Origin of the sequence: Psychromonas arctica, from assembly GCF_038155225.1 — a bacterium.
GTDB lineage: Bacteria > Pseudomonadota > Gammaproteobacteria > Enterobacterales > Psychromonadaceae > Psychromonas > Psychromonas arctica_B.
In genome coordinates this window covers 1-57,671 of record NZ_JBAKBA010000024.1, presented here as the reverse complement: position 1 = coordinate 57,671, position 57,671 = coordinate 1, and the positions used below count along the sequence as shown (strand labels likewise).

Annotated in this window: 46 protein-coding genes and 2 pseudogenes (1 of these 48 running past the window's edge); 25 read left to right on the top strand and 23 right to left on the bottom strand. The window is 36.2% G+C overall.

Annotated features, from left to right (window positions below; translation table 11 throughout):
- Together carB and V6255_RS11255 are read left to right on the top strand one after the other, a co-directional pair.
- Nucleotides 1-1,369, top strand: partial view of a carbamoyl-phosphate synthase large subunit gene (gene carB / locus V6255_RS11260; RefSeq protein ID WP_341628253.1) — the final stretch only. Its footprint begins 1,862 nt before the window's first position; 1,369 of the gene's 3,231 nt are visible here — the last part of the coding sequence; its start codon lies beyond the left edge, outside the window; it ends in the stop codon at nucleotides 1,367-1,369.
- Between the two features lie 551 nt (nucleotides 1,370-1,920).
- Nucleotides 1,921-2,169, top strand: a complete 249-nt coding sequence (locus tag V6255_RS11255) for a hypothetical protein (RefSeq protein ID WP_341628252.1) — start codon at nucleotides 1,921-1,923, stop codon at nucleotides 2,167-2,169.
- 61 nt (nucleotides 2,170-2,230) lie between these two features.
- On the opposite strand, the pseudogene V6255_RS11250 reads toward V6255_RS11255, so the two are convergent.
- A pseudogene (locus V6255_RS11250) lies at nucleotides 2,231-3,208 on the bottom strand (integron integrase).
- A 293-nt stretch (nucleotides 3,209-3,501) separates the two neighbouring features.
- Here V6255_RS11250 and V6255_RS11245 point away from each other — a divergent pair.
- Complete coding sequence (locus V6255_RS11245) at nucleotides 3,502-3,711, top strand: hypothetical protein (RefSeq protein WP_341628251.1); 210 nt, start codon at nucleotides 3,502-3,504, stop codon at nucleotides 3,709-3,711.
- 108 nt (nucleotides 3,712-3,819) lie between these two features.
- A complete protein-coding gene (locus V6255_RS11240; protein WP_341628250.1) occupies nucleotides 3,820-4,458 on the top strand; it encodes a hypothetical protein in 639 nt (212 codons plus the stop codon).
- A 285-nt stretch (nucleotides 4,459-4,743) separates the two neighbouring features.
- Here V6255_RS11240 and V6255_RS11235 read toward each other — a convergent pair whose 3' ends face one another.
- Nucleotides 4,744-5,631 (bottom strand): haloalkane dehalogenase, encoded by an 888-nt coding sequence (locus V6255_RS11235; protein WP_341628249.1) that lies wholly within the window; start codon nucleotides 5,629-5,631, stop codon nucleotides 4,744-4,746.
- 260 nt (nucleotides 5,632-5,891) lie between these two features.
- Between V6255_RS11235 and V6255_RS11230 the strand changes: the two genes are divergently transcribed.
- Nucleotides 5,892-6,407: a MarR family winged helix-turn-helix transcriptional regulator gene (locus V6255_RS11230; RefSeq protein WP_341628248.1), complete on the top strand. Its 516-nt coding sequence runs from the start codon at nucleotides 5,892-5,894 to the stop codon at nucleotides 6,405-6,407.
- A 244-nt stretch (nucleotides 6,408-6,651) separates the two neighbouring features.
- Nucleotides 6,652-7,053, top strand: a complete 402-nt coding sequence (locus tag V6255_RS11225) for a GFA family protein (protein WP_341628247.1) — start codon at nucleotides 6,652-6,654, stop codon at nucleotides 7,051-7,053.
- Between the two features lie 455 nt (nucleotides 7,054-7,508).
- On the opposite strand, the gene V6255_RS11220 is transcribed toward V6255_RS11225, so the two are convergent.
- Entirely contained in the window at nucleotides 7,509-9,014 is a 1,506-nt protein-coding gene (locus V6255_RS11220) for an amidase (protein ID WP_341628246.1), read from the bottom strand.
- A gap of 760 nt (nucleotides 9,015-9,774) precedes the next feature.
- Between V6255_RS11220 and V6255_RS11215 the strand changes: the two genes are divergently transcribed.
- The 3 genes from V6255_RS11215 (at nucleotide 9,775) to V6255_RS11205 (ending at nucleotide 12,805) form a co-directional block, all read left to right on the top strand.
- Complete coding sequence (locus V6255_RS11215) at nucleotides 9,775-10,380, top strand: AAA family ATPase (protein ID WP_025562937.1); 606 nt, start codon at nucleotides 9,775-9,777, stop codon at nucleotides 10,378-10,380.
- 244 nt (nucleotides 10,381-10,624) lie between these two features.
- Nucleotides 10,625-11,209 carry a uracil-DNA glycosylase family protein gene (locus V6255_RS11210; RefSeq protein ID WP_341628245.1) on the top strand — a complete coding sequence of 195 codons (585 nt, stop codon included), beginning with the start codon at nucleotides 10,625-10,627 and terminating at the stop codon, nucleotides 11,207-11,209.
- A gap of 432 nt (nucleotides 11,210-11,641) precedes the next feature.
- Nucleotides 11,642-12,805 (top strand): alpha/beta hydrolase, encoded by a 1,164-nt coding sequence (locus V6255_RS11205; RefSeq protein ID WP_341628244.1) that lies wholly within the window; start codon nucleotides 11,642-11,644, stop codon nucleotides 12,803-12,805.
- 802 nt (nucleotides 12,806-13,607) lie between these two features.
- On the opposite strand, the gene V6255_RS11200 is transcribed toward V6255_RS11205, so the two are convergent.
- Nucleotides 13,608-16,451: an FAD-binding and (Fe-S)-binding domain-containing protein gene (locus V6255_RS11200; protein ID WP_341628243.1), complete on the bottom strand. Its 2,844-nt coding sequence runs from the start codon at nucleotides 16,449-16,451 to the stop codon at nucleotides 13,608-13,610.
- A 250-nt stretch (nucleotides 16,452-16,701) separates the two neighbouring features.
- Nucleotides 16,702-18,420, bottom strand: coding sequence for an L-lactate permease (locus V6255_RS11195; protein ID WP_341628242.1), 1,719 nt, complete (start codon nucleotides 18,418-18,420; stop codon nucleotides 16,702-16,704).
- Between the two features lie 183 nt (nucleotides 18,421-18,603).
- Between V6255_RS11195 and V6255_RS11190 the strand changes: the two genes are divergently transcribed.
- From V6255_RS11190 to V6255_RS11165, 6 genes are all read left to right on the top strand, one after another.
- Entirely contained in the window at nucleotides 18,604-19,506 is a 903-nt protein-coding gene (locus V6255_RS11190; RefSeq protein ID WP_341628241.1) for a LysR family transcriptional regulator, read from the top strand.
- Nucleotides 19,507-20,272: 766 nt separating this feature from the next.
- Nucleotides 20,273-21,481, top strand: a complete 1,209-nt coding sequence (locus tag V6255_RS11185; RefSeq protein WP_341628240.1) for an acetate kinase — start codon at nucleotides 20,273-20,275, stop codon at nucleotides 21,479-21,481.
- Between the two features lie 349 nt (nucleotides 21,482-21,830).
- Nucleotides 21,831-24,329, top strand: coding sequence for a metallophosphoesterase family protein (locus tag V6255_RS11180; protein WP_341628239.1), 2,499 nt, complete (start codon nucleotides 21,831-21,833; stop codon nucleotides 24,327-24,329).
- A 166-nt stretch (nucleotides 24,330-24,495) separates the two neighbouring features.
- The gene (locus tag V6255_RS11175) at nucleotides 24,496-25,131 is read left to right on the top strand and encodes an FMN-binding negative transcriptional regulator (RefSeq protein ID WP_341628238.1); all 636 of its coding nucleotides are present in this window, start codon (nucleotides 24,496-24,498) and stop codon (nucleotides 25,129-25,131) included.
- A 331-nt stretch (nucleotides 25,132-25,462) separates the two neighbouring features.
- Entirely contained in the window at nucleotides 25,463-26,089 is a 627-nt protein-coding gene (locus V6255_RS11170) for a hypothetical protein (RefSeq protein ID WP_341628237.1), read from the top strand.
- Between the two features lie 20 nt (nucleotides 26,090-26,109).
- Complete coding sequence (locus V6255_RS11165) at nucleotides 26,110-27,198, top strand: rhomboid family intramembrane serine protease (RefSeq protein WP_341628236.1); 1,089 nt, start codon at nucleotides 26,110-26,112, stop codon at nucleotides 27,196-27,198.
- Between the two features lie 139 nt (nucleotides 27,199-27,337).
- On the opposite strand, the gene V6255_RS11160 is transcribed toward V6255_RS11165, so the two are convergent.
- The gene (locus tag V6255_RS11160) at nucleotides 27,338-28,246 is read right to left on the bottom strand and encodes a LysR family transcriptional regulator (protein WP_341628235.1); all 909 of its coding nucleotides are present in this window, start codon (nucleotides 28,244-28,246) and stop codon (nucleotides 27,338-27,340) included.
- A gap of 218 nt (nucleotides 28,247-28,464) precedes the next feature.
- Between V6255_RS11160 and V6255_RS11155 the strand changes: the two genes are divergently transcribed.
- Together V6255_RS11155 and V6255_RS11150 are read left to right on the top strand one after the other, a co-directional pair.
- Nucleotides 28,465-28,914, top strand: a complete 450-nt coding sequence (locus V6255_RS11155; RefSeq protein ID WP_341628234.1) for a DoxX family protein — start codon at nucleotides 28,465-28,467, stop codon at nucleotides 28,912-28,914.
- A gap of 140 nt (nucleotides 28,915-29,054) precedes the next feature.
- The gene (locus V6255_RS11150; protein ID WP_341628233.1) at nucleotides 29,055-29,864 is read left to right on the top strand and encodes a class III extradiol ring-cleavage dioxygenase; all 810 of its coding nucleotides are present in this window, start codon (nucleotides 29,055-29,057) and stop codon (nucleotides 29,862-29,864) included.
- 140 nt (nucleotides 29,865-30,004) lie between these two features.
- Here V6255_RS11150 and ylqF read toward each other — a convergent pair whose 3' ends face one another.
- From ylqF to V6255_RS11130, 4 genes are all read right to left on the bottom strand, one after another.
- Entirely contained in the window at nucleotides 30,005-30,946 is a 942-nt protein-coding gene (gene ylqF / locus V6255_RS11145) for a ribosome biogenesis GTPase YlqF (protein WP_341628232.1), read from the bottom strand.
- Between the two features lie 1,027 nt (nucleotides 30,947-31,973).
- Nucleotides 31,974-32,597, bottom strand: coding sequence for an isochorismatase family protein (locus tag V6255_RS11140; protein ID WP_341628231.1), 624 nt, complete (start codon nucleotides 32,595-32,597; stop codon nucleotides 31,974-31,976).
- Between the two features lie 96 nt (nucleotides 32,598-32,693).
- Nucleotides 32,694-33,233 (bottom strand): NAD(P)H-dependent oxidoreductase, encoded by a 540-nt coding sequence (locus tag V6255_RS11135; protein WP_341628230.1) that lies wholly within the window; start codon nucleotides 33,231-33,233, stop codon nucleotides 32,694-32,696.
- Nucleotides 33,234-33,335: 102 nt separating this feature from the next.
- Nucleotides 33,336-34,013, bottom strand: a complete 678-nt coding sequence (locus tag V6255_RS11130) for a pirin family protein (protein WP_341628229.1) — start codon at nucleotides 34,011-34,013, stop codon at nucleotides 33,336-33,338.
- Between the two features lie 161 nt (nucleotides 34,014-34,174).
- Here V6255_RS11130 and V6255_RS11125 point away from each other — a divergent pair, with 161 nt between their 5' ends.
- Nucleotides 34,175-35,062 (top strand): LysR family transcriptional regulator, encoded by an 888-nt coding sequence (locus tag V6255_RS11125; RefSeq protein ID WP_341628228.1) that lies wholly within the window; start codon nucleotides 34,175-34,177, stop codon nucleotides 35,060-35,062.
- Between the two features lie 99 nt (nucleotides 35,063-35,161).
- Here V6255_RS11125 and V6255_RS11120 read toward each other — a convergent pair whose 3' ends face one another.
- Genes V6255_RS11120 through V6255_RS11110 form a run of 3 tightly spaced genes read right to left on the bottom strand, consistent with a single transcriptional unit; the run spans nucleotide 35,162 to nucleotide 39,206 of the window.
- Complete coding sequence (locus V6255_RS11120; protein ID WP_341628227.1) at nucleotides 35,162-36,202, bottom strand: HlyD family secretion protein; 1,041 nt, start codon at nucleotides 36,200-36,202, stop codon at nucleotides 35,162-35,164.
- A gap of 5 nt (nucleotides 36,203-36,207) precedes the next feature.
- Nucleotides 36,208-37,752 carry an MFS transporter gene (locus V6255_RS11115; RefSeq protein ID WP_341628226.1) on the bottom strand — a complete coding sequence of 515 codons (1,545 nt, stop codon included), beginning with the start codon at nucleotides 37,750-37,752 and terminating at the stop codon, nucleotides 36,208-36,210.
- Nucleotides 37,749-39,206 (bottom strand): efflux transporter outer membrane subunit, encoded by a 1,458-nt coding sequence (locus V6255_RS11110; RefSeq protein ID WP_341628225.1) that lies wholly within the window; start codon nucleotides 39,204-39,206, stop codon nucleotides 37,749-37,751. The genes V6255_RS11115 and V6255_RS11110 overlap by 4 nt, the downstream gene beginning before the upstream one ends.
- A gap of 195 nt (nucleotides 39,207-39,401) precedes the next feature.
- On the opposite strand from V6255_RS11110, the gene V6255_RS11105 reads away from it, so the two are divergent.
- Nucleotides 39,402-40,046, top strand: coding sequence for a TetR/AcrR family transcriptional regulator (locus V6255_RS11105; protein WP_341628224.1), 645 nt, complete (start codon nucleotides 39,402-39,404; stop codon nucleotides 40,044-40,046).
- A 163-nt stretch (nucleotides 40,047-40,209) separates the two neighbouring features.
- Here V6255_RS11105 and V6255_RS11100 read toward each other — a convergent pair whose 3' ends face one another.
- Both V6255_RS11100 and V6255_RS11095 read right to left on the bottom strand, forming a co-directional pair.
- On the bottom strand, nucleotides 40,210-41,121 hold the full coding sequence (locus V6255_RS11100; protein ID WP_425355924.1) for a tyrosine-type recombinase/integrase: 912 nt from the start codon (nucleotides 41,119-41,121) through the stop codon (nucleotides 40,210-40,212).
- Nucleotides 41,122-41,345: 224 nt separating this feature from the next.
- Nucleotides 41,346-41,429 carry a hypothetical protein gene (locus V6255_RS11095; RefSeq protein WP_341628259.1) on the bottom strand — a complete coding sequence of 28 codons (84 nt, stop codon included), beginning with the start codon at nucleotides 41,427-41,429 and terminating at the stop codon, nucleotides 41,346-41,348.
- Between the two features lie 2,045 nt (nucleotides 41,430-43,474).
- Between V6255_RS11095 and V6255_RS11090 the strand changes: the two genes are divergently transcribed.
- From V6255_RS11090 to V6255_RS11080, 3 genes are all read left to right on the top strand, one after another.
- Entirely contained in the window at nucleotides 43,475-44,458 is a 984-nt protein-coding gene (locus V6255_RS11090) for a TRAP transporter substrate-binding protein (RefSeq protein WP_341628222.1), read from the top strand.
- Nucleotides 44,459-44,799: 341 nt separating this feature from the next.
- Nucleotides 44,800-46,089: a TRAP transporter large permease gene (locus V6255_RS11085; protein ID WP_341628221.1), complete on the top strand. Its 1,290-nt coding sequence runs from the start codon at nucleotides 44,800-44,802 to the stop codon at nucleotides 46,087-46,089.
- The gene (locus V6255_RS11080) at nucleotides 46,089-46,661 is read left to right on the top strand and encodes a TRAP transporter small permease (RefSeq protein WP_341628220.1); all 573 of its coding nucleotides are present in this window, start codon (nucleotides 46,089-46,091) and stop codon (nucleotides 46,659-46,661) included. The genes V6255_RS11085 and V6255_RS11080 overlap by 1 nt, the downstream gene beginning before the upstream one ends.
- 299 nt (nucleotides 46,662-46,960) lie before the next feature.
- Here V6255_RS11080 and V6255_RS11075 read toward each other — a convergent pair whose 3' ends face one another.
- The gene (locus V6255_RS11075; RefSeq protein WP_341628219.1) at nucleotides 46,961-47,839 is read right to left on the bottom strand and encodes an AEC family transporter; all 879 of its coding nucleotides are present in this window, start codon (nucleotides 47,837-47,839) and stop codon (nucleotides 46,961-46,963) included.
- Nucleotides 47,840-48,241: 402 nt separating this feature from the next.
- Between V6255_RS11075 and V6255_RS11070 the strand changes: the two genes are divergently transcribed.
- Nucleotides 48,242-48,871, top strand: a complete 630-nt coding sequence (locus V6255_RS11070) for a LysE family translocator (RefSeq protein WP_341628218.1) — start codon at nucleotides 48,242-48,244, stop codon at nucleotides 48,869-48,871.
- A 62-nt stretch (nucleotides 48,872-48,933) separates the two neighbouring features.
- Here the strand turns inward: V6255_RS11070 and V6255_RS19330 are convergent.
- Both V6255_RS19330 and V6255_RS11065 read right to left on the bottom strand, forming a co-directional pair.
- Nucleotides 48,934-49,065 (bottom strand): annotated as a pseudogene (locus tag V6255_RS19330) (AraC family transcriptional regulator); the annotation flags it as partial.
- 15 nt (nucleotides 49,066-49,080) lie between these two features.
- On the bottom strand, nucleotides 49,081-49,359 hold the full coding sequence (locus V6255_RS11065; RefSeq protein WP_341628217.1) for a hypothetical protein: 279 nt from the start codon (nucleotides 49,357-49,359) through the stop codon (nucleotides 49,081-49,083).
- 297 nt (nucleotides 49,360-49,656) lie between these two features.
- Here V6255_RS11065 and V6255_RS11060 point away from each other — a divergent pair, with 297 nt between their 5' ends.
- Complete coding sequence (locus V6255_RS11060; RefSeq protein ID WP_341628216.1) at nucleotides 49,657-50,928, top strand: alpha/beta hydrolase; 1,272 nt, start codon at nucleotides 49,657-49,659, stop codon at nucleotides 50,926-50,928.
- Between the two features lie 346 nt (nucleotides 50,929-51,274).
- Here the strand turns inward: V6255_RS11060 and V6255_RS11055 are convergent, their stop codons facing one another.
- From V6255_RS11055 to V6255_RS11040, 4 genes are all read right to left on the bottom strand, one after another.
- Complete coding sequence (locus V6255_RS11055; protein ID WP_341628215.1) at nucleotides 51,275-52,606, bottom strand: NCS2 family permease; 1,332 nt, start codon at nucleotides 52,604-52,606, stop codon at nucleotides 51,275-51,277.
- A gap of 27 nt (nucleotides 52,607-52,633) precedes the next feature.
- Nucleotides 52,634-53,734 (bottom strand): adenosine deaminase, encoded by a 1,101-nt coding sequence (locus tag V6255_RS11050; RefSeq protein ID WP_341628214.1) that lies wholly within the window; start codon nucleotides 53,732-53,734, stop codon nucleotides 52,634-52,636.
- A gap of 132 nt (nucleotides 53,735-53,866) precedes the next feature.
- Complete coding sequence (locus V6255_RS11045; RefSeq protein WP_341628213.1) at nucleotides 53,867-54,787, bottom strand: LysR family transcriptional regulator; 921 nt, start codon at nucleotides 54,785-54,787, stop codon at nucleotides 53,867-53,869.
- Between the two features lie 215 nt (nucleotides 54,788-55,002).
- Complete coding sequence (locus tag V6255_RS11040) at nucleotides 55,003-55,914, bottom strand: LysR family transcriptional regulator (protein ID WP_341628212.1); 912 nt, start codon at nucleotides 55,912-55,914, stop codon at nucleotides 55,003-55,005.
- 297 nt (nucleotides 55,915-56,211) lie between these two features.
- On the opposite strand from V6255_RS11040, the gene V6255_RS11035 reads away from it, so the two are divergent.
- Nucleotides 56,212-57,384, top strand: a complete 1,173-nt coding sequence (locus V6255_RS11035) for an MFS transporter (RefSeq protein WP_341628211.1) — start codon at nucleotides 56,212-56,214, stop codon at nucleotides 57,382-57,384.
- A gap of 100 nt (nucleotides 57,385-57,484) precedes the next feature.
- Here V6255_RS11035 and V6255_RS11030 read toward each other — a convergent pair.
- A partial coding sequence (locus V6255_RS11030; RefSeq protein ID WP_341628210.1) for a hypothetical protein occupies nucleotides 57,485-57,671 on the bottom strand: 187 nt, incomplete at its 5' end.

The window sequence follows — 57,671 nt, the reverse complement described above, 5'->3', positions numbered from 1 at the left end:
GCTTGAAGATGTGCTTGAAATCGTACGTGTTGAAAAGCCTAAAGGCGTTATCGTGCAATACGGTGGTCAAACACCGCTTAAATTAGCACGTGCACTTGAAGCCGCTGGCGTACCAATCATCGGTACTTCACCTGAAGCAATTGACCGCGCAGAAGACCGTGAACGTTTCCAACAAGTGGTTGAGCGTCTAGGCCTTAAACAACCAGAAAACGATACCGTAACAACGCTTGAGCAAGCGGTTACGTCAGCAACACGTATCGGTTATCCATTAGTAGTACGTCCTTCGTATGTACTAGGTGGTCGTGCGATGGAAATCGTTTATGACGAAACTGATTTACGTCGTTACTTTAAAGAAGCCGTGAGCGTATCAAACGAATCACCTGTTCTTCTTGACCGTTTCTTAGATGACGCAATCGAAGTGGATATCGATGCAATCTGTGATGGTACTGACGTGGTTATCGGTGGCATCATGGAGCATATCGAGCAAGCCGGTGTTCACTCAGGTGACTCAGCATGTTCATTACCTGCTTATACATTAAGCAAAGAAATCCAAGACGAAATGCGCGGTTACATCAAAGCATTAGCATTAGAGCTAGGCGTTGTTGGTTTAATGAATACGCAGCTTGCTGTTAAAGATAACGAAGTTTACATGATTGAAGTAAACCCACGTGCAGCACGTACCGTACCGTTTGTATCTAAAGCGACGAGTGTGCCAATTGCTAAAATTGGTGCAAGTGTGATGGCGGGTAAAACGCTGAAAGAGCTAGGTATCACTGAAGAAGTTATTCCACCGTATTACTCTGTTAAAGAAGTAGTATTACCGTTCAACAAATTCCCAGGTTCAGATCCAATCTTAGGCCCAGAAATGCGTTCAACAGGTGAAGTAATGGGCGCAGGTGTTACTTTTGCTGAAGCTTACGCTAAAGCAGAATTAGGTTCGACGAAAGAAGTTGCAAGTATTGGCCGTGCACTTATCTCTGTGCGTAACAGTGATAAAAAACGCGTTGCTAAACTGGCACAACAGCTTCTTGACCTAGGTTTCGAGTTAGACGCGACTCACGGTACAATGATTATTTTACAAGATGCAGGCATCACCGCTCGCCTTGTTAATAAAGTACAAGAAGGTCGTCCGCATATTCTTGACCGTATTAAAAACGATGAATACAAATACATCGTTAATACAACGGAAGGGCGTGTAGCGATTGAAGATTCTCGTCAGCTACGTCGTGCAGCGCTACGTTACAAAGTAGACTACACAACAACATTAAACGGTGCATTTGCAACGTGTCAGGCACATACTGCTGACCCAACGGCACCAGAAGCGACAGTAACCTCAGTACAAGAGTTACACAAACGCATTAATGGTTAATTATTTATTTAATAAGTAATAATCTAGTGTAAATCGCGAATAAGAAGCCACTCAATTGAGTGGTTTTTTTTGCTTTAAACATCATCACATTATTTAATAGCAGCTTAATATAAGCCAAACATAGAATTCAAATAGACACCTTATTAACGCATTTAAGCGTCAGCTTTTTTGATTGAAAGTTATTGTGACAATATTTAATCAAAAAGAAGTAAACTTTAGGTTGATTATTATTTTTTAATCTTTACTATAAAAAAACGTTAAGTGACTTAGTGATTTAACGTTTTTTACACATCAAATTTTCGTTTTTACTGCTGATAAACAGAGGGGGCAACATGAATAATTTAAATACTCAAAACATGCAGCCTGTCTATCTTTCTATTCATTTGGATCTGCATTCTTGCACCCGAATGGGAAAACATCAGCAATAAATTCGGCACTTAATTTTACTGTTAGGTTGCGGATAAAAAGTGACTTAACAAGTAACAAATCTATTTAAACTACAGCACTTTTTATCCAAGACCTTCTTTTTATTATCGAAAAGGAGAGACGTTATGCGTCATTCAATTTATATCTTACTTGCTACTACGCTTATCAAAGCGGACATCAAACACGAGTTACGCTTAAAACGTAAACTATTAAGGCCTATTAAAGTGGATCTTAATTTGAGTGCCCACATGTTAATGGATATCGGCATTAATCCGGATGGTTTTGCAGTAGGGGAACGTTTTACATCAGCACAAAAAGCACGCCGTATAGTGCGCTACCTAAGGTATATAAAATCTGCTGAGATCATAACGTAAGCGAAGCGCGGTACTTAACTGAAAAAGTGCCGCGCTTTATCAATAAAAGTCTGACCATTCACTATTTTTGTTCTTTTAATAAATCAGATAAAGGACTTCTAACACCATTCGCACCAGCTTGAAGCACATGGGTATAAATTTGTGTTGTACGTAAATCTGAATGTCCAAGCTGTTCTTGTACCGTACGAATATCAGCGCCTCGTTGTAACAAATAGGTGGCAAACGAATGACGTAAAGTATGGCATGTTACTTTTTTGTCAAAGGCCAATTTACGTGCCGTGTTCTTGACTGCTCATTGCAAGTTAGATTCATGGATGTGATGTCGTCTCAAGCATTGCGTTCCTGGCTCAACACTTAAATCGTATGAAGGGAATAAGTAATGCCAACCTAGTTCAGTTGGCGCACTAGGGTATTTAGCTGCAAGCGCATAGGGTAAATAGACTCCTTTGTATTTGGGATTATTCATATCTTGTTGATAGTAAATTTTGGTTCTTTCAATTTGGTTTTTTAACGAGGGGACTAATTCTTTAGCAAGCGTGACCCTGCGATGCTTTCCACCTTTCGCATTCCATATTTGCAATGATAAATAATTAAAGTCGATGTCATGTATACGGAGTCTTAATACTTCCATCAGTCGAAGGCCACTACCATATAAAATCTGTATCGGGAGTGATAGTGAAACAGGGATATTGTTGAGTAATAATGAAACCTCTGAAATAGTTAATACAACCGGCAATTTAGGTTGCACAGTACTTCGGTTAAATTTTAGATCTAATGTGAGGGGGTTATCTAAAAACTCTTTATACAAAAATACTAATGCATTCAAAGCCAGTGATTGTGTTTTAGGTGCTACATTTCTCTGGTTTGCTAAATAAGATAAGAAAGATTGTACTTCATCATCGTGGCATTCATTGGGGTGTTTCTTTTGGTTGTAATAGATAAAAGAGGTGATCCAATAAAGGTAGGCTTTTATTGTTTTTTCTGCGTAATGCTTCATTCGCATATTTTCAGTTACTGCACTCAAAAATGGAGAAGGCATATGTCACTCCTATCTTTTAAATTGGTGTGTTTATATACAGTATAGCCATGTTGCAGTATTTTCACCGTAATTATTGCAATTTGTCGTCTTTTCCCATGATATTAGTTTTATGTTTTTCCTGTAATTACTTGTTATAGAAATAAATTAACGTAAGATTGAGATTGTTTTTTATCATTAGCTTATGTAGTTTTTTCACCTCAAAAGTGACATTTTGTAAGTTAATAAGCTGTTATGTTTCATATGCTAATTAATTCTGACTATATCAATAACTTTATTGTTTTAAGGAAAATAGAATGTCAAAAGAAATCAATACTAAAAAATCAACCGCATCTGGTGTTCAAGCTGGTGTTGAGAGTTTTAAAGACGCTAAAGATTTAACCGAAAGTTTTAAAGGAGCAATGAGCTTAAATCCCTCAACGCAGCAAACGTCAAAAAACACAATTCCAACTTCAGGAGCTGCTGCAATGATGCCGAGTTCAACAGAAAAAGAATCTAAAAGCTAAATATAAGCAGACACAAACCGATGCGCTGTAGTTTAATGTTCTTTTGGGTCGCTAATATAGCTATGATATAATTCTTGCTTACTTAATCAATTTAAAATAGGTTTTAGAATGACGAATAATAAAGATGCCTTATCGGAAAAGGAAGTTGAACAGCTTTCTGGAATTGAATTTCAAAGCCAATCATATGCATCTTTTTATAATACAACGATGGAAAAAGATAAAAGTATATTGACTCTTTCTGTAGCAGGAATCGGTTTTTTAGTTACGTTGTTAAAACTATCAGGAAGTATCGCATATTATGAATTGGCATTTTTTATTATTGCTGCAATCTGCTTTTTAACTTCCATTTATTGTGTAGTCGATATTTTCGGGAAAAATTCTGAATTTATAATTGATTTGGTTAATAAAAGAGATGTTCAAATTAAGCAATATAAACTGGACATTCTTGATAAAACCGCAATTAAATCTTTTTACCTTGGAATTGTTATGTCACTTTTATTAGGTGCATCAACTTCCATCACTTTAGTTTCTAACGGAGAAGTAGTAATGAGTGGAAATAATGAACAAAATAAAAGTCAGACTGTTTTCGTTACAGATAGTTGTATGAAAGCTACAGATTTACATAAGAGCTTTCAAGGGGCAACAGATCTACAGAGCGTAAGTGCTCCTCAAGCACCTGTAAGTCAAGGTCAAGTTAGTGGGGCTGCCGCAATGATGCCTCAACCAACTGAAAGTGACTCTAAATAAGTATTGGACACCCACTAGTTAATCACAATAAAATCAAAATTTTAGGATGTAAAGTCGATGGGTGTCCAGCACTTTTTACTTATGGTAATAGCGAGGTAGATTATTGCAAAGATCTGGACACAAGATCGTGGACACCCATAAACTTTGATAATTACTCTTCTATCTTTTAGTTATAATGTTTTACATGCTAATAGGTCGTTGTTATGACACAGTTTCGCTAACCTAAAACAGGTTAAAAGCTAACCCTACACAATTGCCGTGCAGGGATAATATCTACTAATTTGTTTATTGAGGCAACCAATCTGAAATAGCTTTTCCTATTTCATGAGGGCTATCTTCTTGAATAAAATGATGCCCTTTAACGGTCACTTCTGTGAGGTTTGGCCAAGTACGAACAAAGTCTCGAGCATAACCAACTAGAAATGCGCCTGGTTCTGCATTAATAAATAGTTTAGGTATGTCTTTTGAGTTCACAAGATAATCTGCATAACTGGCTACTAAGGCAACCGTTTCAGTAGGCTGTCCTTCAATCGGTAACTCTCGAGGCCCTGCTAAAGTAGCACGACGATCTTCTCCTGAATTTAAGAATGGACGACGATATTCAGCATGTTCTTTATTACTTAATGTTCGAATTATTGCGCTTGGTAATAATGTTTCGATAAAAAAGTTATCTTCAAGTACTGTTTTATCACCTTCGTTTGAACGTAACATGCCAATAGGGGCGTGCAAGTCTTTAGGGAAGTCATTCCAAGTCGGAAAAGGGGTGACGATTGCCTCCATAAATGCGATTGCTTTTACAGCAGATTGATTGTGGTTTGCCCAATTAAAGCCAACACCTGAACCCCAATCATGCAAAACAAAAGTGACGTTATTATCCACACCTAACGCTTCTAGCAATGCTGAAGTGTATTTTGTGTTCTCTGAAAGTGAGTAGTTACCGTCCTTGGTTTTATCCAGTTTGTCACTATCTCCCATCCCGATCATATCAATAGCAATTAGACGACCTCTACCTTCTAGATGAGGCATGATATTTCGCCATAAATAAATCGATGTAGGGTTACCATGTAAAAATACAATGGGATCGCCTGTACCTTCATCAACATAGGCCATACGTTTACCTAATACGGTTTTAAATTGCTTCTTATAGCGTAATGTTTCTATATCAATTTTCATGTTTGTTAATCGCTCCATCAATTGGGATTTAAAGGTGAATATTTTTGTTATAAAAGAATGAGCTGTATTAACAATGCCTTGTGATAACGGCTAAGCGTTCTTTCATCGGTTATGTTTAATCTCAGTATTATTCTTTTGTAAATATAGGTGACTCAGTCATATAATATATTTTATGGTTTATGTTTGTCTATAGTTTTTTGTGATTGAGTCATATATAATTTAATTTTAAAAAATGACTCAATACTCAAAGTGGTTTTAGTATGAAAAATGACGATTACACAGCTAATTTACTAGGTGCTTTTGCTAGTACGATTTCAACGAGAATCGAACAGGGGATTACTGATTTAGGTGGACACAGTCTTAGTCATGAAACCGCTTTAGTCACCATTTATAATCATCCTAATGAAAGTATCGGTGTATTAAGTAAAGTCTTGGGGTTGACTCACTCAGGAGCAGTAAGATTAATTAATACGCTTGAAAAAGAGCAACTAGTACAACGATATAAGTGTGAAAATGATGCAAGAGCCATTGTGTTACGAGTTACCAATACAGGCCAGGAAAGAGCAAAAGAAGTATTACGTGTACGTGAACAAGTCACTACGCAAGTTTTAAATTTATTAACCATAGAGCAACAAGAAGTGCTTGTACCTATGCTTGAGAGTGTATTGGGTTCGTTTACTGAGGGGCAACAAGGTGCTCGTCGATTATGCAGAATGTGTAACGAACAGGTTTGCCGTCCGCAAGGTTGTCCTGTTGAAATAGCTGTCGCTAAGTAGTTAATACATTTTCTATTTTCTTACTGGGCAAAAGAACTAAAGAACATCCATAAATTTTAACTCAATTAATTCCTTGTTTTTAGCCCTTTAATCCCACTTATGATTCAATTTAATCAGTTAGCTAATAAGGTTAAAATAATCTATTTAATCTCAAGTAAATGCAATCTTCTGTCATTTTTATTTAAATAAACGAATTGAAAATAAGTTATTCTATCGTCTCGTTATACACTAGTGGTGATTTCATATGAGTGATGTTTATAAAGGTAGTTGTTTGTGTGGCGCTGTTATTTTTGTTGTTAATAGCTTTAATGATCAAGCTGCGAATTGTCATTGTACAATGTGCCGTAAGTTTCATGGTGCTGCATATGGAACATTAGTCGGAGTGTCGGGTTTGAGCTGGATTTCAGGTAGAGATTATTTAAAAGAATTTACTGCGCCAAATGGTTCTGTTCGTACATTTTGCTCTAAGTGCGGTTCTAGTTTAGGGTTCCGTGTAAATGGTGCTTCTTTAAATGAAATAGAATTGGCAGTTGCAACTTTTGATAGTGACATTCCTGTTGTAATTGATGCTCATATTTATACCGACTACAAAGCAAATTGGTGCAAATTAGAAGATGAATTACCTAAACACCAGGAAGGGCGCTAATGCCTTATAATACCAAAAAAATTAATAAGGTGATCATTCTTGCTGGTTAAAACCACCCCTAACTGCGTTGTGAGTTTTGAAGTGAGAACACCTATCTCCTACAATTCACACCTTATTAGTGTTAATTTTCCCTACGCAATCTCTGATCACTTATTTAATTCCATTTTTATAAAGTTGTTTAGCAATACGTCCTGAGATAGACAGTTAGTAAAAAATTAATTATTAATTGAAGGAAATACAGAGTTTGATCTTTCATTTTGCATTAATTAATTCTGAGTTAGTTGATTGGAGGTATATGCTCAATATCAGAATATATAGCTATATTAGCTTTTATGACGCGGTATCAAGAAATTAGACTATCTGTAAATAGCGTAAAATTGTATTACTTATTTGAGAGTTAAGAATTAATACGATTACAATATCGTATTAATTCTTGGTTTTTTAGCAATATATTTTTAACTGTATGATGCTTCAAGTACTTGTGCTGCACTGAATAGTGTCATTTCGTCATGATATTTTGCAATTAGCATTGCGCCGATTGGACGGTCATCTGATGTTTTCCCTACAGGAACTGATATAGAGGGGTGTCCTGTTGCGCAAGTTGGAGCTGTATTCCCTACCATTTCAAATGCGCGTGCAATAATTTCCTCTGCACCTGCATCTTTTTCCGGCAAACGTGTTGCAGCCATTGGCGTTGTTGGCATTAATAATACATCTACTTCTGATAATGCTCGATCATAATCGGCGGTCATTAAACGGTTAAGGTTTTGGGCTTTGCCGTAATAGCGTCCTTTCGTTCTTGATGATGTAAAATGTCCGGTTAGCATGCCTAGTTTCATTGTTTCTGATAATTCATCAGCCTTTTCTTTCCAATTGGATTGCGCATCCATTAGACCTTCTACAAAAAGGCCTTTCATATTGGTTCCGTATGAATTATTTCGCATCATTAAATCATAAGTTCCCTCAAGAAAAATAGGTGTCCATATCGCAGCACCAACAGCATGTAATGGTATAGAAATAGTGTGGATAATAGCGCCTTTTGCTTCTAGTTTTTTAGCGGCTTCCATTACTCGCTCATCAACTTCTATTTCAGCACCGGGTGTGCCGAAGCCTTCAGGTACAATTCCTACACGTAAGCCTTTAACTCCTTTATTAACGGCTTCGCTATAAGGTTGAGATACAGCCCCTTTTTGACGAGGGTCTAGCCCGTCAGCCCCAGCCATTACTTCTAACATTAAAGCATTATCTGCAACGGTACGTGTTATTGGACCTGCATGATCTAATGTTAGCTCCACGGCAAAAACTCCAGTATAAGGCACCAAGCCATGTGTAGGTTTTAAGCCGACAATGCCACAATATGAAGCGGGAATACGAATTGATCCACCCTGATCGCCACCCGTTGCCATATCAACTATACCAGCAGCAACCAAAGCGCTTGAACCAGACGAGGAGCCGCCAGCATTAAACCCTGGTACGGTAGGATTTTCAACATATCCATTATGTGAAGTGTGGCTTCCTCCTGATGCACAATAATATTCACAATTAGATTTACCGAGGATTGTTCCTCCTTCATCTAGAAACCGTTGAACAATGGTAGCGTCGACATCAGGTATATAACCTTCTAAAATTGAAGTTCCATTTGACATGGGGACGCCTGCAACACATACGTTATCTTTTATTGCGATTGTTTTACCAGAAAGTTTACCGTCACTTGCTCCTTGAATTGTTGTTTTAACTGCCCATGCATTATAAGGGTTATTTTCTGAGGAAGGTTTTATGCCTGAATGGCGAGGGTATTTTACTTCAGGTAATTGAATATCCATGCTGTCTACAAGATCAAATGCATCAAGTTGCCCCTGCATTAATTTATGATAAGTAGTCGCTTCTGATTCTGTAAAATGAATGCCTATTTCTAAAGCCGCTGTTTTTACTTCTTCAACCGTAGGTCGTTTAATTGACATAATGCTTTCCTTTGCTAAGAGTTATCAAATATGATTAATGATCAAATTGCATAATTTAAGGCGCTTTCATACTCACTAAAAATAAGAAATAAGTCAATAAACGTGATCGATGCTTTTTTATTGAATTAATGTTGTTGACATATTGTTGATTGTTGTTTTTAGGTTTGTTCTTTTTTTACTAAAAGTATGCAGCTAACAGGCATTTTGACATCTTATATTTTCTAACTTATATTTTTAATTACGTTGCTTTTACCTATTAAAAGCCGTTGTGATGAAAGGCTCTGTATTCGTAAAAACTATTACCTAATACTCTTGAGTCACGGATATTTGCTTGTTCATTTATCTTTAATATCATTAGCTTTCATTATTTTTAGTTACGATTTTCTTCTCATTTATATCGTGTAAACAGTCAAATTTTTGATGTTTTTAAATGCTGTAATGAATTTAATTTAAGGTAAATTTGAGTTTTTTAAGAGTAAAATGTTAGGGATAACATCAGTTTTAAACTCATAGTGCTAAAAGAAATTGTTAATTTGTATCTTAGTATGCGTTAATAATAGCAGTCACGTTAATTAAGTGATTGTTATTAAATACGAAAAAATTGTGGAAGTGACTATGAAAAAATAATAGAGGCCTCCAAATACTTATCATCTCAAATAGCTATCTTTTTTGACACATCAACGCCAATAATCATATTTAATTGTTTCATTTAATGAAATAATTAATTTTGAAAATAGCTCATGTTTATTAAGGATTCATAATGAAAAGACTTATTTTAGTTACCTCTCCGCCAGCAAGTGGCAAAACCTATATTTCTAAAAAGTTAGCAAAAGCACTTAAGCATGTTGTGTATTTAGATAAAGATACATTGATTGTTTTATCACATCAGATTTTCAAAGTGATGAATGAAGAAGTGAATCGAAGCTCTGATTTTTTTGAAGAGTATATTCGTAATTACGAGTATGACGCAGTGTTAGCATTAGCGATGGAAGCGCTAGAATATGACGATATTGTATTGATTAACGCACCATTTACCCGTGAAATTAGAGATACTGCTTTTATTGATAATTTAAAAAATCAACTCATTGAAAAAAATGCACGCTTAACTGTCGTTTGGGTAATGACTGATGTTGATGTAGTTAAAAGTCGTATGATTGAAAGAAACTCTTCAAGAGATACCTGGAAGTTGGAAAACTGGGATGAGTATATTGAAGGCGTTGATTTTTCTATCCCGTTGAGTATCGATAATCCAGATATCGTTGATGATTTATTACTATTTAAAAATTCAAACCAAGATGAATATGAAACCTCATTAAAAGAACTTGTTTCTATTTTAGAAAAAGAACAGTCATTAAATAGAGAATAAATCTAATTCTTGGTTTATCTGAGAAAAATTTAATCAATGTCGTGTTAACAATATAGTTTGTATTCAATCACAGATTAGGTCCAATATTAACGAGCCCTGATCTGTTTTATTGCATTACGCTTATATTATCTAGCACTGTGATTAATATAAGAAACTACATAACTACATAACTACATAACTACATAACTACATAGAAACTAAATGTGGTTATGTAAATCATATAGTTATGTAAGTATGGGAAACCATGAAAACAAACGATTTCAATCAATTATTAACAGAGGTGCGTGCTTGCACCATTTGCGAATCTAACTTGAAAGAGGGTGTTCGTCCTGTTTTGCAAGTTAATCAGCATGCTAAAATTCTTATTGCTGGGCAAGCGCCTGGTTCAAAAGTCCATGCAACAGGTATTCCGTTCGATGATCCGAGTGGTGACCGATTAAGGACATGGATGGGGGTTGATAAAGACACTTTCTATAATTCACAAAAAATAGCTATATTACCCATGGCTTTTTGTTATCCAGGAAAGGGGAAATCAGGTGATTTAGCACCTCCAGCAATATGTGCAGAGACTTGGCGTAACAAATTACTTGAAGCTATGCCGGAGATTCAGCTCACACTTGTCATAGGGCAATATGCTTTGGCATGGCATTTAGAAAACCGAGAGAAAAATCTTACCGAAACAGTCAAGAACTGGGCTGCTTATGGAGAGCAAGTTATGCCTCTTCCACACCCAAGTCCGCGCAATAATATCTGGTTAAAAAAGAATCCGTGGTTTGAAGCGGATGTGTTAAGGGTGTTACAAAATAGAGTTCATAACATTATCAAATAGATTTTTAGCTTTAAAAAGCGAGTTATGCATAGATGTAAACTCAAGCTATGCCATTAAATAAAAGAACGTAAACATTTATATATAAAAGAATGCAATACATATAAATTTAATAATTTATCATTATTGCTTAACCTTTCTCATAAGATAGCTTTCTTTAAGTATTTGATTATTTCACTGACTAGGTCAGCATCTTTTAATGTGTTTTTGATCCCGTAAAGTTTTCACTACGTATTTAAAAATAGAGGGTATGACACTATCAATAAGTGTTTTATCGATATAGTTGGTCGTGCTTAACGTTTGGTTTTTTACTTAATGCTCGGTAGCTTTGAAAAGAATTTTCGAGTATTGCTAAAACGTTGGCACACTAGCATCATTGAATACATCTCTATCTGTTTATTATTTTTTACTCGTTGTTTTTAATAGGATCTTAAGTTGATTTTATCTTGTTTTCGTCATGTGTTTATTAGTTCTATTGTGCTTCTCACTGCTTGTAGCCAATCAAATATAGACCCTAATTATCAAGTGTCAGAGTCATTGCCTAATTATTCTCAACACAATTTTCAACAATACATTACAGAAACAAAAGAGTGGTTATTGGCACATCGAGTCTTTAAAACCGATGATATTGAAAAAGAATTACAAGCGAACCTTCCCTTCGAATTAATACCTGAAAACCCAAATGGAGATGCCGTATTGTTAGTGCATGGTTTGGGTGATTCTCCCTATTCGTTTACGGATGTGGCGAAGCATTTGGTTTCGCAAGGTTATCTTGTTAGAACGGTGTTATTACCCGGACACGGTAGTAAAGCTGGGGATTTAATGTTACCCACAGAGAAAGATTGGCAAGGGGTAGTTCATCATCATATTGGACTACTAAAACCAAACTCAAATAAGCTTTGGTTAGGTGGTTATTCCACAGGCGCAAACTTGGTGACATCTGAGGCATTACATGACGATAGCATAGAAGGGCTATTACTTTTTTCGCCTGCTTTTAAACCAGATTCATCAGCCGTAAAATGGGCTAACCTCGCCAGTTATCTGGTGACATGGGCGGATCAAGATCCTGAAACTAATTATACGCGTTATAATTCTCTACCAATGCATGGCGCTGCTGTTTATTACGATACCGTCAAAACGGTACAAGCTGATTTGGAGCATATCACTTACAATAAGCCAGTTTTTATGATGATGAGTGAAGGTGATAGTGTTATTGATACTGTATTTCCCATCAACGTATTTCAAAAACAATTTATCAATGAAAATAATCAGCTGATATGGCTAGGTGAAGATGATTTGACAATCCCTAACACTACTCGGTTCAGCATGAAGCGTCCTGATTTACACATTATTAATGGCTCTCACATGGGATTATTGTTTTCTCCTGATAATGTTGAATATGGTGCAGAGGGCGCCATCATCATATGCAATAACGGACAGACTAAAGAGCAAGAAGAGGCTTGTGAACAGGGCGAAGATGTCTGGTTTTCTTCTTACGGTTGGATAGAAGAAGGTAAAACGCTTGCTCGCTTAACTTACAATCCTTATTTTCAACAAAGCATGGAAAAACTGGATAGAGTGATGAACAGCGAACGCTAGTGTTTGATAAAACTGACCGGAATCTGATTCCTTTTTTTGGACGGATATTTGCGACAACTATACATTTATTATGCATTTCTTATGCATTTCTTATGCATTTTAGTTACGTCATGTTGTATATGGGAACATTGTTGTTATGGCTCATCAATAGTTTTAATGAGGTTAAAACTATTGATGAGTAAATTGTTTGAATACATTATTTTGAATACATTATTTTGAATACATTATTTCAATGCACTATTTGAAAATATTATATAAATACATTTTATAAACACACTAAGTTCTTTGGATAAATCGGACTTATTCCCTAAGACTATTAAAGTCTGTCTATGTCACCCGTTTGTATAAATAATTACTTATGATAGCTACGTCAGGATAGTTACTTAAGATAGCTACGTCATGATAATTACGACAGAAAAAACACTTCAATTTTATAGTTACCTCATTGGCTTTTATATTAACTCTGTATAGAAATAACAACTCACGGTATGGTGATACCAAAAGAATTAATAAGGTAATCATTCTTGCTGGTTAAAATTACCCCTAACTGCGTTGTGAGTTTTGAAGTGAGAACAACTATCTCCTACAACTCACGCCTTATTAGTGTTAATTTTTCCTACGCAATCTCTGATCACTTATTTAATTCCATTGGTATGAAAATTGAGCTAAATAGTTAACCTTTATGCTCAATTTTCACTTCTTAATCTTTAGCTATCTAGTATCAACCATCAACCATCAACCATCAACCATCAACCATCAACACTCAGTGAGTTGTTTTTATCTATAAAGCAAATCAACTATCTTATATGGCTGACGAATGAGTTGCCTCATCAACTAGGTATAAAATGGATTGATAAGGAATACCACTATGATGTGAAAGGCCTATTTCACAGGTACGGCTATTACTAAACCCTCGTTTACAATGCTCTGGCACTTGTTTTTTGAGTGTGTGTACTGCGGCTGCGTTTAGCTCTGGTGTGGTGAATCCTTTATCTCCCGCCCATCCACAACATTGAATATGCTCAGGGACAATCACATCACTTGCACAGGATTTAGCTAATGTCAGCATGCTATTTTCTAATCCCATTCGTTGTGCACTACAAGTAATATGCAACATCACCGTTTCTTTGATAGGTGAAAATTGTAAGTGTGATAGTAAGTATTTAAGCACAAATCCAGTCGGTTCTAATACTTCCATCGAATGTGTAAACTTATCGATACTTTGTTTTGCACAGGGGCTGGTGTCCATTAAAATTGGCCATTTACCTTGCTCGCTCGCTTCCCATAGTGCGGCTTCTAATTGCTGCGACTTTTGCAATGCAAGTTCACTCATGCCTTTGCTGTCGTATGGCATTCCACAACATTGATCCGTTAAAGACTCTGGAATGATAATATCAAAGCCTGCTTTTTTAATTAATGATTCGGTTACTTCAGTTAATGGACGACTATCGCTATTATTAGCTTGTTGCCCCATGGTACGAGCTGCACATGATGGGAAATAAACGACTTTTTTGCTGTCTTTATCTTCTTTATTTTGGCTGAAAGTACTGCTCACTTTATGTTTGTTAGCGGTCGGCATTTCAGGGATCCACATTGGTGTTTTCCCCGCACTTAAACGACGCACTTTATTCGTGACTTTCGAGACGGTTTTATCGCCTAATTTTTTTTGAGCAACACTGCTTACTTTTAGCCCCATTGATGCCATTTTGGTGGTGGCGGTGAAATGGTCTGCCGTCCAACGGGCAATAGGCGTGAATTTTTTATATTTACTGGTACGTAATTTTTTAACTAAATCACCCGTGTTAATGCCAACCGGACAACGTTCAGAACATAAACCCGTTGCCGCACAAGTGTCTATGCCTTGATATTCAAAAACATCTCGCAACGCTTTAGCATCTTCAGTCTCGTTGTTATTTTCTCTCCGTTGTAGTTCTCGGTATAACACAATGCGTTGACGCGGTGATAAGCTGAGTGTTCTTGAAGGGCAGACTGGTTCACAAAAACCACATTCAATACAACGGTCAATCAAGTCATCTGCTTTAGGCATTGGTTTTAGGTTTTTAAGGTGTCCGATAGGGTCATCATTGATAATTACGCCTGGGTTTAATATGCTTCGAGGATCAAACAATGCTTTAATTCTTTGCATTAAAGCATAGCCGTCTTTACCCCATTCTAGTTCAACATAGGGCGTCATATTCCGGCCTGTACCGTGCTCTGCTTTTAATGAACCTTGGTATTTAACTGCCACTAACTGCGCCACTGCATCCATGAAACCGCCATAACGTTTTATTTCTTCTGTCGTGTCGAAGCTTTGAGTGAACACAAAATGTAAATTACCTTCAAGCGCATGCCCGAAAATAATAGCTTCGTTGTAATTGAATTGCTCAAATAGTGTTTGTAAATCATGTACGCCGGCTGCTAAATGCTCGACAGGAAAAGCGACATCTTCAATGATAACCGTTGTACCGACTTCTCTTACTGCGCCAACGGCAGGGAACATGCCTTTACGAATACCCCATAAGGTAGCCACCATATTGGCATCGGTGGTAAAAGAGACTGACTCTATAACGTTAAATTGAGCGACCGTTTGCATTATAGCCATACATTGTTGATCTAATTGCGTTGTATTACTTGCTCGAGATTCTATTAATAGGGTGCCTGCTTGTAAATCTAACGTATCAAGGAAGCTTGGCATACCTGGTTTATCTGCAACCGAACGCATTGCTCGGCCATCCATCATTTCTACTGCTGAAACAGGCTCTTTGGTTAACGCGGTTACCGCTTTGCTCGCTTCTTCAATATTATTAAATACGATTAATGCTGACGCTTTGTGAGGATGTTCAATCACAGTGTTATAGGTAATTTCAGCCATAAAACCGAGTGTGCCTTCAGAACCGATCATTAAATGCTTGATCACTTCGATAGGATCTGAGTAATCAACTAATGAATTAAGCGAATATCCGGTGGTATTTTTAAGGCGATATTTATGATTAATACGCTGTGTTAATTCAGCATTATTGGCAACATCTGCGCATAACGCTTCAATACCTGAGATTAATGCGGGTTGCTTTAATTTGAAAGCGTCAACACTGTCTGTATCAGCGGTATCGAGTAATGTGCCATCTGAAAAAACTAACTTCATACTATCAATAGTACGGTAAGAGTTTTGCGCTGTACCACAACACATGCCACTTGCATTATTAGCCGCAATACCGCCGATTTTACAGGCATTGATAGAAGCAGGATCTGGCCCTATTTTGCGTCCAAATGAAGCAAGGTATTTGTTTGCATCAGCGCCAATTACGCCGGGTTGCAATGTGATTTTTTGTCCATCATCGTGTATTTCATGTCCACGCCAATCATCAGTTAATGTAATTAATACGGAGTCTGATACTGCTTGTCCTGAGAGGCTGGTGCCCGCCGCACGAAATGTACAGGCGATGTTTAGTTGGCCGCAGGCTTTAATGGTAAAAATGACTTCATCAATGTTTTTTAATCGTAATACCATCTTAGGAATTAAACGGTAAAAGCTGGCATCAGTCCCGTAGGCAAGTCGTAATGCTTGATCGGTAAAAATTCTATCTTGGTCGATATGCTGCAACAACATGTCTTCTAATTGTTGGTAGGGTTGTTGACTGTTTTTCATTATAGATCCTCAATGTGAATTGCAACGAATTGACTAATAAGGTGTGTGCCATAAATAATTGTTTATTGAATGTCGATGGTATTAGACAGACGTAAAATTAAGACAATATTCGTTGTATGTTATTGTATATTTTCTTGTTTACTTAGATTCAATCATTAAAATTGAATGGTCTATTACAAATTAATAAATAATTATCTGTGAATTGTTAAACTGTACGGGTTTAGTTTTGTGTCTAAACCCATTCGACTAACTATTTACCTTGAGCAGACATCAAGCTATCACTAAGATTAAAACCATAAATGATAATTAAACCAATAATGCCGGTAGCTGCAACATAATAAAATGTAGGGATAATAGTTTTACGTAGAATGATGCCTTCTCTACCTAACAAGCCAACTGTTGCAGAGGCTGCAACCACATTATGAATGGCAATCATGTTGCCTGCTGCCGCACCAACCGCTTGCAGAGACACCATCGCTGTACTTGAAACGGCTAACGTTTGCGCAACTTCAAATTGAAATTGGCTAAACATCATATTTGAAATGGTGTTTGACCCAGCAATAAATGCGCCTAATGCTCCGATAGAAGCACTGAGTGCTGGAAATAAATCACCGACAAGATTTGCTGCAAAATTAGCCGTAGTGACAGGCATACTGGCTAAATCTGCGCCATTAATGCCGGAGTTGATAAAGATACGCACCATAGGAATTGCAAATATTAATACAAAACCTGCTCCTAATAATGTTTTGCTCGATTCTTTAAATGCGCTACCTAATGGCTTGAAGCTTCGTGATTGTAATAAAACAGCCAATAGCGCAACAAAGACCAGAATACCACCTGGTAGATACAAGGGTTCAATACCTGCACTTACACCTGATTCACCTAATATATTATTAAATGATAGATTTAAGCTTTTTAATAAACCTTTAAATTCAGTGCTAACTCGGCTAATTACTAAAATAATCGCGAGGAGTAAATAAGGTAGCCAAGCTAATGCAAGACTCATCTCTTTCTTACCGCCAACGTTACTAATACCTTCCTTTAAATCCATTTTTAGAGAACCTAGCCATTCTTTAGGCCATTTTGCTTCATCTTCAAAATCCCAACTTTTTTGAGGAACAAGAAATCCTTTTTTAGCGGCTGCAACGACGATGGTAAGGCTTAATAACCCTCCCATTAATGATGGGAATTCAGGGCCAAGGAAAACACCTGTTAATGCATAAGGCACGGTGAATGCTAAGCCTGCAAAAATGGCAAAAGGTAATATGTTTAAGGCCTCTGTCCAACTTTTATTCTTACCAAAAAAACGTGTTAACATCATTGCCATTAATACAGGGATAAACGTACCTACAACCGCATGAATGATAGCGACATTATTGGTTATTTCTTGTAAGTAAATGTCCCACGTTGACCCTCCAGATACCAATATTTCGGATATGTTGTGAGTATCAAGTCCTTTATTAACACCAACAATAATAGGGGTTCCAACCGCGCCAAATGAAACCGGAGTGGATTGAATCATCATACCTATTACCACTGCTGCTAATGCGGGAAAACCAATGGCAACGAGAAGTGGCGCAGCGATAGCCGCTGGTGTGCCGAACCCTGATGCGCCTTCAATGAATGAACCAAAACACCAAGCGATGATGATGGCTTGAATACGGCGGTCGGGTGAAATATTGATGAAACCGTTACGAATAACATTAATCGCTCCAGTATGTTTCAATGTATTCAATAAAAAAATAGCACCGAATACAATCCATAATACAGCGACGGTTATTGTTAATCCCTGCAAAGACGATGCGATAATACGTGTTGCTGACATATCCCATACAAAAAAAGCGATAACTGCTGTTAATGCAAAGCCTACGGGCATGGCTTTTTTAGCGGGCCAATTTAGCCCAACCAACAAGATAGCTGCCATCACGATGGGTAAAAATGCAATTAATGCAAGTAACGTACTATTCATCTCTTCTTCCTTTTCTATACGACTGTTATGTCCCCATAACTATGATTAAAAACAGAATGACATTAACTGGTCTTTCTTTGTTTTTGTTGTTATTCATTTGTTAATGGATTGTGACGATACTCCTTTGCTTTTTTTCTATATATAGAGATAATGATAAACATTGTTTCCAAAATTGGCGTAATGATGACAAAGATAGATGATTTGATTCTATTTGTTCAAGTGGTAGAACACGGTTCATTTAGTAAAGTAGCAGAGATTAATTCCCTTACAAATTCAGTGGTTAGCAAACATATAGCCAGATTAGAAGAAGACCTTGGAGTACAACTTTTATATCGAACAACGCGAAAATTAACCCTTAGCGAAGCGGGTAAAGTACTTTATCAAGGTGCTAAAAATGTGAAGGAGGCCGCAGTGGAAGCGATTGACGCGGTATATGGATATGCCGAAAGTATGGTTGGAAATATTAAAATGTCAGTGCCTACCATTTCTGGTGACCTTTTATTAGCGAACACCGTTGCTGAGTTTTGCAATATGCATCCTGGACTCACAGTCGATATGTCTATGAGGAATTCCTTTGTTGATTTGGTAGGAGGTGGTTACGATTTAGTGATCAGAACCGGCGACATGGGGGACTCAAATTTAATCGCTCGTCACCTAATTGATTCACAATGGGTTATTTGTGTTGCGCCTGCTTATCTCCAACGCTTTGGAAGACCAACAACACCTGAAGCGTTAGTGAATCATAATTGTCTACAATATGCTTATCAAACAACAGGCGCTTCTGAGTGGGAGTTCAAAGGAAAGGATGGTAATTATATTATTAAAGTGGCGGGCAACTTCACCACTAATAATGCCGGATCATTACGAAAAATAGCATTAGGTGGTAATGGTATTGCTTATGTACCACGTTGTTTAGTGTATCAAGATATTTTGAAAGGCGATTTAATTGATATTTTTCCAGAGCAAGTGGGTAAGAAACTAGGCATTTATGCCGTGTATCCATTTACACGTCAAGCTCCCCTTAAGATTCGTTTGTTAATCGATCATATTCGAGAAAGTTATTTAGCAATAGGTGAGTCTTTTTAGTGATTGAAGTGAGTTGGACAAGTGACCATCAATCTAACGGCTAGCTTATTAAATTGCTAAGCCGTTAAGTCCTTAAACCATTGAGTAATTAAAGATCTAATTGTAGTGGTACAAAATCACTGTACCACTACAAGTTAATTAAACCTCTACGTAGCTAAAATCTTAAGCAACTAAACCTCCGAGTATTTAAACCTTTAAGTCACTAAATTTCTAGATAATTAGAACGCTATTTTTTCAAACTGCTAAATCTTCAAATCATTGAGACATTAAGTTAACGCATCGATTAATACATAAACGGCTATGTCATGGTAATAGATTTTGTTAGTGCTCCTATTTTAATAACATTAAGTTAACCACTTCTATTAATGCTGTTTATTAATCAGCTTACGGATCTTATGTCGTCTAAGAAGCCATTCTTTTGAGTTTTATGAGGTAATGATAAATCCTAAATGTAAATTAAATGTTGCTATTTTGTTGGTGAAATAATAATCAACAACTAGTTAAAATGTTATAAATATGCATTTCGTCACTTTTTTTTAACATACCCTCTATAATCTTTGATCAACAAAGGTAGATGAGCTTTTTAAAACTGTTTTGTGATCTCTGTCGTTCACGTGTATGCTTGCGCACTTCTAATTTGGCTATAGTATTCATAGGGGCTATATCGATTATTGTTTCTTTACAATGCCAAAGAATATAACTTTTATAGAGTTGGGCTTGTTTATTGATCTAACTCTTTGTTTTTGTGATAAATAGGATTTAAAAAATGGATAGCAAACTGATTCTTGTACTTAACTGTGGTAGTTCTTCTTTGAAGTTTGCCATCATTGATGCCGTTAATGGCGATGAAAAACTTTCAGGTCTTTCTGAATGTTTACAATTAGATAATGCAAGTATTAAATGGAACTTAGAAGGCGTTAAAGGAAAAGCTGATTTAGGCGCAGGCGCTGCACATGAAGAAGCATTAACGTACATCGTAGATGAAATTCTTTCTTTAAGTCCAGTATTAAAAGCAAACCTATTTGCTATCGGACATCGTGTTGTTCACGGTGGTGAGCAGTTCACTAAATCAGCGGTTATCTCTGACGAAGTAATGAAAGGTATTGAAAATTGCATTTCATTAGCGCCATTACATAACCCAGCACATCTTATTGGTATTCGTGCGGCTCAAAAAGCTTTACCTGCATTATCAAATGTAGCAGTATTCGACACGGCGTTTCACCAAACAATGCCAGAAGAAGCGTACTTATACGCGCTACCATACAAACTTTACCGTGATAATGGTATTCGTCGTTACGGTATGCACGGTACAAGCCATTACTACATCAGCCTACAAGTAGCTGACGTGTTACAAAAACCTGTAACTGAGTTAAACATCATCAACTGTCACTTAGGTAACGGTGGTTCTGTTTGTGCAATTAAAAATGGCGTATCTGTAGATACGTCAATGGGAATGACGCCATTAGAAGGGCTAGTAATGGGAACACGTTGTGGTGATGTTGACCCTGCAATCATCTTCCATTTACACGATGAGCTAGGTTATAGCATGACAGAAATCAATGACATGCTAACAAAAGAGTCTGGTTTATTAGGATTAACAGAAAAAACATCAGATTGTCGTTTTGTTGAAGATAACTACGATACAGATGAAACTGCAAAACGCGCAATGGACTTATACTGTTACCGTCTAGCTAAGTACATCGCAAGCTACACAGCAGCCTTAGATGGACGTTTAGACGCGGTTATCTTCACTGGTGGTATCGGTGAAAACTCAGCACCAATTCGTCAACTAACATTAGAGCGCTTAGGTTTATTAGGCTTTAAAGTTAACGAACAAGAAAACCTAGCAAACCGCTTCGGTAAGTCTTCTAACCAAGGCATTATCACTGAACAAGACAGCACTATCGCAATGGTTGTTCAAACCAACGAAGAGTGGGTTATCGCACAAGATACATTAGCGCTAACGAACGTTTAATTCTCAAACCGCTTTAAAAATGAAAAGGTTAATCAGAAATGATTGGCCTTTTTTTGTGGGTGTTGTTTTAGATTTTTTTAAACTTAATCAATATCTACCAAATCTGATAAATGAATTTCATCATTGTGAATATAAAATATTGTTCATGCATTTTCGTTAAGAGCAGTTGAAAATATATGCTTTTTATATATTTAATTTTCACTTCAAATAATACTTTCAAGAAATATGTCATATTTCTATCATATATGTGTAATACTTTTTCTTTACCTTACTCCCTTTATTACTACATGGCGCTATGGCGAGCATACGTCGTAATCAATATAACGTTTAATAATGGGTAAGGATGCCAATGAAGGTTTTAAACAAAACAGCTTTAATTATTGCTATTACAAGTGCTATTTCGGCATGTAACTCTGAAACTGAAAAAACAACTAGTGATAAATCAACAGACTCTGTCAGTGACAGTATGACAATGACACAAGGTGCAAATAAACTTTCAGAAAATAATGCTAATAATGTTTGGCGTTTTGCTGTTATCCCTGACACGCAAGGTCGTGATGATGATTACAAACAAACGATTACGCATAGCTATGATGACATTACTTTATCTGTTGATATCGGTTATGACGTGAATAACGATGACATTTTTGATGGTGAAGGATGGAAAATAGATGTATCTGATCCTTATAACGCTGTATTTGTTAATGAAAATGGTGAACCGCTTGTTGATGACGAACCGCCAGTTGAAATAGCAAGTAACGAACGTTTTGATACACCTTATGATTTTAAACATCTTCCTGCTCTATTAGTTGATCCCATTGTTTCTAAAATAAAAGCTGAAGGCGTCTCTGTAGTTCTTGCTGTGGGGGATATGACTGATGTCCGTACTGAAAATGAATATGTAGAATGGATGAATAAAGTTGCAAACCCTTTAACTGAAGCAGGTATGACTGTATTACCTGTTCGTGGTAATCATGAGATCGTAGATGGTTATGATTGGTTAAGTTGGTTTACAACAGAAGTTGATACAACGGATAATCGTTCTGTAAATAATATGGATAACGGTATCGATGCCTATACTGATGCAGACACTGAAGAATACGACCAAGGGTATAACTTGTACCAAAAATATCCAGGTACATTGTTAACAAGTGGTTTAGAAAGCGGTGAAATTGTAGGTTATGAAGAGATTGAAGATCTTATGTATTATACAGTTCAAAACAATACTTTATTCATTGCTGTTGATTTTTATGCCAGTGATTTAGTGTCTGTTAGCTATGAAGGTACATGGCTGCTTATATATGATTGGTTGAAAAATGTATTAGAAACTAAAGGTGCAACAGTAGACCATATTGTGATGTTTGGTCATGAAGCATTATCAACCAAAAAGCGTCCTTCAGTTTATAATTATGATGAATATTTTGATTACATTAGTTCGTTGAGTACAGGTGAAGAAAACGAAGATCAAACGGAACCAGGTATTTTAGGGCTGGATACTGGCCAATTAGGTTACTTACAGCTACAAGATGAATCGTCACCGGGTTTAATGGATAACGTGCTTAATCTATTGAGTGAATATAAAGTTAATTATATTGCAGGTCACGACCATCAATACTCACGTAGTTTAATTCATCCTGATAATTCAAATCCATCTGTTGGTTTTACGCAAATAGTTGCTGGTAATGCTTCTTGGAAGGCTTATAACAATCGCTATGGCATCAATGATAAATACGAAACGGGTTTAGCGCAGGATAATTTCGCCCAAGTCGGTGACTATGAAGGTACTAATAGCCAATATACAAAAGATTTAACTAAGTATGAAAAATCTAATAAAATTTCATTTGTTATTGTCGAAGTTAATGGTCGTCAAATTACTTTTAAAAACTATTATGCTCCAGTTAACTTCTCAGAAGCTGATATGAATATGGGAACGTACTGGGATGAAAATCAAAATGCATGGGTACAATATGATATTGATTCAACAGGTACAACCGTTGAAAGCATAATCCCTATCGAATGGTTCCTAGGCGATAGTGCAAGTTACACAAACGATGCTTTACAACGTGTAGTTTCACCTTACGAGTCTTATTGGACAACTACAAAAACACCTGATGAAGAAGGATATATAGGCACTGAAGCGGCTATTCTGGATGGTTTTAATTTAACTTATAACAGTGTTGAAGTGTTAACAACTGATACGCAAGATAAGAAACAAGTTGGGGTTGATGTTAACTATCAAGATGATTTAGGGACAGGTAAAGGTGAATATACAAGCTTTGCAGATGCTTATAATATTCCTCGTCAAGAGCAAGCAATGAATGAGTTACTTTCATTAAGTTGGTTTACTGATGACGATATAAGATCAGTTTCTGATATTTTGTACATTAACGGTAATTTAAACCAAGATGGCTCGTATAAAAACACCAATGGATTTGTACAAACTACGTCACCTTCTGAGATTTATTTTGATAAAGATGCTGTAGAAACTGATAACCCAACGAATGTTATTAGAGATGGTATTGTAACTGATGAAGATGAAGCTGATGCGATGACAATAGCAATAACTGCGCCTAAAAATGTTGAGTTATCTACACTAACGATTGGTCGATATAACGAAGAACTAGGTATTTGGGAGGCGTTTTTAGACGAAGACTGTTTCACAGCTACATCATACTCTGATGACTTCAGTGTTATGTTTCAATCTGGTTCTGGAAGCACACCTAGTGATGTGAGTGGCAGTTGTGGTACTTATTTGTGGGGTTATAACTATAATAATAATTCTGTCTGGGGATTTACGCATAAAGATGGTCTATTCGCATTAATTACAAAAATTGATAATGATGAATAGGGGAAGCTAGTTATATACATGATTAAATTTTAAGGTTTAGTTAATATTCTTTAAAAGAATGTTGACTGAGCCTTAATTTTTAGATTTTGAATCTAAGTATTCCAAGTTTCCTTTATTAATGCGAAAAGATTCTATTCTTACATACTCATTAACCTAAGGAAGCATAGTGTTTATACCAAGAAAATTTAAACAAGAAAACATTGAGGATCTTGTTGAATTAATGCGACAGTATTCTTTTGCTACATTAATTACTCAATCGGAAGTGGGAATTGAAGCGACTCATCTACCGATGATAGTTGAGAAAAAGTCAGATAAAACTTATTTAAAGGCTCATATTGCTAAGGCAAACCCTTTGTGGAAATCAGTTAAAAATGGTTCAGAGATATTAGTAATATTTAATGGTCCTAATTGTTATATTTCTCCTAATAATTATCCTACCAAAAAAGAGACGGGCAAAGCCGTCCCTACATGGAATTATGTGGTCGTCCATGTCAAAGGAAAAATTTCGTTTATTAATGACCCAGGTTGGATTTTAAATGCCATTGAGACATTAACGATTATACATGAATCTACGCAGCCCGAACCTTGGTCTCTTTCAGATGCGCCTGATGAATATATCCAAAAAATGATTCCTGCGATCGTAGGTATAGAAATTGAAGTGTCTTCAATAACAGGTCAGTGGAAGCTTAGCCAAAATCAACCAGAGGTGAACCAGATAGGGGTTGTTTCGGTACTTTCAGAAAATAAGGATTCAAACATTAATGAAATAGCCTCAATGATAAAAGCAAATTTCGATAAATAATCTTAACTATTGGTAAAGATTCACAATCAATACCTCTTTACTTATAAACCAGCATTAAATAATGAGAACGTTTAAAGTTCGTTGGAATAAAATACAAGCCACTTCCTAATGAATAGTTATCAAATTAACATTTAAAAAAATTTATGTTTTTTTGTTGTAAAAGCTAATTTACTTTTTAAAGTGGTTGGTATAATCCTTTAACTTAATGAATAGAGTCTCTTACCATGGATATTTATAGAGAATAAAAGTATTTTTCTTCTCTATTGAATTGTAAAAAAAACATAAAGTTATGATATTATCTTTCAAAAATTAACCATGGAAGATAGAGACTATGCAATCTGAGCTCCCAGACCAAGATGAAACGTTAAACCAAAGTGAGACTCTTCAAAAAAACAACAAGAAACAGCGTCAAGCCATACGATTTGATAATTCTGATTTAATTAAAAGTGGTTTTTGGGTCGGGCAAATATTTTTAGTTATTGCGACGGTAGCGGGTGTCTATTTAGCTGCACAAGAAGGATTATCTCAAGCGCTGTTATTTGAAAATTTAAACAGCAAAGAGAAGAACTTCTATCTGCAACATGCGTTAGCCGATGAACTTGGTGATAATGTTATAACACTTGATGGTTATGCTAAATTACTTAAAGATAAATCGCCCTACGACATAAAAGCACACCATCCTATGATTGATTCTTTTGTATGGGACAACATGAAATACTCTTCCAATGCATTGGAAACCCCAAGTCAAATTCTCTCTGCAATACGTCGTTATAACTCTGAAACTGCATTAATCATTAAAAAAATAGAGAATCGTCAATTTGGTGCTAAGTATGGTGCTGGTTTACTTGCCGTACTTAATCAAAAAACTAAAGATGGCGCGCTAAAAGAACTTATTAACAATTATACAAAACTTCATCATGAACTCACTGAAGCCGGTATTGACGTTAGTCCGTTATAGAATAATTAAGGAAAATGACAATGAAAAATTGCCCAAACTGCGCTAGCGTTTCAATGGGAAAGTATGAGTTTCATCAACAGGAAGTTGACAAATGCCAAGAGTGCCATGGAATATGGCTGGAACTGGGGGAATTAGATGGCGCATTATCGATTGCTGATAACGATAATGATCAAGTGTACCTTGAGGAAAAATTGGGAGATAAACTTGGCGCATCAAAACGTCACTGTCATGTATGTGACCAAGTATTAACACGTTATCATTTAATGTCAGGTTTCGAGGTTGAGGTTGATACTTGTTCTAGCTGCTCTGGTGTGTGGTTAGATAATGAAGAGATCGAAAAAGTGACTCAATCCCCAGCTATTGCTCAAGCATTATTAGAATTAGATAAACCTATTCAAAAACGTACCTGGTTGTTTCAATTCTTATCTCAAATGCCAATAGAATATAATTTAAAGCCTAAAACGACTCCGTGGGCTACGTATTCTCTATTGTTATTAAACTTATTGGTTTTCATTAGCTATTCGATAGGGTTGGTCGGTGAGTCCTTTGCTTATAACAATTTTGCATTACATTCTGATCAAGTAAGTCATGGACACCAGTTATGGACTCTACTAACACACATGTATATGCATGGTGGTGTGATGCATCTGATTGGTAATATGTACTTCTTGTATATTATTGGTGACAATCTTGAAGATACATTAGGTCGTGGTAAATTTATTTTATATTACACACTTTGCGGCCTTGCTGCAGCGGCAGCACAGATTCTTGCTGAACCTGATTCATTTGTTCCAATGGTGGGGGCAAGTGGTGCGATTGCTGGTTTATTTGGAATGTACTTATTGTGGTTTAGACACGCTAGCCTGACATTAATGATTGTTATCTACCAAAAGAAAGTGAGTCCGTTAGTTTTCTTTGCTATTTGGTTAGGTATTAATGTCATTGGTCTTTACTTTGCTGATGAAAGTGGCGGTGGTGTTGCTTACTGGGCTCATATTGGTGGCTTTATTGCTGGTCTTGTCATTGGCTTATTAGTTAAAAAACAAGTCTTTGCTAACAATCCATTATTAGCAATACTCAATAGCCCTGAAGTTAAAATTAAACGTTAAATTCAACTGGATGGTAAAAAATATCTTATTTAAGTGACCTTTAAATAAGCGTGATTTTCGTAATGTAATGTATTGATTGTATTTAAAAATTACTTTTTGACGCTAATATTAAGAAAATATTAGCGTTATAAAGTACATTTTATTTTGCTATTAAATTGTCCCAATAAGGTGGTGAACCGTAATATCCTTCCATGAAATCAATAAAAAATCTGACTTTATTAGGTAATGATTTTCTGTTGGCATACACCGCATATAAACCAATTGGGTCAAGTTCAAAGTCGGGTAATACCTGAATGAGTTCTCCGCTTTGTAGTGCTTTACTGGCAATAAAGGTTGGTTGTAATACGATACCTGCACCAGCAATAGCCGCTTCAACTAAGACATCACCATTATTGCTACGCAATGCACTGCCCGTGTTTTGTGTTCTTAACCATCGAAATACTTCATCCTTACCATCTATTTCCATGTAGCTATAGTGTAAGTAACGATGTGTTTTAAGATCTTCGGGTTTAATAGGCGTGCCGTATTGCTTAAGGTAATCTGGAGAAGCACATAAAATAACGCGAATTGGCGCAATATGTTTAGCGATTAATGACGAGGTTTTAAGTTGGCCGATACGAATCGCTACATCAAACCCTTCATCCACAATATCAACTTTTCGGTCGTTGAGCTGTAAATCTACATTGACTAACGGATAACGTAACTGGAATTCTGCCACTAACTTAGCCATGTGCTTTAATGCGAATGAAACGGGGGCGCTAATACGTAATGTTCCCTTGGGATTTTGTTGCAAACCACCAAGTTGTGAATCCATTTCGTCAATGCTTAATAATATTTGTTGAGCATGCTGATAATAATGTGTTCCCGCTTCAGTCAAACTGACTTTACGTGTTGTACGGTGTAATAATCGTACATCAAGTTGCTCTTCTAATTTCGAAACATACTTACTCACCAGCTGAGGAGAGAATTGTAAGGCTGAAGCTGCATTACTAAAACTACCTTCAGTGACGACGGCAACAAAGGCTCTCATTGCATCAATTCTATCCATTATTACCTCTGTTCTTTATTAACTGTTTTGGCTATTCACTAATATTTTCATTGAAATGCTTTCATTGAAAAATTTTATTTAAAACAAGATTATCAACACTTTGTTGTTAATTATTCTATATTTTACATATTACTCTTTTGTATCGTTGATAGTAAAGTGACTCCATCCCAATAAGCAGGGGCAACACTATTAATTACTATTTTATAAAGGAATAACCTATGAATTCACCATTATTAAACAAACTACTGTCATCGAAAGCGGGTATTAGTGCATTAATACTTCGTGCTCCGATTGGTTTAATTTTAGCAGCACATGGCTCACAAAAATTATTTGCTTGGTTTGGTGGTTACGGTTTAGAAGGTACTGGGCAGTGGATGGCTAGCATCGGTATGACTCCGGGATATTTAATGGCTTTATTAGCCGGCAGTGCAGAATTCTTTGGTGGTTTAGCATTATTGTTAGGGTTATTAACACGTCCAGCGGCAGTAGTTGCAGCGTTTACTATGGTAGTGGCGATATTCTCGGTACATATAAGTAATGGTTTATTTATGGATAACAACGGTTACGAATACGCATTAACGTTGTTAGTCGCATTGATTGCGTTAGCAGTGCAAGGTGGTGGCCGTTTTAGTTTAGATAACGTATTAAGCAAAAAATTGAGTAAATAGTTTAGTTCATCTTATTGTTCTATTTTGATCATTATCGCTAGGATCTAGCGATAATGATCTTTTTAAACTGTTTAGTAGTTTAGTCGTCTTTTTCATTTCATATAAATGATTTGATATTCGAAACTGGGTTTGGAGTGAATATGAATAATCTCAATATTGCGTTTATTTCACATGGTGGGGGACCAATGCCCTTGTTTAATGATGCTGCACATCGAGATATGAATCGTTATTTAAAATCATTAGCGTCTATATTGCCAAAACCCAGTGCGATTCTGGTGATAAGTGCTCATTGGGAAGAGAAAGAAGTACGTGTTACAGCGTGTTCAAAACCAAAGATAATTTACGATTATTATGGTTTTCCAGAGTCGGCTTATCAAGTTCAATATCCAAGTGCTGGTGAACCAGTGCTGGCTGAAAAGATTCAACAGGCCTTAAAAGAAGCCGCTATACCAGTCATAATGGATTATCACCGAGGTTATGATCATGGTTTGTATGTGCCTTTAACATTAATGTATCCAGAAGCAGATATTCCAACCATCCAACTTTCATTAGTGAACCATCTTGATGCCAAGCAGCATTTAGCGATTGGTAAAGCTTTACAATCGCTTGATTATGAGAATCTATTAGTGATTGGCTCAGGCTTTTCGTTTCACAATATGAAAGCTTTTAAAGGTGAACAAAACGCTAAAGATGGTCAACTTAAAAATCAACAATTCGATGATTGGCTAAAGACGAATTTAAGTGATAAAAGCTTATCAGAAAGTGAACGTCATCAACGACTAACTCACTGGGAAAATGCGCCACATGCACGCTATTGTCATCCACGAGAAGAGCATTTGTTGCCATTGCATGTTTGTTATGGTCTAGCTGGGCGTGTTTGGGATGAGCATGAGAATGTTACTATTATGGGTAAGCGATCAAGCGCATTTGTATGGCGAAGTGATGTTTAATACCAAGTAATATTAGATGTAAGTTAATTTAAAATAAACGATTGGTAAGTCACCAAAAGAGAATTATTCAATTTAATGAGTAGCTCTCTTTCCATTTAAGCTGAATAGCTTTTAGTGAGTTAGTTTTTAATAAACTAAGCTTACCTATTTTTCTTGTATCTTTTTCTTCTTGCTGCTTTTACTTCAATCTTTTTAGCTAATTTATTTTTCATGATCTCAGCCACTTCAAGTTTTTCAACGGCAACCATTTCAGGTATTTCAATACTCAATGGTCCTAATGCACCTGAACGTAATTCATTGAGCAGAATTGTTGATACTTTATAAATATCAAAATGACCACCTGCACGCAATGCTCCACGGCGTTTAGCAATCAATTCCATTAATTCATGGTCTGATTGTGGTGTTTCATCAAAATCATAACGTTCTTGTAAACGGGGTAAATAATGTTTTATTAAATACTCAGCGGCGTAATATGCGATATCTTCATATTCAATAGCTGTATCTTTAATCGCACCTGTTACTGCTAAGCGGTAACCCGAGTTAGCATTTTCAATTTTAGGCCATAAAAATCCGGGCGTATCAGACAACATAATGCCACTTGGAAGGCGAATGCGTTGTTGGTTTTTGGTCACTGCGGGTTCATTACCCGTTTTAGCAATAATTCGATCTGCTAAAATATTAATGATGGTTGATTTTCCGACATTTGGAATGCCCATGATCATAGCGCGAATCTGTTTGTCTTGGCCTAATCGGTGAGGCAACAATTGCTCACACAGTTTAGTGATTTGATGCACTTGTTCCGGCTTGCTGGTGGTGATAGCAATTGCTTTTATATCTTGGTCTTGCTCTAAGTATTCAATCCATCTAACCGTGATCTCAGGGTCAGCAAGGTCAGCTTTGTTTAATACTTTAATACAAGGTGTTTTTTGTCGAATAGCTGCAATCAGTGGATTTTCACTGCTGTAAGGGATACGAGCATCAACAACTTCAATAATAATATCAACTTGTGGGAGTACTTCTTGAATTTGTTTGTGTGCTTTGTGCATGTGCCCAGGAAACCACTGGATATTCGCTTTACTCATTTGATTTTATTGCCTTTTTTATTTTAGCCTTGTCTCATGGGGTACTATATGGGGTACTAAATGAGTTTGCTTAAATTAATTAAATTGTTTTATTCCTGTAGTGTAACTGATGGTTGATGAGATATACATTTAATTACTCTTATACGGTAATTGATAGATTGTATGAGTTATTTAACAAAGATAAAGTGTGATTTAAACTTGTTGTATGTTTAGGTTACTTCTTGTTTCTGGCGTTAGGCGTATTTAGACGTCATAATTTATAAAGCCTAACACCCAGAAAATATAAGATAAGCTAGAGATACTTAAACTTGGCTTGTCATCAAATGTGGAACATTGGCTCTACTCAAAAGGCTTATCTGACCGAGAGGTTTGTAAGCACTTGAGAAGTTTTATTGTATTGGTGTGGGATGAAAATAATATTGGTGAAACCTTCTTTGAAGAACATCGTGGCTATATTGAGCCAGAGTTAAGGAAATTTCCCTTCTGTTTTTTTTGGGAAGCTATTTATTAAGTCATTTGTAAAGGCTTACCTACGTTAAAAAACTAACCTGTTAAATACAATTTCCCAACTTAACAGTTTGGGAAGTTGTAAAGTCTTATGCCGTGAGGTGGTATTTAAAATAACGATACTGAGGTTCCTTTTTTGACAGTTTTAATGCGTAAAAGGTTGTTGTAAACTGCAATTTCACTAAGTCACTTCCACCTCAAGGCACCTTAGTAGCCTATTAATTTTTGGCCAATATTACTTAGTTACAACAAGGTTTTTTCAGTAAGGAGGGGGGCTGCTTAGATTAAGTTGAACGGCATAAAACACTGAGTTATGAGGATATAGATTAAGCAATATCAATTTTATTTTTATGTATTGGTTAAACAGGTTTTTATAGCGCTTATAAACCTATGCTCTGAATTCAAACAATATTAAAAATGTAATCTATCCATTTATCTGAAATAAAGCATGGTAAATATCTTACCTAATCAAAAATGTTGAACTGTCACTTAAAACTCAACGACAGTTCAACAGTATTCATTACGAACGAAGCGCAATTAAAGTTTGATAGAATGGAATAGCTAGGTCTGCATATAGAGTAGCCAGTGCTTCTCCAGTTGGGTTCTTCCAATCTCTTTGAAGTTCAGCTGTTACGCCAACGGTTGAATTCATTGTCACACCGGCAGCCGACATACGCGCAATAGATGTTGCTTGAGCTGCGTTGTTCCATGTACCTGATGCATCAATAACAGCATGGACATTATAGCCACGATCAACCGCACTTAATGCAGCAAAGGTTAAACAAACATCCGTCGATATACCTGCTATGATAAGGTTTTTACGGCCAGTTGCGTTTACTGCATCAGCAAATTCAGCATAATCAAAAGCATCAATTTCACCAGTACGTTGAATAATTTTTACATCAGGTAATTCATTTGTGACTTGTGGAATTAATGGGCCATTTGGACCATCTTCAGCTGAAGTTGTTAATAAAACAGGCATATCAAACATTTTAGCCGTTCTAGCTAGAGTTGCTGCATTGCGGCGCACCATATCTTGATCTAAATCTTGAACACCAAGCAATAAACCAGTTTGATGATCTACTAGTAATATTGCACTATTTTCTGGTGTGAAACGATTTTTTGGATAATGTTGTATTGTCATGTGCTTTTTCCTTCATTTAAGTTTTAAGTATTCTTTTTTAAGAGCTCAAGAAAGAACAGATAGCTCTTTTTAAAGTATGAATAATAGCGATGCTAATTAAAGCGAGTCGATGAACTCAGTTACTGAATTTGTAAGCTCTTTCTCTTTCTCAGTATTTAAAACCCCATCTACAAAATGGTAATAAAAACTCCCTAAGCTGTATGACCCTTTAATATCAGCCCCCCACCATGGCATTAACTGCGTTAATGTTTGGAGGTTTGTTGCACCGCCATTAGGACCGGGAGAAGTGCTAAGTAACAATACTGGTTTTTTTGTTGCAAACATTGGGTTCTGTAAGTCTCCTAAACGAGATACCCAATCTATTAAGTTTTTAAATTCTGCAGGCATACCACCATTGTGCTCCGGTGAAGCAATAATGAAGGCATCGTATTCAGAAAATAATGCTCGGATTTTTTTAGCTGCTTCTGGGTGACCTTCACTTTCCTCTTTATCTAAACTAAAAAATGGCATTGGATAATCTCGAATGTCTAACATTGCAACGTTATGACCTTCAATTTTGCTCGACGCTAACTCTAATAGCGTTCTATTGATTGAATTTGCACTGTTACTTGCTGAAATGGTTAGTATTTTTTTCATGTTTTAAATTCCTATATATTAGTGGTGTTAATCACTTAACTGGGACCAACACCTGTCTTATTTAACGTTGAGTTAAAGGGCTATATCTTGTGACTATTGACGTTATGAAGCTTTATTTAAATAAATGAGGGTTAGATAAACTTGCTGGGTAGATGCGGTGAAATTTAAATTCACATCACGTACTAAATCACCGTCTTTTACTTCAACATCATTTAAAATGCCTTTACCGCCTGTGATGTAAGCGATGAATTCACCATGCTGGGTAATAGTCGTATTTTTACTGAGCAAACCTACTTCAATAATAGTTTGACTATCCAAGGTTTCGCTCTGTGATTTATTACCACCGTAAACCCTTATCATTTGTTCTTTTTTGAGATCATAAAACTTGTAGCTTGCCGGCTCGCCGGCAGTTTCAGGTAACACCCATAGTTGCAACATTCTATTTTCTTTGTTTTCAGGGTTAATTTCATTATGAACAAAACCTTCCCCTCCAGCGCGTTGTGCTTGCACTTGTTCTGCATGCATTGCCTTGCCATTTTCCATAGAGCCTTTATGCTCTATACTTCCTTCAACCATAATTGAAATGACATCTAATTCTTTATGCGGATGCATACCTGTTTGACCATTGGGTAGAAATTGAGCATCGGCTAAATAAATAAAATTACCAAGCCCGTTCCATGTGTTATTTTGTCCGCCAATTTTGTTATCAACGATTAAGCGAGTTTCTTTTAATCCTGCAAAACCACCTCGGTGTAATGAATTTTTACTTAATAACTGCATTTTCATTTCCTATTTAACGATTAATTGATAATGAAATAACTTTAACATTTCATTTTTTCGAACTATGAAACTATTGTATATTTTTATTCCTTGATTAAAATCAAGTAATACTGACAAATACGTTCGAATTTACTGAACAATTATATTGATGAGGTGAAGTAGTGAAATTATCTTTAGAAGCTTGTGAAGTATTAGATGCAATAGATAAAAAAGGCAGCTTTGCGGCAGCTGCAGCAGCTTTATATCGTGTTCCTTCAACCGTGACATATACCATACAAAAATTAGAAGAAGATTTAGGCATTATGATCTATCGACGAGAAGGTCGCAGATCTGTGCTAACACCTGCAGGTAAAGTATTACTCGAACAAGGTCGAGAGTTACTAAAAGCGGCTCAAAATATTGTAGAAACGGCAAAACAAGTGGATAGCGGGTGGGAGTCACAGATCACTATAGCAATCGATACCATTTATGATATCGACAAGTTATACGAGGTTGTTGAAGCATTTTATCAATTACAAACAGGTGTGGAAGTTAATATCATAGAAGAGGTATTAGCTGGAAGCTGGGAAGCTATTGTAGAAAATAGAGCTGACTTAGTTATCGGTGGACCTTCCCCTGAAATAAATACTCAAGGTATTGCATTTGAGGAAATTGGGGTAGCTGAATGGCAATTTGTTGTCGCTAAAAACCACCCTTTAAGTCAAATTAAACTTCCCCTGTCAGAAGAAGATACAAAGCCATTCCATTCAATTATGATCAAAGACTCCTCAAAAAAATCACCTTCTATGACACATAGAATATTCGAGAAACAAACTGTATTACGGGTTGCGACAATGGAACAAAAAATTTCAGCTCAAGTGAAAGGCCTAGGGATCGGTTTTTTACCCACACATCGTATCCTTAATCATCTTAAAGCAGGCACTTTAATTCCTCTTTCAATCACAAAAGAAGCGGCCTTAACTCCTTTATTTATGGGGTGGAGAAAAAATAATAAAGGTAGAGCAATACGATGGTTCATCGATAAACTTCGTGATTATAGGCAAGAGTAACTGATCAACTATGACTACTTTCATAGTAGCCATATACATATATGGTAATGAATTATCTAATAGCACATTATGCTATTAGATGGATGCATATTAAGATTATTATTCGACGTTAATATCAGTCGTTACTGACATCCCAACTCTTAATTTCTTAGTCAATGGTTGATCTGCTGATAATTGAATACGAATAGGTAATCTCTGCACAATTTTTGTAAAGTTTCCTGTTGCATTATGAGGGCCAACAGCCGCATAACTTACGCCGCTCGCAGGAGCAAGGCTGTCAACGTATCCGTTTAAGAATTCACCTGGAAAGGCGTCAATTTCAATCTTCACAGGATTGCCGGGTGTTACTTTAGCTAACTGTGTTTCGCGATAGTTAGCAGTAATATAAATCTTATCTATTGGAACAATTGCAAATAAAGGTGTGTTAGACGTGATATAGGCACCTTCTCTTGCTGTTTTTTTGCCAATAACACCATCTCTCGTTGCGACTATCTGAGTATATGAAAGTGTTGATTTAGCTAAAGCTAACGAAGACTCTGCTAGCTTAAGCTGGGCATTCGCTTTATCAATTTCACTAATAAGCACATCAAGTTCTAACTTTGCTTCATTTAATAACAATTTATTTTTCTCATTAATTGCTTTTTTTACATTCAATTGTTTTCGTGCATATTGCAACTTCTGAATACTCGAGGCACCATCTTTAGCTAAATTTTCATATCGAATGAAATCATCCTTAGCAAACTTAACATCAGCTTTACTGATATCAAGTAGCACATCCGCAGTCTTAATCGCATTTCTCTGTTTTATCAGCATTGCTTTCAATACGGCTACGTTAGCTTTCGCAGTATTCACTTTCGATGTTTCCATATCGACAGCTAATGTAAAGTCTCGACCATCAATCGTCGCCAATAATTCGCCAGCTTTCACTGTCTGATTATCCTTAACCATTATCTTATTCAAAGTGCCTGATATCTGAGATGAAACAAATGTAATATCCGCCTGCACATAAGCATCATCTGTTGTTTGATGCGCAGCTTTAGACTCTGGCTGATTAAAGTAAATAATAATACCGACTGCAATAATCAGTAATAAGGTGATCAACATTATTTTTAATAATGTAGGTTTATTTGTTTTAGTCATGATAATTATCCGTGTAAAGGTTTAGATTGTAAGTTATTAGCAGTAGGCACAATTTGGGGGGATGGCGCAGGTATATAAAGCATTCGCCAAACAAGAAAAATAACACCAATGGCGAAACAACCTAATAGACGATAGGTATCTGCAACCGATAATATGTGAGCTTGCTCGGCAATAATATGATCTATATTGATAACTTGAATAGCCTGTAAATTTTCATTTTGCATCGCTTTATCAAGCAACATTTGAGAGTGATAATGTCCTCGTGCTACTAATATTTGCCCAACAACGGCACTTCCAAATAATGTGCCTAAAACGCGTAAAGCATTAATAGTGCCTGAAAAGTAAGGTCCTTCCATCGGCTCAACGACGCTAGTCATTAAAAAGAGTAACGGAACCACTGTCATTGACTGGCCAAGTGCTTGTAGTAGTGTGGCAGTAATAAACTGCTCAACATGCCATTGGCCAGTTAATTGTGCACTTAAAAAACAGGCTGCAGCAATTAAGGCAAGCCCCAAGCATAATACAACTCTAGCATCGACCCATTTTTGATAGAGAAAAATAGCAACAACTGATCCTAGTATTAATTGTGGTAAAGCAATATAAAGTCCAATGGGTGCAATTTGCTGTGCTTTAAACCCTTGAATCATCCCAAGATAACTAGAAGGCAATAAACTGCCAGACAATAAAATAGTGAGCAAAGCCATAAAGATAATAGAGCCTACCCACAGATTACGCCGAGAAAGTAATTGTAGTTTTATAAAAGGCGTTGGGTGATACCATTCACTTATTAAGTACACACCAAGAAAAGCGAGGCCACTTCCTAACGAGATACAAATAAGGGGAGAGTTAAACCAGTCCAATCGCACTCCCTGAGAAAGACTAATCCCAATGAGTATTAGAGAGGACATTCCAAAGCCCATACCAAACCAGTTCCCTTGTTTAAATCGCGCAGTTATAATTTTCTCTTTAGGTAAAGTCATTCCCACTAAAATAAGCGAGATAAGACACATAGGAATAATCTGCCAATAAATTAAACGCCAGTCATGCAAACTATCTGTCCAATATCCTGTTAGCCATATTGCAAGATTAGGAGCAAATGTGGCGGTTAGTGCATATAAAGCTAATCCGTGAAGACGAATACTAGGTGGCAGTGTTTTTAATGCCATCATCATTAAAATAGGGATCAAAGCTCCGCTACTCACACCTTGGATAAACCGTAATGCGATCATAAGGTTAAGGTCTTGAATAAAAGGAAGCAGCAGACCAATCGCGGCACTACACATCACCATGTAAAAATGAAAACGACGTACTGATAGTGTGATAGCAAACCAAGTTGCAAAAGGCATTGCGATCAACTCACCAACAGTATAAGAAGTAGAAAGCCATGATGCAGCATCCATCGCGAGACCCAATGTACCGCGTACTTCAGCTAACCCTAGACTACCCACTCGGCTATTTAATCCAGACATAATCGCCGAAATTAAAATACCAAGTAATGCGACAAGTAAATTTAATGGCATTTTTGCAGGTTGATTTTTTTGTGGATTCAATTCCAACCTCCACCTAATGCTTTATATAAATTGACTAAGCTAAGTGTTGATTGTGTTTTATTAATATTGAGTTTGGTTTCACTCACTAATACATTTCTTTGTGCCGTCAGTACTTGTAGGTAATCTGCAACACCTTCTTGGAAGTTACGCTCAGCTACATTAAATGCTTCTTTATTTTGCTCATAAGCGACAACTAACTCTGTATTTTGCTGGACCTGAGCGGCGGTGTAGGTCAACGCGTTATCGACTTCATGCCATGCCTTTAAAACAGTTTGACGGTAGCGAATTGCTGCACTTTTTTGTTTTATTTCAGTTAGTTTCAATTTTTTAGTTAGCGCTTCACCTTGAAATATAGGTAGATATACCGTCGGTCCAATAGAAAAGAATCGAGAACTCCAACTAGATAAATCTTGATACTCAAAAGCATCGACACCTAATTGTCCATTGATAGCAATACGAGGATAAAAATTAGCTTTAGCCACACCAATATCAGCAGTAGCCGCATGAAGCTCTGCCTCAGATTTTAAAATATCAGGTCTACGATGCGCTAACTCTGAAGGAACGCCTACTGGAATTTCTTTTGGCAAAGACGGTAATGGTATAGCGCCTTTCAATCTATCATCAAGTGCATGTGGTTTTTCTCCAAGCAACAAAGCAAGTGCATTCATTAACTTATTACGACGTTGTTGTAGTTGTGGCAACATCGCTTTAATTGAAGCTAATTCTGCTTTAGATGTTGATGTTTCAAAACGCGTACCAACGCCGTTACGTTCGCGGCTTTCAGTCAGTACGAGGGTATGTTTGGCAATATCTCTATTATTTCTTGTTAGCTCAAGCTCTGCTTGTACACCTCTTAGTTGTAAATAAGTTCGTGCTAGTTCAGCACTAATAGCAACATAAACGCCACGTTGCCCATACTGCGATGCAATTAACTGTGCCATTGCACTTTCATTTTCTCGGTCAAATTTCCCCCACAAATCCAGCTCCCAACTCGCATCAAAACCAACTTGCCAAAAATTGTTAGCTCGAGTAGGTGCGCCTAATGCAGCAAATTTTCCATTTTCACTTAGCCCATAACGAGAGTAACTGCCCCCTACACTTAATTCGGGTGATTGGTTTGACTCTGTGACCCCAAGTATTGCTCTACTTTCTGCAATACGGCTCATGGCTAATTGTAAATCTAAGTTTTTTTTCTCTAACTCTTTCTCCAATAACGTTAATAAAGGATCTTCAAATAACGTCCACCAATCGGATTTTATTGGTGTTGATACAATTAATAAGTTTTCTGATTGTTGCAGAGAGTTTGTAGACCACTCTGATATTTTTACTTCATTATCAGGCTCAGAATGATCAGGGCCTACGCTACAACCACTAAGTAATAATAGAGAAACGCTGAATAAAACCATTTTTCCTGTGAGCTGTAGTACCTGTTTTATAAGGTGATAAAAGGACATAAATTTACCTGTAAAGAATATTATAACCAAAACCACCAACTGTACCGAACCGACCGGTACAGTTGGTGGTTAAAAAAATGGACTAACCTCATTAACTGAGATTAAATCCAAATATATTTCAACGCTTGATTTCGAACCGAACGGTACGGTACACTAATTAAACTAAAATTGTCAACTTTCTAATCAGGGATATCTATGTCAGCCTCAAATACTATTCAAACTCCAACTTACAATACAAGGTCAAAAGCAGATATTGTATTAGATGCAGCAAGAACAGTATTTCTCAGCTACGGATTTAGTGATGCGACCACCGATATGATTCAAAAGAAAGCAGGAGTATCTAAATCAACTGTGTACGCTCACTACAAAAATAAAGAAGCCCTCTTTATCGCCGTGATTGAATCTGAATGTAAGAACTACGCAAAACAAATTAGAAAAATTCAATTCAGTCCGGGAAAATTAAAAGAGACCCTGACAGCAATGGCACATGAGTATTTAAATGTTGTGCTGTCACCGACAGCATTATCACTACACAAAATTATTATTTCAGAAGGGACTCGTTTTCCGTCTTTAGCCAATACTTTTTATAATGAAGGGCCACAGGTTATTATTTCAATCGTTTCAGAGATATTAAATAATGCTAAGAAAAGACAAGAAGTAACCTTTACCGAGATAACACTAAATGAAGCAGCAAAAGTATTTATTCATCTAGTGAGGAGTGAACCGCAACTATCTAATTTAATGCACCCTAATACGCCCCCAACAAAAGACGAGATAAATCGTTGGGTAGTTGTCAGCGTTAACTCTTTTTTATTAGCTTTTGAAAAAAATAATGCGTAAAAAATAATAAAAATAATAAAAATAATAAAAATAATAAAAATAATAAAAATATTATAGGTAACATTGTTTATATGCACGAGGTAGCTCAAAAATTTAATTGTTTACATAACTTGGTTTTGTTGATGCGACTAAGTGTCGACACTTAGCTTTTTTGTGTTGTTTGTTATTTTGCAATTTTCAAACCTTTTAAAACAGTAATAGAATTTGAACCTTTAGATGCTTTTTCAATATGATCACTCCACCAGCTCATTATTGCTTTTCTATTTTCAAAAAAATCAGACCTGTTATAACTCGCCCTCGTTTCATTTTGATCTGAGTGAGATAAACATGTTTCTATGTGTAAGCTATCAAAACCACTTTCATGTAACGTTGTTGAAACTATTGAACGTAGGCCATGAGCTACCAATTCACCTTTATAGTCAAGGCTTCGTTTAATTGCTGCGTTAGCCGTATATGTGCTTATATGGCTTCCTATATTCTGATTCCCTGGAAAAAGAAATTCTGAATCACCGCTAATAGGTTGCATAACCTCAAGTATTTTAATGCTTGAATCTGTTAATGGAATTTTATGTGTTTTACCATTTTTCATTTCTTCTTTCGGAATTGTCCAACATCTCTTTTTTATATCTATATCGCGCCACATTGTTCGTGCGGCTTCTTTTGGACGTGTCATTGTATGTAATTGCCACAATATGAGTGATCTTGTTTTTATTTGTATAGTTGTACATTTATTTAAACGTTCTAAAAACTCAGGCAATTGCACTGGTACTAACGTCGGCATATATTCAACTTCGTGCTTAGCAAACGCATAAATAAGGCGTAAGAGTGGATTAACGTTAATATAAGCACAACCAACAGCATAATTCATTATCTGATTCAGGCTTTGGCAAATACGTTTTGAGGTTGATAACTTTCCGGTCGATTCAATTTTTCGTAAGTGTTCAATAAGTTCAACGCAGTTAATTGTTTCAATAGGATACTTACCAAATGAATTGAAAATATAATTTTCTAACATTTTCCATTCTCTTTCTGCATGTTGAGTTGATACTTTTAGCTTTTTTCTGTCGTGCCACAATTCAGCTACAGAATATAGAGTGCTTGCTTCTTTTCTTTGGCTCTTGATTTTTTGTTCTTGAATATAGGTTTTTGGATCTAAGCGTTGAGCAAGTAATGATTTATATTCGCTCGTTAACTTACGAGCGTTTACTAGTGAAAGAGCTGGGTAAACCCCAAGGCTTAGTTTGATGTATTTTGATGTATTTTGATGTGATTGGATGTGATTGGATGACGGTATTTGAATTACCAGGCTTTCGTTCCGTTCGGTCGAATACGGAGTTGTAGACCGTCTCCATCTGAAAGAGTGAATTCCTTTATTGTTGGCATTGTTGTCTTAACTTTCCTATCAGTTAATCTTACTACTGCTCTCGCCATTTGTTATCTCCTATGAACCACTGAATTCTAAGTATATATAAATTTTGTTCTATGGGGTACTAAATGGGGTACTAAAAGCTCTAGCTCGTCGTGTTTCTTAATGGATGTTAGTGGACTGGCTTGACTTTAAGTGATTGATTTTTTGTGTTTTAATAAATCTTGCTGGAAGAGGGTAGAAGTGGCTGTTGATGTCCAGGAAACCACTGGATATTCGCTTTACTCATTTGATTTTACTGCCTTTGGTATTTTATATCATGACTGATATGTACTATTAACATACTCCAAACTATTGATTAAACATTAACTAGTTGATCATGGAGTAGCTTTTACATTGTATTTTAATAATTAGTTATTTTAACTGATGATGAGATAGATAGACATTTAATTAAGTACTAATAGGAAAGTAAAAGAGAGGAGACTTAACATTATTTATGTCATTGCTCTTGATAGGAGATTATTAGTGATATTGATGATCGTGAACCATATTGGTTTTTATGGTATTTATCACTGATATTGGTTGCTTAGTAGAACGAGTTATTATGATCGCTATAAAATATTTATAACTTGATAAATAAGTTTTATATCTATCAAATTATGTATCAATTTAGACCTGTTTTTTATATCTGATAAAGGTTAGCGAATGAATTTATAGATAATCTCTACTTCATTGATATAAAAATAAGTGATTGAAGGTTTGGTGATTAATAGTTTTATCCATGATTTTTGTCATTGTATTCTCATAGTGATAGTAGAGAATAAACATATAAAACATTTCAGAAATTTAATATTTTTTGACATGTATTTTAAGCTTAGTGAAAAAAGATAGATTAGAAAATTTATAATTAACAAGGAGATAGTGCGATATTAATTTTATATAAATTTTTGAGTATTCCATTTCATAACACTAATGTTGCGATAAAGAGAATACTTACCAGCTTAGTTTAAATAATTGTTTTGCATGTATATGTAAATTGCTATTGAAGTAATTAACAAGGCGAATTTTTTGTAGGAAAGAAGAAAAATAACCGAGCGGTGACTCGGCTATATCCATGCTGTCATTTGTAGTAAAACAAAAGCAGCACCTGCAGCAAACATCATAAGTAATCCTGCTACTTCACGACTAGTCTGAATAATATTCTGTTTCATAAAAACCTCTATTTAATGTGATTTGGATCTACATTGTATTGCTTATTAAACAGTAAAACAATAAAAAGTGTGACTTATATCACTATTTTTTTGTTTTTGAGATGATTCGTTTTTCAGAAAATAATCAGAAGGGAAGCTGAATGTTAATGGAAGTATAAATCTATAGCTAAAAGATCTGATTGTTTCTTTCAAATAAACAATCACTCCATTTTTATTTATATTTCATCCAATTGATAATATGAATTCTTGATTTCTTCTCTTTATGTTTTTTTCTCTCTGTTTTTACCTCGTAATGTGATTTTTTGATAACTGTGCAATGTAACTTACACCCAAAATGAGACATGACACCAAGCTTTAAGGGTTGCTTTATTGTTATGTTATTGTAATACAAGGGTGACGTAATGTTTTAATTAGATGATTTATTTAGATTAAATTGAGTACTTAGTGTTTGTAAATATTTTTTTATAAGTATTGCTCTTAATTTTTTAGTTATTTCAGTTACGTTTTATTGATGCATAAAATCACTTGTTAGCTTCATTAATATATTACCTTTAAGTGTTTAATGCTTGGCAGATTATTTATACATGGAAGTATATTTGAAGTGTTGTTGTTTCGTTTAAGTTTCATTTATCGAGCAATTTCAAAAAAGCTTAGTCTATAAATCTAGCTTTTTAAGTACTTTAAATAGATTGGTCGATAGCGAAGATAGGATCTCCATCAGCAATTTTTATGGAGGAGTCACTGCAAAAAGAACATTTTTTCAATTGAAATAAATGTTAATAGTGGATGTTTATATTTTTATGAACATTCAAAACAAGGCAAAAAAACTTATCATATATTAGGAGTTAATTATGCGTTCGAGTTTTAAAAAAGGATTAGTGTCGGCAATTTGTATCGCTTGGGCATCTTCAGCATTTTCTGCTGTTGAGTTTAAGCTTGGCCACTTTGGTTCTGAAAATCATCCCTCTCACATTGCTGCTATGCAGTTTGCTAAACAGGTTGAAGCACGTACCAAAGGGGAGGTGACGGTTGAACTCTACCCTAACAATGCGTTAGGTAGCCCACCGGAAGTACTTGAACAAGTGATTATGGGGGTAGTTGATATGAGCCTTTCAGGCCAAGATCAACTTGCGAAACACGTTCCTTTATTTGATACCGTGAGTATTCCTTTCTCATTAAGTAACGCAGAGCACGCTGACCGTGTTTTAGATGGACCATTTAAAGAGTGGGCTGCGCCTGAACTTGATAAAGTAGGACTAGTTTACCTATCTAGCTGGGATTGGGGATTCCGTCAATTAACGAATTCTGTTCGCCCAATTTTAACGCCTGCAGATATCAAGGGCTTAAAAATTCGTACGCCACCAGCAATGACATACCAAGCTGCGATGCAAGCGATAGGCGCCAATGTACAGACTATCTCATTTAGTGAGTTGGTAATGGCAATGCGCCAAGGTGTGGTTGACGGTCAAGAAAACCCAATTGGTGTTATTTATAATTTGAAACTGTATGAATCTCAAAAATACATTTCAATCATTAACTATTTATACAGTTCGATGGTGCATGTCGTTTCTAAAGATGCTTGGGCTCGTTTAACGCCTGAACAACAAGTTATTGTTCGTGAAGAATCTGATTCAGCTCGCCTATTAATGCGTAAGCTAACACGCGCTGAAGAGTTGAAACAAATTGCTGATATGCGTGCAAAAGGTATCGTGATTGATGAGCCAGAACTTGCTCCATTCCAAGCAATGATGGGTCCAGCTTACGATCAAATAAAGAAAAAAGTAGGTGCTGCTAACTTTGATAAATGGATGGAAATGACTAAGTCAGTTAAATAAGTCAGTTAAATAAGTCAGTTAAGTAAATCGTTTAATATTCAGTTATTAATTTTCTTTATGGCCTTTGGTTTCGCCTCATTGAGGCGAAACTTCTCGTTACTATGTTCATTCAATTAATGATGTGATCAAACGTTACCCAGTAAAATCATTACTAACAATACGTGAGTTGTAGTCTGTTGAGAAGTTGCCTGTATGACTTCTCTACTGGCAACATAAGCTAAAGAATAAAGACGTTATTTCGACTCATTATTCTTACCTCATAACACAGTCAGAGATAATTTTAAGCAGTAACAATGATCACCTTTTTGGTTGCTTGGCCTTACTAATAGGTGACCCCTAGTATGTTGACCTTAGCTATATTTGGTGCTCTTATTTTCCTACTATTGATTAATGTTCCAGTGGTTGTTGCAATTGGTCTTACATCAGTCGTTTTTTTTATTGGCCTCGGCGATGCTCGCCTATTAGCCATGCTTCCTCATCGTATGTACTACGGCACAACAGGGTTTACGCTGTTGGCTATTCCATTTTTTATTTTGGCCGGAAACTTAATGAATACCGGTGGTATAACCGACCGTATTTTCCGTTTTGCACAATCGATGGTTGGGCATATAGCGGGTGGTATTGGTCAAGTTAATATAGTTGCCAGTGTTATTTTTTCTGGTATGTCTGGCTCTGCTGTGGCGGATGCTGCTGGATTAGGTCAGATAGAGCACAAAGCAATGGTTGACCAAGGTTATGACCCCGCAGACTCTGCCACTTTAGTTGCGGCTTCTTCCGTTATCGGGCCTGTTATTCCTCCTAGTATTCCCTTTGTACTTTACGGTTCCATTACCAGTGTTTCTGTTGCTCGTTTGTTTTTAGCAGGTTTTATTCCGGGTATGATGATGGCGCTTGGAATGATGATTGCGTTGGGTATTTTAGCGAAACGTAAAAACTATCCTCGTGCTGAACATAAAGAATCCTTTAAAGCTCGATTGTCTGCCTTTAATGGCGCATTTTGGCCTTTGATGGCTCCCGTCATTATTGTTGGTGGCATTATGAGCGGCTTTTTCACACCTACTGAAGCATCTGTGGTGGTGTGTGTGTACGCGGCAATGCTAGGGTTTTTCTATAAAGATTTAAAATTAAAAGAGATTCCTGGGATTGTTTACAAATCAATTACACAATCGGTCAGCCTCTTATTTATCATTTCTTCGGCAAACTTTTTCGGGTGGTTAATCATCCATCAAAAACTGCCAGATAGCATTATCGAGACGTTAGTCGGTTATGGTGCAACGCAATCTATTGTGATGTGGATTGTTATTGGCATCGTCTTAACCATGGGGTTATTTTTAGAAGGCAATGCAATCTTCTTAATTACGCTGCCTTTGTTTATGCCTATTGCGACGATGTTTGATATCGATTTAGTGAATTTTGGTGTGGTAATGGTGTTATTAATTATGATTGGTAACTTAACACCGCCCGTTGGCATGTGTTTATTTGCCGTTGATAGTTATGCAAAAGTGGGGATGCCTGCGTTAGCTAAAAGGGTATGGCCATATTTATTAATGATCTTTTTAATCACCGTATTGATTGCCTTTGTTCCTAGTATTTCACTCTTTTTACCTAACCTTATCATGGGAGAAATGTAATGATTCCACTATTAAAAACCATTGATATTTGGGTTCAAAGGATCCTTCAATATATCGCAATGACTATGTTCGCTGTACTGGCTCTTTTACTGATTGCAAATATATCGTTGCGTTTAATTAATGATTTCATTCAATTCTTATTGGAGAATGGTTTAGAAGGTGTCGCTAATTTAATTCAAAGTGTGGTTACTATTAACTCTTTTTATTGGTTCGATGAGATCATAGAGCTGAGTTTCGCCGCACTCGTTTTTTACGGCGCGGCGGCCTTATGGTGTGCAAAGTTACACTTTTCAGTAGGGGATTGGATAAGTCCTCGTATTAAAAATGTACGCTTGAAACACTTTTATAGATTATTAATTTTAATTATTTCTGCGACCTTTATGGCGGTGTTGTTTTGGTATTCGTTAAAATTGACCTTAAGAACGAATCAGGTGACCACTGCATTCCAAATTAAACAGTGGATACTGTATTCGTGTATTCCCGCTTCATCGATGATTATGCTGATTTATTCTGTCGTTGATGTGATCATTGAAGCGAAACATTTTGTATTAGGAACGCCTGACGAAGCCTAGAGGTATAAGACTTTCATTGCTACTTAAGAGGGTAATATTTAATTTATGATGTTACTTAATATAGTCTCAATAAAGTTAACTAAGAATAAGTCGAGCTTGTCATAAAAGGGTGGTTACCTTTTTCTAATCGTTATTTAATTTGATAAATGTATAACCACTCTTTTGTGTTTATGTTGTTGTATTAGTCATGCTTAATTTACTTGTGTCGTTAAATGTATTAGTTAAATACGCTAGCTAAATATATTAGTTAAACAAAGTAGTTAAACACAGTATTTAAACAGAACGCTTGAATACAGAAATTAACTAAATGAGAGCGCGACGGTTAACATAATAGGTAAGGTGATAATGCATAAAAAATTACTAAACAATACCATTGAAGCGACTTTCTCTGGCTCTAAGTCGAAACGTTCTGCGAACATATAATTCATTACTGCGGGTGGAAACATAGCAAACAGCAACATCATTTGTAGGTGTAGTGTCGATAAAGGTATCAATAGGTAAATTAATAGAAAAGCAATCCCTCCCGTCAGTATTGATAATCCAGTGCACCATAAACCCGTTTTTAAACCACTCATTTTAATATTACACATCTGAGCGCCTAATGAGACAAGCATAATAGGGATCGCAGCTTGTCCAAGTAAAGACGTTGCATTATATAAAGGTTCCCAAACGCCAATACCCATCAAGTTTAAAGTTAATGCTAGCGCTGCGGATAAAAATATAGGCATACGTGCGACTTGTAATAAAGGGTTACCCTTACTGATAAGTGCTAAACCAACACTGAAATGAAGGCAAGAGGACATGACAAATAACAATACGGCGGGGGCAATTGCTGTTTCACCAAAGGCATAAGTAAATAAAGGAATTGCCAGGTTGCCACTGTTTCTAAACATTTGTGGTGGTGTCCATACTTTATAATTAAGTTTGAAAAAATAACAGATAGGTAGCATTAATAAAGCAGGAATAAGCACTGCAAATAATGAGGCCGTTAATAGGGGGATTTGCTCAATATCCAGTGGCATCACCACTAAAGATGAAAAAACCAAAGCAGGCACAAAAGCATCAATATTTAGGCGGTTAATAGGACGAAAATCAGGTTTTATAAAATGCCCAATACATAGCCCAACAAAAGCTAACCCTAATATAGGGAACAGTATACTAACAACCTGATTAAGCATGGTCTTCCTTAATGATGACTGACTTATTAATTGATCAATTATCCAACTCCTAGGGGGAATTGATAGTCTAAAAACACCTAAGAGTTATGATTATTTTAAAGATGCGATGTTTGTTGTCTATTATAGAAATTTCTACCTATTTAGATGATTAAGGTGTTAGCTTCATTGTTAACATATTGATTCATTATTAAAAATTTTTAATGTAATATCAAATTTACATGAATTAGTATTGCTCGTTAATTCACTTAAGGACGTAAGTGTTACCTAATTCACTTTCTAAATTTAAATATAAATGTTGGTTAGTTTCACTTCTCGCCATCATTATCGCAAACAACTCAGTCTGTTAAATTGTGCATTACCATTATTGTCATTTATGTTGAGAAGATTAGTTGAGAGGATCAAATGGAACTTATACAAGGTTTATTATTAATATCATCGATTCATTTGTTAGCAGCTGCATCGCCTGGGCCTGATTTTGTACTCGTGTCGCAACAAACCTTATCTAATGGAAAGAGAGCAGGCTTGATGTGTAGTATCGGAATCGCGTTAGGGTTATCTATTCATATTACCTATTCAGCTTTTGGTTTAGCGACTGTGATTGCTAATTCATCAAATGCGCTTTGGGCCATTAAAATCTTAGGGGGTGGATACCTTATTTATCTTGGTATTAAGGGCTTAAAAGCGAGGCCTACTAATACGAATGAAGCAAGCTTGACTGCACCAACCCACTATTCGGCAAAGAAAAGTATCGGTGTTGGTTTTTTATGTAATGCTTTAAACCCAAAAGCACCAATATACTTTGTTTCTTTATTTACAGTAGTTTTATCGCCAGATATGCCTACTTATCAAATAGCGATTTACGGAGCATGGATTATGATGATTCAATTTGCTTGGTTTTCTTTGCTCGTTGGTATTTTATCAAGACCTTCAATTAATCTACGTTTTAAACAGTATGGACATTGGATAGATCGAGTGTTAGGTGGGGCAATGGTGGTCTTAGGGATAAAAGTAATTGCTACTCGTTCAAGTTAAAGCATTTCTGCTTATTCCTTAATGCCTTAATTTACAGTCGCTTTATTAATGTATTGTTGTATTTATGAGCTTAATAAAGGCGAACAGTGTCGAAGGTTGTATTCAGTTGGCTTCATACCAAAGAACTTTTTAAAGCTTCGGCTAAAGTGACTGGTATTGAGGTAGCTTGTTGTAAAGTAAACTTGCGTTACTGTGTGATTTTTCTTTAGTCAATCTGCGGCTTTTTTAAGGCGTAATTGAAATAAGAATTCACGAGGCGTAGTGCCTATCCGTTGTTTAAATTCGTTAAAGAATCTAGTGCAGCTCATACAAGATATTTTACTTAAATTATCTATATCAATCTCTTCTCTTAAGTTCTTATGTAAATGATCTATTACATTATTAATACCGTTGTGATCTGGCTGTACCAAGCGATGACCAATAATAAAGTCTCGTGTTTGATGCCTGAGTAAACGGGTAATTAATTGACTTACCGCTAAATCAATCATAAAGCTTCTATCTTGATGCTATTTATTTAATATAATCCGTATAACCTAGTTTTTAGTACGATGTGGTTTGGTTGTTTTAGCGAAGTAATTATAACGGTCCACCTTGTCATCTTAAAATTGACCATTAAAAATCAATACGTCCTAGTACTTTATTTTTAACTTTTTCAAAAGAAAGTGTTAGGCAAATACCTAAGAAGTATAGACTTGTTATGTTCTTTTATTGTGATTATTGTATATTATAGGAAGGCGACTATAACCAGGATGGTTAATTTATGAGCCATAAAATAAGGAATAAATATGTATTTCCACTTTCGAGGTAAATCTTCTGTTTTTATTTGTTTTTCAGTTTTTTTGTTATCTGCATGCTCTTCCCGTCCAGAATTAATGCCGACACCTAATGTCTATATAAATGCACCATATTCAGAAAGTGATATTCCTGAAACGCTACGTAAAACTAGCATGGAACTTATATACGTTACAGATAGAGGAACTTCTCCAAAAAAACATGTTAAATATGATGCCAGTCGCTCAGCATCAATTGCATATGGGGTTGCTAAAGTAAATTTTGAGAATAAATCGTTACAATGGGATGAGTTATTAAAACAAAGTAATCAAAAAAAACGCTCAACTGATCTCATTTATGAGTTAGAGGAAGTTGATGAATTGGGACGCTTTCCTTTATCTCCTTATAGTTTTAAACGAATAGACGATAAACTTCAAATTGATAAAGCCATTTTAGAACAAAAGTCTTATCATGAAACTCAATTGAATAATATTATTAATAAACGCTTAGAAAATAGTGAAACAAAAGATGTTGTTCTATTTATTCATGGCTTTAATAACACTTTTGATGAAGCGATCTTCACCCTAGGTAGTCTTTGGCATTTCCTTAAACGACAAGGTGTACCTATTGTTTACTCTTGGCCAGCGGCAGCAGAAGGGTTGACTGCATATTTTGCAGATAAAGAGTCAGGTCAATTTACTATCTTCCATTTAAAAGAAACTTTACGGTTACTTTTTAAAAATCCTGAAATAGAAAATATTCATATTATCGCTCATAGCCGTGGTACTGATGTTGCAACTACAACGCTACGTGAACTTATTATTGAAAATAGAGCGAGTGGTGGCAACCCAAGAAAAGATTTACGTATTGAGAATTTAATTTTAGCTGCTCCAGATCTCGATTTTGGTATTATCAAACAAAGGTTAATGGCTGAACAATTTGGTCCTGCATTTGGACGGATTACTATTTATACTTCTCAAGAAGATAGTGCACTTGGTATTTCTCAATGGTTAACAAATAGCTTGAGTTTTGGCCGATTAAACATAAAAGATGTTGATAAAAATGAGCAGAATATATTTAATTCAGTAGGGAATGTCAGTTTAATTAAAGTGCCTACATCAGTTAACTTTATCGGGCATGATTACTTTCATAGTAATCCTGCAGTGAGTTCAGATCTTATCAATTTGATTTTGTATAATGCAGCGCCAGGTTCAAAAGAACGCCCATTGAAAAAGCTTGAAAATAACTTTTGGTCTCTTGATTCTGATTATTTAATTGAGCATTAGATCACTGAATAAATCAATATTTTATATGGCACCTTTAAGTCATTCTACTGTTTGCTCTGGATTCTAATTTCTTTAATTTTTGAAACAATGAATGCAATGAGGCTACTTACCATGTTGAGTACTTTGGAAGATGGTCGTTGATTATTTATTTTGACCCATAACTGTCTTTAAGGCTTAAATTTGGTCTCGTTGCGGATAGCTCTATTGTTTATATTTTTTGATTTAGATCTCTTGCCGGAGAAAAAGTGATGAGCAACTATTCAGCTGACCACCTTTTCTACCTGTTCAAGCTATGTACTTACTATTTGAATTTAAGCAATAACAAAGTCGATTAATCAGACAACTTTTAGTGAGCAGAAACAATATAAAAATAGTAAATCATAGATGATGCAATTAAGTAAACTGACCAATGATCTTCTTTATATCGTCCTGTCGCCAATTTCAAGAAAGCATAAACTAACATCGCTGCTGCAATACCATTACCGGCGTTAAAACTGAAGATACTGACGGCAACACATACAAAAGCGGGTAGATACTCACACACATCATCGTAATTCACTTTTCGCATTGAGCCCATCATAATGATACCAATGTACATTAACACGGGGGCTGTTGCCGCTGTGGGAATCATCGCAGCCAATGGCGCTAAGAATAAAATAAGCGTAAAACAAGCCGCGGTGACTAACGCGGTAAAACCAGTTCGACCACCTGACTCTACGCCTGCGGCACTTTCTAAGTAAGTTGTTAACACTGGGCAGGCAAATAATGCACCGACGGTTGTGGCTGTTGAATCTACATGGAAGTTTTTCTCTATACCGGGTAAGTTGCCATCTTTGTCTAGGTAACCTGCTTGCGCGCCTAACCCTAAAAGTGCCCCTAAAGTGGAGAAAAAATCTGGAATAAAGAACGCCAGTAAAAAAGGTAAATAGACTGGGCTAAGAGCACCTATAACATCGAGTTCAAACATCATTCCGTCCATGCTACCTGGCATTTGGAATAAGTGATCTGGGATAGTGGTAATACCCAATGGAATGCTGACTAATGTAATAATAAGCACTGAAATGATGATGCCACCTTTAATGTTACGTGATGTAAAAAACAACACCAAAAAGAAACCAACAATGGCTAATAAAACCTCCATTGTTGCTAAGTCACCAAAAACCAGTACATTTTTACGTGCGTTTGCGACAACTATGCCTGCTTGTTTAAAACCAAGTAAGGCGATGAATAAACCAATCCCTACGCCTACGGATACTTTGACACTCTGTGGAATGATGCGCACAACAAAGTCTCGCACACCTAAGAATGAGACCAGCATAAATATGACACCACTTATAAAGACGATACCTGCAGCAATACTTAAAGGGACATCGTTACCTAATAACGTATAAGAGAAAATCGCGACACTACCAAGACCAGGCCCGAGTACAAAAGGGCGGTTGGTATAAAGAGCCATGGCAATAGTGGTTATTACGGTCATAAAAATAGTCACGGTAAATGCACTGTCGAAAGGGATCCCTCCTTTACTTAACATACCAGGTACAACCGCAACCATATAAGCCATGGTGGCGAAGGTGGTAAATCCCGCAATAATCTCGGTTTTTAAGTTTGTTTTATTACCTTTAAAATCAAACCATTTAGCGATGCTAAATCTAGATTTTTTTGTCACTGTGTCCATGTTGCTTCCTTTCAGTTTGGGGTTAATTTAGCGTCGGTATTTAATTAGTTGTGCTTCTGTTATGACAGGTTGTTCTGATAAACATGATCTGAGTGAGTCAAATGCTAAAGCCCATTCAGTTAACCATCGTGTTTTTACGTGTTGTGGTGCCCAACTTGCTTCAATGCTATTGATCATCATGTGTCGTAAGCTGGTTAAGTCGAAACCAAAATCTTCAACCATGACTCGATAGCAGTTAGCGCTGGTGGTATTGTGAATATGCCAATCATCGGTACAAGGGATAATATTCAGGCCTGCTTTCGCCATGTCGCGTATAGGATGCTTTTCTGCCCAATCACGATGATCTGGCCATTTCTTGTAATAGAAGGTGTTTGATGGAATGACGGTAAACGGAATACCTTGTTGTGCGTATTTTTCTGTGAGTGCTGGGTTATCAATAATCGTGTAACCATGGTCGATACGGTCAACGTTAATCAGTTCAATACCTGTCTCAACATTTCGCCAATGTAAACCAAACTCTGAACAATGTGCTGTCAGTTTCAAGTCATGTTGTTTTGCAAGAGAATAGGCTTTCCAAAAATGCTCAACGGGCGCTTGATGTTCTTTATAGTCGATGCCAAGTCCTAGAACATAAGGGTGCGGAAAAGTAATCATTTGCTCAACTAATTCAACGGCAACTTCTGGAGATTTTTCACGGTTGATAGAGGGAATTAAGCGAATGATCAATCCCATCTTTTGTTCTACACAGTCAATCGCTTTTGCTAACGCTTCTGTGACTTGTTGGTAAGTTAATTCAGTATCACTTGGATTCCAGAATGTTTCGATATAGCGAACGCCACAGGCATGTGCATCTTCTGCGACTTCAATTAATACGCGAATATAATCTTCTGGTTCACGCATTAACTGGTATAACAAAGTCAGTGCTTCAATACCGCCTTTAGCGATACCAGTTTGACCTTGATGAGCACGGTAATAACATTTAGCATCAAATTCCGATAATTCAACGTGATATTTATCAGCAAACGCGAGCATGGTTTTAAGTCTTACGCCACCGAGTAAATGGTAGTGAAGGTCGGCTTTAGGAAATTGATGATAAAACTGATCTAACGTAATAGAAGGTGAACTCATAGCTGCCTTAATCATTTAATAAAAATGCATAGATTAAGAGAGTATCTGCTTGTTGGCCTTTAATGTTAAATGCAAATAACGACATGTTAGTGCTGTTTCGGCATTTATTTTTAATTCTAGTGCTATAAAAGGCTAGCTATCGACTTCCCATGGGTAGTTTATTTGCCAATCAGATTGCACTTGAAGGTTAATGTTTTTCCAAAAATCTTCAGCTTCTTTTCTTAAGGGAGAGGGGTTGCGGTACAAACGTATTTGATAAGGCAGACGATATAAAAGTGGCTCGATAGCAACTAATGTACCTGCTGCTAACTCTCCTTGAATCAGTGAATCAGGAAGCCAAGCAATGCCTTTTCCACGTAACGCCATTTCTTTATGTAAGTGGCACATGGAAGACTCAAATACTTGATAAGTGTTAAGTTTGGTAATTTCAGGTTGATACTGCTCTATTAACCGGGCGCTATAAGATTCAGCACTATAGCCAATGATCGGCGTTTTACTTACATGTGGGTTAAATAATGGTTTGCCTTGTTTATCTGCTAAAGAAGTTAATAAAAAGTTCCCATGACCAATTTTTATATTTTGAAAGGGCGGTTGTAATAAAGATAAAATTTCAAAGCCAAGAAAGAAGTCACAATTACCATCCATCAGAGATTGCATTGCAAAGTCTACGCGGAGAATATCAATAGAAAAACGTTGTTGTTCGATACTGTTATGCTCAATAAGATCAAGTAGAATTGGCGATGATAGCGAGTGAGGGCTAGCAATACGAATGGGATTAGAGAGTGGCTTTTCAATATTGTTAAGTAAATTTAAACCCTCTTCCATTTGTGAAATGATGTTGTAAGCGACATTCTTAAATTGGCGTCCTGCAGGTGTTAAGCTGATTGGCGTCGTTGCGCGATCAATTAATGTTTTACCAACCGCTTTCTCTAGGGAACGAATATGTCGACCAAAGGCGGGTTGAGTAATGTGACGCGCTTCAGCAGCACGGGTAAAGTGTTGCAATTCTGCCAGTGTTAAAAAATCTTGCAGCCATTTAGTATCAATATTCAATGCTTCATGTCCTTTTTCTAATCATGCTAATAGCTTTAAAATGGTAACTGATTTTGAATTTCTTGTAGCGCATCACTATTTAAAGTGCCTTTAACAAAATTCTTGCAGAGTAATGCTTACTTAACAATACCTATTTAACAATACCTACTTAACAAGGCTTATTTAATATCGATGTGGAATCGCTACAGAGTTAATTAGGTATTAATTCATCATACTTAATTCATCATGCTACGTTGTATTTCATTCTTAGCGTTTAAAGCAATGTCAACAAATGCATTAACTGTCGCACTTGCATTATTTTTCTTATATTGAATTTGTACTGGAATTTTTGTAGTGACATCATCTAACGTAATGAAATGGCAACCTTCACTGTATAGTTTACGAATACAATAAGGGGCAATAGCGACACCTAAACCTGCTGCTACTTCAGTGACTAAAGTCTGCATGTGTCTTGGGTGGCTAGTAATATTTGGTGAAAACCCTGCTTGTTTGCAAAGTATGATGGTTTCATCAAATAATCCTAGTGCTTCATCTCGATTAAAAATAATAAACGATTGGTTTTTCAGCTCTGCTAAATTGATGCTCGTTTGTCCTGCTAACTCATGGTGTTGATTAACAATTGCGACCAGCTTATCGATATATATATCATGATGGGTAAATTCATTATTAATAGTGCTAGGTAAAGGACGTGAGAATGCGATATCAATTCGGCCGTTTTTGAAAGCTTCAATTTGTTGTGTTGCTGTCATTTCAAATAAAGTCACATGTACTTCTGGAAACAGTGCTTTATAAGTGCGTACTAATTCAGCCATAAACGTTAAACATGCTGAACTTAGGTGGGCGATATTAAGGGTTCCTGTTTGTCCATTATGAGCACGTTTAACTTGAACTTTAGCTTGTTTGGTCAGCGCTAAAATAACGCTCGCATCCTTTAATAATTGCTCACCAGCTTCTGTAATGGCAACGTCTCTGGAGTTACGGTTAAATAATGTGACGCCGAGTTCTGCTTCTAATGCTGCAATGTGACGACTAATAGCGGGTTGAACGGTATTTAGCTCTCGAGCTGCTTCAGAAAAGCTTTTATACCTAGCAACCATGATAAAGCTGTTTAATGTTTTTATATCCATCTTACTTTTCTCATCAATACATTATTATCTAAGCACGTTTATCTATACATTTTTCTCTAAATTTTTCTCTAAACATTGTTATTTTAAAATGGGTATTTAAAGAGAGTTATTTAAAGATGGTTATCTACATAGTCTTATCATACTAGGTTCAATGACTATTAATCCTTTAAATCATTAAAATGCTAGCTATACAATTATTGTATAGATTCAATAAAATATTATCATTTTTGTTATCCAAACAGAACCTCTATTATCCACACATATTGAGTTACTGAGCATTATTCACTGAGGATAAAAATGACCAACACAGAAAAAAATCAATCGTTAAGTCGATTTATATTATTATTAATGACAACCGCAATTGCAGCAACAGCAGCAAACCTTTATTACAGCCAACCGATATTACCTTTGATTGCTGATGAGTTTAATTTAACGCATTCACAACTTGGTAGTATCCCAGCGTTAACACAATTTGGTTATGCCTTTGCGTTGCTCTTTATTTCACCCTTAGGTGATTCTATTGCTCGTCGCAAACTGATTGGTATTTTATCGTGTTTATTGGTGGTGGCTTGTAGTGCTGCGGTAGTCGCGCCTAGTTTACTTATTTTGCTTATCGCCGTATTTTTAATCGGAGTCAGCGCGAATATCACGCAGCAATTAATTCCTTTTGCCGCTTCAATGGTGTCGGCTAAAAACAAAGGCGCAACATTAGGTACGTTAATGATGGGGTTGACCATTGGTATTTTATTATCAAGAACGCTCAGTGGATTTATTGGAGAGCACTTTGGTTGGCGAAGTGTATTTATTATGTCTGCGCTATTAGCTGCTATTTTTGGTGTGCTTTTACGCGTATTTTTGCCAACCAATAAGCCGCATACAGATTTAGGTTATTTCCCTCTGATTAAAAGTACCGTGTCTTTATTTGTAAAACATAAATCATTACAAACTTATACATTAACAGGTGCTTTTTGGTTTGCTTCTTTTAACGTGCTGTGGGCTACATTAGCTATTTATGTCAGTGATGCACCTTTTAATTACAATGCACAACAAGCAGGTTTATTTGGCGTGATTGCATTGGCTGGGGTTATTGGTGCTAAATCATCTGGAAAATGGGTTAATACATTAGGCTCTAAAAAGTTAGTTCTGATGGTATTAACGTTAGCTGCGATTGGTTTTGCGATTACTGGTGTATTTGCTGGGAATCTTATTGCATTAATTATCGGTATTATCTTAATCGACTTTGCCATCTTCAGTGCTCAGGTAGCGAACCAAGTTCGTGTATTTAGCATTGATCCAAGTGCACAGAGTCGTATTAATGGTATTTATATGCTCGGCTATTATTTAGGAGGGGCATTGGGTTCAATGGCTGGTGTTAAAGCATTTGCAATGTATCAATGGCCGGGCGTCGTTGTCGTGAGCATTATCTTTATTTTGATTAGCGCAGTTTTTAATGCTTTCGCTAAAAAATAATCTATTAGCTAAATTTTACTAAGCCTTATTAACGTTTCGTAAAAGATCCCTTACTTTCATTACCTTCATGTATTTGAAAGTAAGGGAAATCTCTATATGGTTAATACTCTTCTTTATCTTTAGCCTTATCTACATCTACATCTACATTTATATCTGGAACTGTACTTGTATCACTATTGAGTCGAGTATCAGTATCGATGATATTACCATCATGGTCATTGTGACTATCGTTACTATCGTTACTATCGTTACTATCGTTACTATCGTTACTATCGTTACTATCGTTA

Excerpts from the sequence above, each read along its gene's own strand:
- V6255_RS11255 (WP_341628252.1), top strand. The coding sequence starts at position 1,921 with ATGCGTCATTCAATTTATATCTTACTTGCTACTACGCTTATCAAAGCG.
- V6255_RS11245 (WP_341628251.1), top strand. The coding sequence starts at position 3,502 with ATGTCAAAAGAAATCAATACTAAAAAATCAACCGCATCTGGTGTTCAA.
- V6255_RS11240 (WP_341628250.1), top strand. The coding sequence starts at position 3,820 with ATGACGAATAATAAAGATGCCTTATCGGAAAAGGAAGTTGAACAGCTT.
- V6255_RS11235 (WP_341628249.1), bottom strand. The coding sequence starts at position 5,631 with ATGAAAATTGATATAGAAACATTACGCTATAAGAAGCAATTTAAAACC.
- V6255_RS11230 (WP_341628248.1), top strand. The coding sequence starts at position 5,892 with ATGAAAAATGACGATTACACAGCTAATTTACTAGGTGCTTTTGCTAGT.
- V6255_RS11225 (WP_341628247.1), top strand. The coding sequence starts at position 6,652 with ATGAGTGATGTTTATAAAGGTAGTTGTTTGTGTGGCGCTGTTATTTTT.
- V6255_RS11220 (WP_341628246.1), bottom strand. The coding sequence starts at position 9,014 with ATGTCAATTAAACGACCTACGGTTGAAGAAGTAAAAACAGCGGCTTTA.
- V6255_RS11215 (WP_025562937.1), top strand. The coding sequence starts at position 9,775 with ATGAAAAGACTTATTTTAGTTACCTCTCCGCCAGCAAGTGGCAAAACC.
- V6255_RS11210 (WP_341628245.1), top strand. The coding sequence starts at position 10,625 with ATGAAAACAAACGATTTCAATCAATTATTAACAGAGGTGCGTGCTTGC.
- V6255_RS11200 (WP_341628243.1), bottom strand. The coding sequence starts at position 16,451 with ATGAAAAACAGTCAACAACCCTACCAACAATTAGAAGACATGTTGTTG.
- V6255_RS11195 (WP_341628242.1), bottom strand. The coding sequence starts at position 18,420 with ATGAATAGTACGTTACTTGCATTAATTGCATTTTTACCCATCGTGATG.
- V6255_RS11190 (WP_341628241.1), top strand. The coding sequence starts at position 18,604 with ATGACAAAGATAGATGATTTGATTCTATTTGTTCAAGTGGTAGAACAC.
- V6255_RS11185 (WP_341628240.1), top strand. The coding sequence starts at position 20,273 with ATGGATAGCAAACTGATTCTTGTACTTAACTGTGGTAGTTCTTCTTTG.
- V6255_RS11180 (WP_341628239.1), top strand. The coding sequence starts at position 21,831 with ATGAAGGTTTTAAACAAAACAGCTTTAATTATTGCTATTACAAGTGCT.
- V6255_RS11170 (WP_341628237.1), top strand. The coding sequence starts at position 25,463 with ATGCAATCTGAGCTCCCAGACCAAGATGAAACGTTAAACCAAAGTGAG.
- V6255_RS11165 (WP_341628236.1), top strand. The coding sequence starts at position 26,110 with ATGAAAAATTGCCCAAACTGCGCTAGCGTTTCAATGGGAAAGTATGAG.
- V6255_RS11160 (WP_341628235.1), bottom strand. The coding sequence starts at position 28,246 with ATGGATAGAATTGATGCAATGAGAGCCTTTGTTGCCGTCGTCACTGAA.
- V6255_RS11155 (WP_341628234.1), top strand. The coding sequence starts at position 28,465 with ATGAATTCACCATTATTAAACAAACTACTGTCATCGAAAGCGGGTATT.
- V6255_RS11150 (WP_341628233.1), top strand. The coding sequence starts at position 29,055 with ATGAATAATCTCAATATTGCGTTTATTTCACATGGTGGGGGACCAATG.
- ylqF (WP_341628232.1), bottom strand. The coding sequence starts at position 30,946 with ATGAGTAAAGCGAATATCCAGTGGTTTCCTGGGCACATGCACAAAGCA.
- V6255_RS11140 (WP_341628231.1), bottom strand. The coding sequence starts at position 32,597 with ATGACAATACAACATTATCCAAAAAATCGTTTCACACCAGAAAATAGT.
- V6255_RS11135 (WP_341628230.1), bottom strand. The coding sequence starts at position 33,233 with ATGAAAAAAATACTAACCATTTCAGCAAGTAACAGTGCAAATTCAATC.
- V6255_RS11130 (WP_341628229.1), bottom strand. The coding sequence starts at position 34,013 with ATGCAGTTATTAAGTAAAAATTCATTACACCGAGGTGGTTTTGCAGGA.
- V6255_RS11120 (WP_341628227.1), bottom strand. The coding sequence starts at position 36,202 with ATGACTAAAACAAATAAACCTACATTATTAAAAATAATGTTGATCACC.
- V6255_RS11110 (WP_341628225.1), bottom strand. The coding sequence starts at position 39,206 with ATGTCCTTTTATCACCTTATAAAACAGGTACTACAGCTCACAGGAAAA.
- V6255_RS11105 (WP_341628224.1), top strand. The coding sequence starts at position 39,402 with ATGTCAGCCTCAAATACTATTCAAACTCCAACTTACAATACAAGGTCA.
- V6255_RS11095 (WP_341628259.1), bottom strand. The coding sequence starts at position 41,429 with ATGCCAACAATAAAGGAATTCACTCTTTCAGATGGAGACGGTCTACAA.
- V6255_RS11090 (WP_341628222.1), top strand. The coding sequence starts at position 43,475 with ATGCGTTCGAGTTTTAAAAAAGGATTAGTGTCGGCAATTTGTATCGCT.
- V6255_RS11085 (WP_341628221.1), top strand. The coding sequence starts at position 44,800 with ATGTTGACCTTAGCTATATTTGGTGCTCTTATTTTCCTACTATTGATT.
- V6255_RS11080 (WP_341628220.1), top strand. The coding sequence starts at position 46,089 with ATGATTCCACTATTAAAAACCATTGATATTTGGGTTCAAAGGATCCTT.
- V6255_RS11075 (WP_341628219.1), bottom strand. The coding sequence starts at position 47,839 with ATGCTTAATCAGGTTGTTAGTATACTGTTCCCTATATTAGGGTTAGCT.
- V6255_RS11070 (WP_341628218.1), top strand. The coding sequence starts at position 48,242 with ATGGAACTTATACAAGGTTTATTATTAATATCATCGATTCATTTGTTA.
- V6255_RS11065 (WP_341628217.1), bottom strand. The coding sequence starts at position 49,359 with ATGATTGATTTAGCGGTAAGTCAATTAATTACCCGTTTACTCAGGCAT.
- V6255_RS11060 (WP_341628216.1), top strand. The coding sequence starts at position 49,657 with ATGTATTTCCACTTTCGAGGTAAATCTTCTGTTTTTATTTGTTTTTCA.
- V6255_RS11055 (WP_341628215.1), bottom strand. The coding sequence starts at position 52,606 with ATGGACACAGTGACAAAAAAATCTAGATTTAGCATCGCTAAATGGTTT.
- V6255_RS11050 (WP_341628214.1), bottom strand. The coding sequence starts at position 53,734 with ATGAGTTCACCTTCTATTACGTTAGATCAGTTTTATCATCAATTTCCT.
- V6255_RS11040 (WP_341628212.1), bottom strand. The coding sequence starts at position 55,914 with ATGGATATAAAAACATTAAACAGCTTTATCATGGTTGCTAGGTATAAA.
- V6255_RS11035 (WP_341628211.1), top strand. The coding sequence starts at position 56,212 with ATGACCAACACAGAAAAAAATCAATCGTTAAGTCGATTTATATTATTA.